The organism is Arthrobacter sp. UC242_113 (assembly GCF_044054585.1).
Taxonomy (GTDB): domain Bacteria; phylum Actinomycetota; class Actinomycetes; order Actinomycetales; family Micrococcaceae; genus Arthrobacter.
Window position 1 is genome coordinate 2,242,130 of sequence record NZ_CP171968.1, and the last position, 55,702, is coordinate 2,297,831.

The window sequence follows — 55,702 nt, forward strand, 5'->3', positions numbered from 1 at the left end:
TCAGGGCTGCGCCGAAATGCGCCTGCAGGACCTTGCGCAACGCCGGCGAGTTGGCAAAGGAGCGGAATCCCGGCGGCGACAGTTCCGGGGACATCTGCGGGTGTGCCTTGAGGAGCTGCTCCCACCAGGCTTCCCACTCGGTTTTCAGGGCGCTGATGCCGCCCACTTCGGCGGTGAGGTGGGAATGGTCCACGTGGCGGACCTTGGGTGCGGCATGCGAAAGCGGCGGAAAGCCCGCACCGTCGAGCCCGGCAACATCACGTATATAAAGGGCAATAAGCATGGGACCCGACGTGTCCATAGTGATTCGCCAGCCTGGACCGCCTGTGTGCTGCATGCGTATGCCTCCTTGGCATCTCGATTTTCCGCCCCGTTGTGCCGGCAACCCGCTCTCCGGCTTTCAGTCTATTCCCCCAGCCCGGGGAGGTTAATGGCTGGCACCGACCCTCCTGCGAAGGCCCTCGAGGTGGGATTCGAGCACGTCACGGCACATTTCCGGGGACATCCAGCCCGGCTGCAGCAGGGCATGCATGGCCAGCCCGTCGAGGGTGGCCAGCAGATGTTCGGCCGCAGTCACAAGCTGCGGCCCGGCACCGGTTCCGGTGGCATCATCCCCGGCGCCGGCGTCCTCGCGCAGGAGCCGCGTGATCACCTGGCCGACGATGGCGGCCACGGCCCGGTGGCTTCTGTCCGCCTCGGCGGCGAGGTAGGGCCGGATCCTCGCGGCGTTCCGGAACGCCAGCCAGGCGCACGCATCCAGGGCGCGCTCTTCGTCCAGGGGCAGGAATTCGCCCAGCAGTGTTAATACAGCACGGCTCGCGTCCGGGTCACCGGCGGCGGGCCGGAGCCCGGCAAGGGCGGCATGAAGGCGCACCAGGATGCGGTCGGAAACAGCTGCGAAGGAGTAGGCCAGCAGGTCGTCGCTGCTGTCGAAGTAGTGCCGCACGGAGCCCACCGCGAGGCCCGCCTCATCCGCGACTTCCCGCAGGGACGCGCCTTCCAGTCCGTCAGTGGCGATGATCCTGCACACGGCGCCAACGATCTCCTGCCGGCGCTGCGCGGCGTCCACAATTTTCGGCACACTTGTTTTTAGCACGGGTGTGCGCCGAAACAGCGGCGACTCCCCCACACACGGTCGGCGGTTTAGGTGGTGGTTGAAGCGCGACGGCGGCCGCCCACCTAAGGTGGACGGCCGCCGTCATGATTTAAGCCGGTGGTGGGCCCACACCGGCTAAGGGCCCGAACCGAGCGTGCGAGGTTTGGGAGTCGGTGGTGGGCCCACACCGGCGAGGGGCCCGAACCGAGCGTGCGAGGTTTGGGAGTCGGTGGTGGGCCCACACCGGCGAGGGGCCCGAACCGAGCGTGCGAGGTTTGGGAGCCGGTGGTGGGCCCACACCGGCGAGGGGCCCGAACCGAGCGTGCGAGGTTTGGGAGCCGGTGGGGATTAGCGGGCGGGGTACTGCCGCTCGGGCTCTCCTGTGTAGAGCTGCCGCGGACGGCCGATCTTGGTGTTCGGATCGTTGATCATTTCGCGCCACTGGGCAATCCAGCCCGGCAGGCGGCCGATGGCGAACAGCACGGTGAACATCTTCTCCGGGAAGCCCATGGCCTTGTAGATCAGGCCGGTGTAGAAGTCCACGTTCGGGTACAGCTTGCGCTGGATGAAGTAGTCATCGTTCAGCGCCTTCTCTTCGAGGCGCAAGGCGATCTCCAGGAGTTCGTCGTGGCCGCCGAGCTTGCTGAGGATCTCGTGCGCGGTTGCCTTGACGATCTTGGCGCGCGGGTCGTAGTTCTTGTAGACCCGGTGGCCGAAGCCCATGAGGCGGACGCCGTCTTCCTTGTTCTTGACCTTCTCCATGTAGTCCTCGGGCTTGGTGCCGTCGGCCTGGATCTGGCGGAGCATCTTCAGGACGGCCTCGTTGGCGCCGCCGTGGGCAGGGCCGAAGAGGGCGTTGATGCCTGCGGACACGGAGGCGAAGAGGTTGGCGTTGGAGGAGCCCACCAGCCGGACCGTGGAGGTCGAGCAGTTCTGCTCGTGGTCAGCGTGCAGGATGAGGAGCAGGTCCAGTGCCTTGGCGACCACGGGGTCCACCTCGTACTGCTCGGCCGGCAGGCCGAAGCTCAGGCGCAGGAAATTTTCCACCAGGTTGTGGGAGTTGTCCGGGTACAGCATCGGCTGCCCGATCGACTTCTTGTGGGCGTAGGCCGCAATGACCGGCAGCTTCGCCATCAGGCGGATGGTGGAAACCTCCACCTGCTCGTCATTGAACGGGTCCAGCGAGTCCTGGTAGAAGGTGGACAGCGCGGACACAGCCGAGGACAGCACGGGCATCGGGTGCGCGTCCCGGGGGAAGCCACCAAAGAAGCCCTTGAGCTCCTCGTGCAGCAGGGTGTGGCGGCGGATCTTCTGGTCGAAGTCCTCCAGTTCGGCCGGCGTCGGGAGGTTGCCGTAGATCAGCAGGTACGAGACTTCCAGGAAGCTGGAGTGCTGGGCAAGCTGCTCGATCGGGTAACCGCGGTACCGCAGGATGCCTGCGTCGCCGTCGATGTAGGTGATGGCCGACGTCGTGGCGGCCGTGTTCATGAAGCCAGGGTCAAAGGCAACGGCGCCGGTCTGCTTCAGTAGCTTGGAAACGTCGTAGCCTTCGTTTCCCTCAACAACCTTGATGCGCGGAAGTTCGAGTTCGCCGCCTGCGTGGCGCAAGATCGCACTGGTGGTCTCAGTTGCGCTGGTGGTCTCAGTCATGGAGTCCCCTTCATGAGGCCTCTTGGCCTCGCTAGAAAGCTTGATCCAACATCAGGTGAGCCGCACGGGATCCCGCACGGCGGGACATCCAACGGCCGTGCTGCCTTCTTGTAGAAAGCCACCATTGATAGTCAGTTAAAAACTACCGCCACTTGAGGGCTGCCACTAATCCGGAAGCGCCGAATTATCCCGAAAACGGGCAAGTTGTGGCGCGAGTCACATCATTGTTACGGCGCAACCGCTATGCCAGGCGGGACACCGCGGCGTCGATCCGTTCGTCGGTTCCGGTGAGGGCCACGCGAACATAGCCGTGCCCCGCGTCGCCGTAGAACACCCCCGGACCCACCACGATCCCCCGTTCGGCGAGGCGTCCCACGGTGTCCCAGGTTGCTTCGCCCGCGGTGCACCACAGGTACAGGCCGGCGGCGGACTCGTGCAGCGTCAGCCCGAAGGCCTCGAGCGCCGGCAGGAGCCGCTCCCGCCGCCCACGGTACAGGTCCTTCTGCGCCTGGACGTGCGCGTCGTCGCCGAGCGCCACGCGCATGGCTTCCTGCACCGGGTACGGCACGATCATGCCGGCGTGCTTGCGGCTGTTGACAAGGTTGGCCATGAGCGCAGCGTCGCCGGCGACGAAGGCGGCCCGGTAGCCGGCCACGTTGGACTGCTTGCTCAGCGAGTACACAGCCAGGAGCCCGTCGTGGGACGGACCGGCGACGCGCGGATCCAGAATGCTCGGAACAGCCTGTCCCCCGCGCTGCAGGTCCCACTCGCCCCAGCCAAGCTCGGCGTAGCACTCATCGGATGCCACCAAGGCGCCGATTTCGCGGGCCTGGTCCACGATCTTCTTCAGCGACGCAGCGTCCCGGACACTGCCGGTGGGGTTGCCCGGTGAGTTGACCCAGACCAGCCGGACCTTCGCCCGGGTGGCCGCGTCCAGTTCGTCGAGGTCATCAGCCGCAACCGCCGCGGCCCCGGCGAACGTGGCCCCGATGTCGTAGGTGGGGTAGGCGACCGTGGGCCGGACGACCACGTCTCCGGGCTTGAGGCCCAGCAGGAACGGCAGCCACGCCACCAGTTCCTTGGAGCCCACGGTCGGCATGACGGCGCGGGGATCCAGCCCCTCGACGCCGCGGCGGCGGGCGAACCACGCGGCGATGGCCTCCCGGAGCGCGGGCGTGCCGTGCACGGTGGGGTAACCGGGCGCATCCGCGGCCGCCTTCAAGGCGTCCTGGATGACCGGCGGCGTCGGGTCCACGGGCGTACCGATGGACAGGTTGACCGCTCCGCCCGGGTGTTCAGCCGCTTTGGCGAGGTACGGCGCCATCGCTTCCCACGGGTAGTCGGGCAGGCTAAGGCCGAAACTGCGGACAGCTGTAGTCACGAAGGGGTCCGCCTCAGTGGTCCTGGTTCTGCGGCGGGAGCGCTGCAATCATCGGGTGGTCCTTGCCGGTATTGCCCACCTTGGCGGCGCCGCCCGGGGAGCCGAGGTCGTCAAAGAACTCGACGTTCGCCTTGTAGTAGTCTGCCCATTCCTCGGGGGTGTCATCCTCGTAGTAGATGGCTTCCACCGGGCAGACGGGCTCGCATGCACCGCAGTCGACGCACTCATCGGGATGGATATAGAGGGAGCGATCGCCTTCGTAGATGCAATCGACGGGGCACTCCTCAATGCATGCCTTGTCCTTAACATCTACACACGGCTGCGCGATTACGTACGTCACGTCCCTTGCCTCTCCACGTTGATTCCCGGCGACTGGCCGGTTGCTGCATCCGGCCTGCATGCCGGGCTGTCCACTTCAGAGCCTATTATCTCCCAGGCCCGTCCCGCGAACGAAGCGGGCGCGTCACACTCCGGACGCGTCATACGATGGACCGGTGAGTCAGACAACACCAACGCCCCGGCAGTTCCTGGCCACGGCCCCTGCCGGAACGCGCGTGGTGGTGCGGTACAGGATCGACGGCGGCTTTACGGATGCGCTGGGAGACCTTCTGGAGTGCGGCGAAAGTGAATGCACCGTGCGGACCCGCAATTCCGACGTCGGCATCCCCCTTGAGAGCGTGGTGGCCGCGAAACAGGTGCCCCCGGCACCTCCGCGGCGCCGTTCGCGGCTGAACCCGCCGGCGGCGGACTGACGGCCGCACGATCATGACGGCAGCCCCGAGCCTAGGCCCTGCCCGTTTCTTCCAGCACCTCGGCTGCCGAGGAACCATTTGCCGGCACCTCGTCTATCTCTACCGCGTCCGGTAGCGTGCTCATCGTGCGCAAGGGAGAGAACAGGACCGGTGCGGCGGCCAGGAGATTGCCGGCCGCTCCGATCATCATGGTGGCCACAAGGCCGATGTGCCCGCCCAGGTACCCGGAGGCCAGGGCCGACAACGGAATCACGCCCCACACGGCAAACCGGACGGACGCATTCATGCGCCCGAGAAGCCGGGGCGGGCAGACCCGTTGACGCATGGTGAGTTGCACGACGTTGTAGACCAGAACGGTGAAGCCAAACCCGAATTCGGAGACGACCAGCAGCACCAGTGAGACTGCGGGTTCGGCAACGACGCCGGCGAGCGGCACGAGCAGCAGAAAAACCGAGCTGACCACGGCGCACACCGGGATCACCGTGCCTTCGCCGACGCGGGCGGCCACTCTCGGCGCCGCCACGGCGCCCAGCACTCCGCCGGCCGCGCCAACGGTCATGACCAGGCCCATGCCCTGCGGCCCCAGCCCGAGATTGCGCAGCACCAGCAGCGGCGTCAGCGTGAAGATCAGCGTCCCGAAAAAGTTCATTCCGGCGGTACAGGCCGCAATGCGGCTGATGAGCGGATGCCGGAGCACAAAGGAGAGCCCTTCCCGGATTTCCGCCGCGAGCGGCCGCCGGTCGGCCGGGGCCAGACGTACTTCTGCGTCGCGGGTGCGCGCCAGGAAAACCGCGGAGAGCAGGTAGCCCGCAGCCTCCCCCACGAACAGGACGGGAGCCGAGACCAGCGCCAGCAGGGAACCACCCACGGCGGGTCCGCCGATGCGTGCAACCTGCGTGGTCGCCTCCAGCTTTGAGTTGGCCTCCCGCACCCGGGGTGACTCCACCAGCACGGGAACGTAGCTCTGGTACGCGACGTCGAAGAACACCGTGGCCGTTCCCACGGTCGCCGCGATGACGTACAGGTGCCACATCTCCAGGCTGCCGCCCCACCACAGGAGAGGCACAGCAGCCATGGCGGCCATCCGCACCAGATCGGCGGTGATCATGGTTTTCCGCTTCAGCCAGCGGTCCACCCAGGCCCCGGCGGGTAGCCCAACAGCCAGGAAGGCAGCCAAGCCGGCGGCGGTCAGCACGCCAACTTCGAATTCGGACGCGTGGAGCATGCTGACGGCCAGCACGGGGAACGCCAACTGGCCCAACTGCGCGCCGAACTGTCCCAGCGCCTGGCCGGCCCAAAAGGTGGTGAAGTTGCGGTCCCGCCACAGCGCTCGTGCTGTCGGAACCACCGCGGTCGATTCGGCAGTCACGGCTTCAGTTTGGGGCTGTGATTGGCATATGTCAATCGATCATTGCTCGTTACACTGGCGTCTATGACACCCCCGCCGGAAAGCGATGATGCAGACCTGGTGGCAAAGGGCCGCGCCCTAAGTTCTCCGCTACGGCTGAGGATTCTTCGTCTATGCCTGCACCAGTCGCGCACCAACAAGGAGATCGCCGAGCTGCTCGGCCTCAATCCCGCGTCCAGCCTTCACCACGTCCGCACCCTGGTGCGGACCGGGTTCCTGGTGGCCGAGGAGCGCCGGAAGGGGCGGCGGGGCGCCACCGAGGTGCCCTACATCGCCAGCCGCAAGTCGTGGAGCACTCCCGTGGACAACGTTGCGCCCATCCTCATCGAGACGTTCCTGCTGGAAACCCGGGACCTTCCGCCCGAGGACATCGAGGTGTGGCGCCTCGGGGTGAAGTTCAATGCCGCCAGGCGGGAGGAAATGCTGGCCAAGCTCCGCGCCGTCATGGAGGAGTACATGGCACTTCCCGCAGACGACGACGGCGAGGCCACCTCACTCATGATTGCCCACCACCGGGACCCGGCGGCGGACTAGCGGGCGGAACCGGACGAGCGGCCGTACCGCCGGCACCAGGCCAGCATCGCGACGGTAACCACCACGATCCCGTAGACCCAGATGCCTCCGGCCAGGTCACCGGCAATGAGCCGCTTGCCCGGCTCCATCCCGGACCACCAGCCAGCCAGGGCATAACAGACCGCGCCGCACACCGCCGTCGGAATCAGCGTCCGGAACGCCGCCCCGAGGAACAGCTGAAGCGATGCCAGGAGCAGCAGCGCCGCCACCGCACCCACCGGCACAGCGGAACCGGCAGCGGCAAACTCCTGGCCGTGCAGCGCGGTTCCGGCGAGGGCTGCAAAAGAGCTGCCGGCACGGCGGCGGCCAGGCCGCCTGCCATGCCGGCAGCTCTTCTGTTCACGATTTCAGATCCCTGCGGGAGGGTGCCGTTATGCCTTCGCGCGGGCGCGGTTGGCCTTGGCACGCTCGTTGGTGTCAAGGATGACCTTGCGGATGCGGATGGCGTCCGGGGTAACCTCAACGCACTCGTCCTCGCGGGCGAACTCGAGGGACTCTTCGAGGGTCAGATCGCGCGGCGGCGTCAGGTTCTCGAAGGTGTCCGAGGAAGCCGCACGCATGTTGGTGAGCTTCTTTTCCTTCGTGATGTTCACGTCCATGTCGTCGGCGCGGGAGTTCTCGCCCACGATCATGCCTTCGTACACCTCGGAGGTGGGCTTGACGAAGAAGGAGCCGCGTTCCTGCAGGTTGATCATGGCGAACGGGGTCACGACGCCTGCACGGTCAGCCACCATGGAACCGTTGGTGCGGTATTCGATCGGGCCGGCCCAGGGCTCGTAGCCCTCGGAGATGGAGGCTGCGATGCCGGCGCCGCGGGTGTCCGTGAGGAACTTGGTGCGGAAGCCGATCAGGCCACGGGCGGGAACAATGAACTCCATGCGGCACCAGCCGGTGCCGTGGTTCGCCATGTTGGTCATGCGGCCCTTGCGGGCGGCCATGAGCTGCGTGACGGCGCCGAGGTACTCTTCCGGCACGTCGATGGTCATGTGTTCCATCGGCTCGTGGATCTTGCCGTCGACCGTCCGGGTGACAACCTGCGGCTTGCCAACGGTCAGCTCGAAGCCTTCGCGGCGCATCTGCTCCACGAGGATGGCCAGCGCGAGCTCGCCGCGGCCCTGGACTTCCCAGGCATCCGGGCGCTCGGTGGGGAGAACCTTGATGGAGACGTTACCGATCAGTTCCTTGTCCAGGCGGTCCTTCACCTGGCGGGCCGTGACCTTGGCGCCCTTGACCTTGCCGGCCAGCGGGGAGGTGTTGATACCGATGGTCATCGAGATCGCGGGATCGTCAACGGTGATCAGGGGCAGCGGCTGCGGGTTCTCGACGTCGGTCAGGGTCTCACCGATGGTGATCTCCTCGATGCCGGCGACGGCGACGATCTCGCCCGGGCCGGCGGACTCGGCCGGAACGCGCTCGAGCGCCTTGGTGGCGAGGAGTTCGGTGATCTTGACGGTCTTCAGCTCACCGTTGGCGCGGGCCCAGGCAACCTGCTGGCCCTTGCGGAGGGTGCCGTTGTAGATGCGCAGCAGGGCGAGACGGCCCAGGAACGGGGAGGCGTCCAGGTTGGTGACGTGCGCCTGCAGGACACCTTCCGGGTTGTAGGTCGGGGCGGGGATGTGCTCGATGATTGCACTGAAGAGCGGCTCGAGGTCCTCGTTCTCCGGGGCAGTGCCGTCGGCCGGCTGCTCGAGGGAGGCGCGGCCTACCTTTGCGGCGGCGTAAACCACCGGGACGTTGAGGATCTTGTCCAGGTCAAGGTCCGGAACCTCATCGGCGAGGTCGGAGGCCAGGCCCAGGAGCAGGTCCATCGACTCGTGGACAACCTCTTCGATGCGGGCGTCGGGGCGGTCGGTCTTGTTGACCAGGAGGATCACCGGCAGGTGCGCGGCGAGGGCCTTGCGGAGGACGAAGCGGGTCTGGGGCAGCGGGCCCTCAGAGGCATCCACCAGGAGAACAACGCCGTCCACCATGGACAGCCCGCGCTCCACTTCGCCGCCGAAGTCGGCGTGGCCGGGGGTGTCGATGACGTTGATGGTGATGGTTTCGCCGTTGGAGGACGGTCCGTTGTAGGCCACCGTGGTGTTCTTGGCCAGGATGGTGATGCCCTTTTCGCGCTCCAGGTCACCGGAGTCCATGACCCGGTCTTCGAGGTGGTTGTGCTCGGCAAAGGAGTTGGTCTGCTTGAGCATGGCGTCCACAAGGGTGGTCTTGCCGTGGTCAACGTGGGCCACAATCGCGACGTTGCGCAGGTCACTGCGAACTGCAGTTGCTACCGCGGTGTTGGTGGTGGTTTCAGACATGCGTTATTGCTCGATTCAGTGGTGAAGTCAGCTGTTGTATCGCGACATTTCCAACCGGAACGCACGACGGATCAGACCCTTAGCACAGGGCACCTGCCTCCAGTCTAAACGCTGTGCCATTTATTGGCCTAAAACGGGCGCCCGCACACGCGCCCGACCCGTTACCAAATCGTGAATCCAGCGGCACGTCATGTGAGCAAAATCACTGGCTTTTCCAAAAGTGATCCACCACTATTGCTAGACCACTTACGAACAGGCCAGGAGTCCACGGATGTTACAAGCCTCGACGCGGGCCCTCCTGATTGGTCCGGTCATCGCCGCCAGCGTGTTTTTGACGGGCTGCGGCGCAGCAATGGAACCGTCACCCGGTGCCGGCCCACAGGCGCCGCGTGCCGCCGCGCCTGTGGCCGCCCCAGGCGAGGCCGTGGCCGCCGGTTCGGCGGTCGTGAGCGATCTGCGGGCCGCCGTCGACCCCGCCAGCCTTCCGGCCGGAGCGCTGTACCGCAACCCGGCCAACGGACGGGATGAGGTCATCGTGGGCAACATCGCCCACACCGCACTGCTGATCGGCGACTCGCAGTCCGAGCCACAGGCCAGCTGGCCGCGCCGAGCCCTGGCTGGGCTGGGCTACGACGTCTTCTTCTGCGGCAAGGGCGGCACTGGCTATGTCGCCTCCAACGGCACCATGGGCAACTACGTCGATGCCCTGCAGCGGGGCGACTGGCACCTCCCCTACGGTTTCCCGCCGCTGGTGGTGATCGAGGGCGGCGGAAACGACGCGAAGCAAGGGGCGAGCGACGAACAGATCTCGGCCAACGCAACCCGGCTCATTACGACGATCAAGCAGCGGTACCCGGGCGCGAAGCTGGCCATGGTGGGAACCCTGGGCAAGGGAGCGGACCACGGCGGCGCCCGGCGCGCCGAGGTGGACGCGCTGCTGGGGACCGTCGCCGCGGACCACGGCATTCCGTTCGTCAGCGTCGGGGACTGGCTCTCCCGCTACGGGCTGGAGGCGCAGCTCAAGGACAGTGTCCACATGAACGGCGACGGGCACCGCGCCCTGGGTGCGCTGCTGGGCGACAGGCTCGCGAGGCTGGGGCTGGCCCTGTCCTAGCTGCATTGGCCAAACCCGCGTTAAGGCGGAAGAGAGGAGCCGGCATCCATGTGGGCGGATGCCGGCTCCTGTTGTTTGTTGCCTGAAGGTCCAGACGTGAGCTACGCCGTGGCGACCTCCGGGGGAAGCATGAGGCGGGCACCGGGGATGGCGTTGAGCAGGGCCTTCGTGTATTCCTGCTGCGGCGCGTCGAAAACGTCGTCCGTCGCTCCCGTCTCCACGAGCCTGCCCTTCTCCATCACGCAGACGTGGTCGGCGATCTGCCGGACCACGGCAAGGTCATGGGTGATAAACAGGTACGTCAGACCCAAGTTGGCCTGCAGGTCCGCAAGCAGGTTCAGTACTTGTGCTTGCACGAGCACATCCAGGGCCGACACCGCTTCATCGCAGATGATGACCTCCGGATCCAGTGCCAGGGCGCGGGCAATCGCCACGCGCTGGCGCTGTCCGCCGGAGAGTTCGTTCGGGTACCGCTGCATGGTGGACTGCGGCAGGGCCACCTGGTCCAGCAGCTCGCGGACCTTCTTTTCGCGGCTTGCCCTGGTGCCCACCTTGTGGGTCCGCAGCGGCTCTTCGATGGTCCTGAAGATGTTGTACATCGGGTCGAGGGAACCGTAGGGGTCCTGGAAGATCGGCTGCACGCGCCGGCGGAAGGCAAAGATCTCCCTGCGCTTCAGCGTGGCGGTATCCACGCCGTCGAACACGATCCTCCCGGACGTCGGCGGCAGCAGGTTCAGCACCATCTGGGCCACCGTGGACTTCCCGGAGCCGGACTCGCCCACGATCGCCGTCGTGGTGCCGCGCTTCACGCCGAAGGACACGGAGTCCACTGCAGTGAAGTCCGTGGACCGCCCGAGGCCGGACCGCAGTTTGAAGACCTTGGTGAGGTTCTCGATCCGCAGGACCTCCTCCGGCCTGTCCGCTCCCTGTTTGTCTCCGGGCTGTGCCATGGTGCCGGTGAAGGCGGCCCCTGAGGACGCCTCCGAGGCCTCGGACGCGGCAAGGAGATCCTCGGACTCCACGCCGAGTTCCTTGGCCGCCTGGATACGCCGCGAGGCCAGCGAGGGTGCCGAGGCCACTAGCCGCTGCGTGTACGGGTGCCGCGGATTCCGCAGCAGTTCCAGGGAGGGGCCTGCCTCCACCACGTTGCCCCGGTACATCACCACCACCTTGTCGGCACGTTCCGCGGCCAGGCCAAGATCGTGGGTGATGAGCAGCACGGCTGTGCCAAGCTCGGAGGTCATCTTTTCCAGATGGTCCAGAATCTGCCGCTGGACGGTGACGTCCAGGGCAGATGTCGGCTCATCGGCGATGAGCAGCCGCGGCTGGCAGGACAGGCCGATGGCGATCAGCGCCCGCTGGCGCATGCCGCCGGAGAACTCGTGCGGGTACTGCTTTGCCCGCCGGTGCGCGTCCGGAAGGCCCGCCTCGGCAAGGACCCTGGCGACGTCGTCGGGCCCGTCGGGGCGGCCGTTCGCCCGCAGCGTTTCGCGGACCTGGTAGCCGATCTTCCACACCGGGTTCAGGTTGGACATCGGGTCCTGCGGAACCATGCCGATGGTGTTGCCCCGGAGCTCAATCATGCGCTTTTCCGGCGCCTGGGCGATGTCCTCGCCGTCGAGCAGGATCTGGCCACCGGTCACCCGGCCGTTGGTGGGCAGCAAGCCGATGGCGGCGAGCGCCGTCGTCGACTTCCCGGAACCGGACTCGCCCACGATGGCGACCGTCTCCCCCGGCATGATGGTCAGGTGCGCGTTGCGCACCGCCTGGACCTCGCCGCCGCTGGTGGCGAAGGAGATGGCGAGGTCCCTGATTTCCAGCAGGGGCTTCACTTCTGATGCACCCGCTTCGCTGACGCTGATCTTGGACGTTGTCATGTGGGGCACCTTCATCGTTGACGGCTCTTCGGATCGAGCGCATCGCGGAGGGCATCGCCCAGCATGATGAAGCTCAACACGGTGATGGACAGCGCCGTTGCGGGATACAGCAGGACGGCGGGATTGGTCCGCAGCGACGGCTGGGCCGCGGCAATGTCATTACCCCAGGACATGACGCTGCCCGGCAGGCCGATACCCAGGAAGGACAGGGTGGCCTCGGCGACGATGAACACACCCAGTTCCATGGTGGCGAGCACAATAATGGGGGCCAGCGCGTTCGGCAGGACGTGCCGGAGCAGGGAACCCATCTTTGAGACACCGAGGGACCGTGCGGCGGTCACGAAGTCCGCATTCCGCACCTCAATGACGGCGCCGCGGGTGATGCGGGCCATCTGCGGCCAGGCCAGCAGCACGATCACCATCACCACGGTCCAGACGCTCTTGTTGTCCTTGAAGAAGGGAAGCTGCGTGATGACGAGCGCCCCGAGGACGAGCGGGAGGGCGAAGAAGATGTCGCCGAGGCGGGCGATGACCGCATCGAGCCAGCCACCAAAGAATCCGGCCAGCGCGCCGAGCGTCACACCGATAATCAGCACGAAAATGACTGACAGCACACCCACCGAAAGGGACGCCTGCGTCCCGTGGATGACGCGCGAGAAGACGTCGCAGCCCTGGAACGTGTAGCCGAACGGATGGCCGGCCTGCGGCGCCCCGTCGGAGAACTGCAGGTTGCAGTTGTCATTAGGCGCGACCTGGGTGAAAAGACCCGGGAAAAGCGCAATGACCAGCAGCAGCACGATCAGCAGTGACGAAACGATGAACAGCGGGCGGCGGCGCAGCTTTCGCCACGCCTCGGCCCACAGGCTCAAGGGGGCCTGGTCCGTCTTCACGGAGTCGGTGGCGAGCAGCGGGGTTTCGTCGATGGGTGCAACGTAGTGCTCTGCCCTGTGGTTACTTGTCATAGCGAATCCTTGGATCGAGCCAGGCGTAGAGCAGGTCCACCAGCAGGTTGGCCAGCACGAAGATGAGCACAAACACACTGACGATCGCGACGATCGTGGGACCCTCGCTGCGCAGGATGGCCTGGTACAGCTTCTGCCCGACGCCCGGAACATTGAAGATGCCCTCGGTGACGATGGCGCCGCCCATCAGCGCGCCCAGGTTGGCGCCGAGGTACGTGGCCACGGGAATCATCGAGTTGCGCAGGATGTGTGCCAGAACCACCCGCGGCCTTGAGAGGCCCTTGGCCGTGGCGGTGCGGACGTAGTCGGCGTTCATGTTCTCGATCACCGACGCCCGGGTGAGCCGGAGGACGTAGGCGAAGGACACCAGGCCCAGGACGAACGCCGGGAGCAGCAGAGTTCCCCAGGAGACCTCGGATCCCACGGTGGGTTTGGCCCATCCCAGCTGCACGCCGACTACCAGCTGCAGCACGAAGCCGAGCACGAACGTCGGGATCGCGATCACCACCAGCGAGGCGATGAGCACGGTGGAATCGAAGAGCTTGCCTTTGCGCAGGCCGGCGAACAGGCCGGCGGCCACGCCAAAGACGCCCTGGATGATGAGGGCCTCGATGGCCAGCATCGCCGTCACCGGGAAGACGCGGCCCAGGGTGGCAGCGATCGGCTGCCCGGTGAAGTCGTTGCCGAGGTTGAAGGTGAACAGGTTCTTCAGGAACAGTCCGTACTGGACCCAGAACGGTTCATCAAGGTGGTACTGCTGCCGCAAGGCAGCGATGACGGCAGGGTTGGGCTGCCGGTCGCCGAACAGGGCGGCGACGGGGTCGCCGGGAAGGGCGAACACCATGTAGTAAACGAGCAGGGTGGTCCCGACGAAGACGGGAATCACCTGCAGCAGCCGGCGGAGGACGTACTGGATCACAGCAGCTCCTCCCCGGGGAATTGAAATTGGGGATTCATGGGGCAGCTTTCATGCTGGTTCATGGCACATGGGGGCCCGGCATCTTGGGCCGGACCCCCACGCGCTGACTGATTTGGGTGGTTCCAGGGACTACTTGGCGGTGATGTTGTAGTACTGGAGCACGCCGTTCCAGCCGCTGTCCACGTTGGTGACGTTCTGGCTCCAAACGGCCTGGCGGGCCTGGTACCAGAGGGGCAGGTTGGGCAGGTCCTTGAAAAGCACTTCCTGCGCCTGGCTAAACTTCTTGTTGGCGTCGTCGGTGGACTTCGCGCCCAGGCCCTCCGTGAGGAGCTTGTCGAACGCAGGGTTCGAGTAGCCCTCGTAGTTAGAGCTGGAGCCGGTCTTCAGGAGCGGGCCGAGGAAGTTATACAGCGACGGGTAGTCTGCCTGCCACCCGGCACGGGTCAGGCCGGGAAGGGTCTTGGACTTGCGCAGGTTCAGGATCTCGGCGAACTTCGCGAACGGCTGGCCCTCGGCCTGGATGCCCAGGTTGTTCTTGATGTTGTTGGCGACCGCGTCGATCCATTCCTTGTTGCCGCCGTCGGTGTTGTACGCCAGCTGAAGCCGCTTGGAGGCGTCGTACGGCTTGATGGCCTCAGCCTTGGCCCACAGGTCCTTGGCCTTGGCGGCGTCGAACTTGAGGAACTCGGAGCCGGCAACGTTCTCGTTGTAGCCGTCGATGACCGGGGCGGTGAAATCCTTCGCCGGGATGCGCGTCCCGTTGAAGATCACCTTCGTGATTTCTTCGCGGTTGATGGCCATGGACAGCGCCTGGCGGCGCAGCTTGCCGGCCTCACCCTGGAAGTTGGGGTTGTAGACCGGAATGTTCAGCGTGGCGTTCCCGGCGTAGGCCTTGTTCAGGTGGTTCTCCGGGAAGTCGGTCTCGTATGTCCGCAGCGCGTTGGTGGGAAGCACGTCCGTCACATCAAGGTTGTTGGCCTGGATGTCGGTGTAGGCGGGCCCCGGGTCGGTGTAGAACTTGAAGGTCACACCGCCGTTCTTGGCCGCGCGGGGACCGCTGTAGTCCGCGTTTTTGACCAGGGAGATGGACTGGTCGTGGACCCAGGCGCCTTCTTTGGCGAGCTTGTACGGGCCGTTGCCGACGGGGTTTTCACCGAACTTTTTCGGGTCCTTCATCGCCTCTGAGGGCAGCGGGTAGAACGCCGAGTAGCCGAGGCGCAGCGGCCAGTCCGCCTCAGGCTGGCTGAGCTTGACCTGGATGGTGGAGTCGTCCTTCAGGACAAGGCCGGACATGGTCTTGGCGGTGGGGGCCGGAATGTCCTTTTCCTTGCCGTCGGCGCCCTTTTCGGTCTTGACGGCACTGACGTCGGCGTAGCCTTCGACCGACTCGAAGAATGTGCCGTTGTTCTGCAGGTTGGTGCTCAACGCCGCGAAGTTCCACGCGTCAACGAAGCTCTTGGCCGTGACTTCCTCGCCGTTGCTGAACTTGGTGCCGGTCTTGACCTTGATGGTGTAGTTCTGGCCGTCCGGGGACTCGATGGATTCAGCCAGCGCGTCGACCGGCTTGCCGTTGGCGTCGTAGGCGCGAAGGCCTTCGAACAGCAGCTCCACGACGCGGCCGCCGTAGACCTCGTTGGTGTTGGCCGGCAGCAGCGCGTTCTGCGGCTCGTTGCTGTAGGCCGTGATGATTTTGTTGGGATCACCGGCAGCGCTGCCGGAACCGTTGCTGGTGCCGCCTCCGGCACCGCAAGCGGACAGGGCAAGGGCGGCGATTGCCACCATGCCCAATGCTTTGGAAGTGCGCGCAAAACGCATTCCGCCTCCTAGGAGTTGTGGGAGAGAGTGGTGGGGAGTCAGGTGTATCCCCGAGGCCCAGGACACAAAAGTTGGTCTGTGACGTGGGCAACACAAGCATGAAGCCTAACCGCATAACGTCCAGATAGTGGTACGCCGTTGCCAAACCGTGACCGGGCAGGGTTGGACACGCCGGACGATTTAAGGCGTAAGTTACTCGCTGGTATCATGCCCTGATTTGTGATCTGGCCCACTCCGGGCGACGTGGCCCGGTTCCCCCGCAACTCCGCCGCGCTACTCCGTTCCGGTGGCCAGCAGCTGTGCCCGCAGTTCCCGGCGCTCGCGCTGCCTTTCCGGGTCCGGCAGCGGCACGGCGGCCAGCAGCCGCTGTGTGTAGGCCTCCTGCGGGTTCCGCAGGATCTGGTCGCGGGAGCCCTGCTCCACGATGCGGCCGCGCTGCATGACGCAGATGCGGTCTGCCAGCACGTCCACGACGGCGAGGTCGTGGGTGACGAACAGGCAGGCGAACCCGAGCTCGCGCTGAAGGTTCTGGAACAGCTCCAGGACCTTGGCCTGCACGGACACGTCGAGCGCAGACGTCGGCTCGTCCGCCACCATGAGCTTGGGCTTGAGCGAGAGTGCCCGGGCGATGCCGACGCGCTGTTTCTGCCCGCCGGACAGCTCGTGCGGGTACCTGTTCCGATAGTTCCGCGGCAGCTCCACCTGGTCCAGCAGCGCCTCGATGCGCTTCTGCAGGTCGGCGCCTTTCGCCACGCCGGCAAGGTACATCGGCTCGCCGATGCTTTCGCCGATGGGCAGGCGCGGATTCAGGGACGAGGACGGGTCCTGGAACACCATGCCGATGTGGCGGCGCACCTGGTGCAGCTGCTTGCCGTTCTTCTTGGCAGCGGAGATGTCCTCCCCCACAACACGCATCGTTCCGGCAGCCACCGGCAGCAGTCCAACGGCGGCGCGCCCGATGGTGGTCTTGCCCGACCCCGACTCCCCCACGAGGCCCACCACCTGCCCGGGGTGGATGGTCAGGTTGGCCCCCTCGACGGCGCGGAAGGCCGGCACACGGCCCTGCTTCGGGTACTCGATGGCGACGTCGGTCAGCTCCAGGACCGGTTCCCCCACCGGTCCCCTGGACTCGGCGGCCGCCAGCGCCGCCGCGTTCTCCCGCTCGCGCCGGACCAGTTCGTCGTGGTCAACGGAGTCAAGCTCGGCATGGGTGGCCGCTGCCAGCGCCGCCGTCACGTCGACGTCCGGCGCGGCGTCCGCTCCGCCCTGACCGAGGTGCGGCACGGCCGCAAGCAGCGCCTGTGTGTAGGGGTGCTGGGGGTTGTGGAAGATCTGCTCGGCGGTGCCAGTCTCCACGATCAGGCCCCTGCGCATGACGGCGATCCGGTCCGCCAGGTCCGCCACGACGCCCATGTCGTGGGTGATCAGGACGATGGCGCTGTCCAGCTTGTTGCGCAGGTTCCGCATCAGGTCCAGGATCTCCGCCTGCACCGTGACGTCCAGGGCCGTGGTGGGCTCATCGGCGATCAGCAGCTTGGGATCGCAGGACAGCGATTGGGCGATCATGGCACGCTGACGCTGGCCGCCGGACAACTGGTGCGGATAGGACCTGAACGCCTTCACCGGGTCCGGCAGCTCCACCAGCTCCAGCATCCGCAGCGCGCGCTCCTTGGCCTGGTCCGGAGAGACTTCGTTGTGAAGCCGCACCGTCTCAACGATCTGCGCACCGACCGTGTAGACCGGGTTCAGCGCGGTCATGGGCTCTTGGAAGATGACGGCCACGTCCTTGCCACGGACACTGCGGAGGTTGGCCGCATCCGCCCCCAGCAGCTCCCTGCCGGAGAGCCTGACGCTCCCGGACACCCTGCTGTTGCTGGGCAGCAGGCCCAGCAGCGCCATGGAGCTGGCGCTCTTGCCCGAGCCGGACTCCCCCACGATGGCCAGGACCTCGCCGGCGCGGACCTCATAGTTAAGTCCGATTGCGGCCGGCACCCACTTCTTTTCCACGCCGAAGTCGACGCTGAGGTCCCGCACTTCGAGGACGACGGAACCCTTCCCGTCTGCCCTAGGCCGTCCGGCGCCGGGCTCAATGGATTCCGGCTCCAGCGGATCCTGCGACGGGCGGTCAGGGCTGATGTAGTCAGACATGTGGGGGTTTTCCTTCCACCCGGGTCAGCGGAGCAGCTGAGATTCGTGCTCCGGCCGGGAATACTGAATTATCGGGGGCATGAGCACAGTGCCGCATGCCGGAAACGCCGCGATCTTCAAGGCGCGCACCAACAAATGGTTTGCCGGTTTCTCGTGGTTTGTGGCGGCCGCCGGGCTGGCCGGCCTGGTGGTGGCTGGCGGAGTCCCCGCCCTGACCGGCGCGGCGCCGCTGCTGCTCATCGCCTACCTGGGCTGGCTGCTGTTCTGGCGTCCGGCGGTGGTTGTCCACGACACCGGCGTCACCATAGAAAATCCGTTCCGAGCCATCACGGTGCCGTGGGCGGCGCTGGTCCAGGTGGACACCCGGTACGCGCTGACCCTTGTCACGCCCGGGCGAAGCTACGGGGCCTGGGCGGCTCCCGCCCCCGGCATCTGGGGCGGACGAAACGCCCGCCCGGAGGACCTCCGAGGACTGCCGGACAGCACGTACGGGCCGGGGAACTCCGTCCGCCCCGGCGACCTCAAGAGCACCGACTCGGGGCAGGCCGCGCAGCTGGTCCGCGGACGCTGGCAGCAGCTGGTCGAATCGGGACTCCTTGATGCCGGAGCAGCCGAGGCCACTCCGGTCAGCGTGAAGTTCCGCTGGCGCGAAGCGGCCGCGACCCTGATCCTTCTCGGGCTGAGCTACTGGAGCGTGGCCGTTCTGTAGGCAGGCAGAGCGCTGCACCCGCCCGCGGCGTCGCAGCAGCACGTCAGGCTCCCCTGTCCCCGCCGGCGGTCGGGCCGCCCTCATCAGCACTGCTGTCCAGGGCCGCCACGGGCGTCTTCTCGGGAACGGCGGCTTCGGCGTCCCTGGCCTTCTTGGCGTTGAACTTCTTTTGCCTCGGGTCGAAGGCGTCCCGCAGGCCGTCGCCAATGAAGTTGATGCTGAGGCAGATCAGGACGATAAACAGTCCGGGGAACCAGAACAGCCAGGGTCGGGTGGCGAAGGCTTCCTGGTTCTGCGAGATGAGCAGGCCCAGCGAGGTGTCCGGGGACTTGACGCCGACGCCGAGGTAGCTGAGGGCCGTTTCCGTAAGGATCGCCGCCGACATGGTGAGGGTGACGTTGACGATCAGCACGCCCACTGCGTTGGGCAGGATGTGCTTGAAGATGATCCGGGCGTTGCTGGCCCCGGAAATCCGCGCCGCGTCGACGAACTCGCGCTCCCGCAGCGTGAGGAACTCGCCGCGCATGAGCCTCGCCAGGCCTACCCAGCTGATCAGCCCCAGGAAGATGCCGAGCGCGAGGACACCGTTGCTGCTGGCGAAGGACGCAAACCAGCTGCCTTCATCCCGACGTCCTGCCAGCTGCGCCATGACGGCCGCCAGGAGCAGTGCGGGGACAATGATGATGACGTCGGTGAGCCTCATCAGGACGGCTTCCATCCAGCCTCGGAAGTAGCCGGACAGCGCCCCGACAACCACGCCGACCAGGCCGGCGATCAGGCCGATGACCACCATGATGGTGATGGACTGCTGGGCACCGCGCATGGTCATGGCGAAGAGGTCGCGCCCGATCCGATCCTGGCCGAAGGGGTGCTCTCCCCACGCCGGGGGCCACAGCGACGCCGTGGGAGCGCCGTCGTTGACCAGCGGCGAGACGGCCTCATGGGTGTACTTCCACCAACCCGGGATCCCGGCGTAGCCCACGGACGTGAAGGCCATGACGAAGATGACGGCGAAGACCACAAGGCCGACGATGGCGCCGGAATGGCCAAGAAACCTCTTGCGGACAATCTGGCCCTGGCTCAGGCCCCGGGCTTCAGTGACAGGCTCGATCCCGGCAGCTTCCTGCCGCAGGCCGGCCTCCTCCGCCATGATTTCGTCCTGCTGGCTGGGCTGGCTCATGCTTTAACCCTTACTCGTGGATCCAGTGCGGAGTAGGCGAGGTCCGCGATGAGGTTGAACGCCATGGCCGTGATGGCGACGCAAATGAAGACGCCCATGACGGGATTTGGGTCAACGTGCAGGATGCCGTCCAGGAACAGGAACCCCATGCCCCGGACGGAGAAGACCGTCTCGGTGATGACCGCGCCGCCGATCAGCCCGCCGATGTCGAACGCGACGATGGTGGCCACCGGGATGAGAGCGTTCCGGAACGCGTGGCGCATGACTACGATCCGTTCCGACAGGCCTTTGGCCCGCGCAGTCCGGATGTAGTCCATGTTCATGATCTCCAGCATGGAGGCACGGGTGAACCGGGTGTAGCCGGCGAGTGAGATGAGGATGAGCGCCGTGGTGGGGAGGATCAGGTGCGTGAAGGAATCCAGGCCGAGGATCCAGAAGTCGCCTTCGATGTTCGGTGTGCCGGCGCCGATGGTGGCGATCGGGCGCCCACGGACCCTGCTGTTGTTGAAGTACGCGGGCCAGGCCTGCATGAAACGGTCCAGCACGATGAGGAAACCCACCAGGAAGGACGTGATGGCGGCCGCGCGCATGGACTGTCCGCGGTCGTAGCCGCCCATGAAGTAGCCGATGGCCATGCCGATGAGGACCGCGGCAACCGCCAGCAGCACAACCATCAGGAACGTGGCCTGGTTCAGCAGAGGCTGGACTACGAAGTAGAGGACCAGCCCCACGCCCACGGCAATCAGGGCGGACTGCAGTGCCTTGCGGTTCCGCAGGCCGGCGGTCAGCAGAGTCACGGCGAAGGCGATGCCCACACCGGCGATGGTGATCACCACCGGGCCCAGGCCGGGTGTCTTGAACCAAAGAGTGACCGAGAAGTAGATGAGGACCGCGGCGACAGCGGCGAAGACGATGGCGCCGGTCAATGCCTTGCGTTTGGCATCGCCACCGGCCACGATCACGGCCACGGCACCCAGGACGGCGCCGACGCCGAAAGAGACCGGCAGCGGAATCTCCGGGTTGCGGAGGAAGTTGTTGAAGCCGATGGCGCCGAATTCCTTGAGCAGGACGGCCACCCAGAAGATCGGCAGGGAGAAGAACAGGAAGGCCATGAAGGTCACGCCGTAATCCAGCGTGCTGTACTGCCGCAGGGCGGTGATGATGCCCAGCGTGATGCCCACCAGGATGGCCAGGACGGCGGCCCCGGTGACAAGCGTCAGGGTCTGAATGAGTGCATGGCCGAGGGCGTCCGTAATGGGCTGGCCGGCGATGTTCTTGCCAAGATTGCAGGATCCGGTGAAGGGCACCAGGCACTGGGCCGCGCCGCCGAGCCATTTGAAATACCGCACGGGCGCCGGCGTATCGAGGTCCAGCAGCGCGGATCTCGAGTCCATCAGCTGCTGCTTGTTCGGCGCGCTGCTGGCACGGAACTCTGCGAGCGGGTCGCCTGATGCGGCGGTCAGCAGATACACCAGGAAGGACGCGCCCAAAAGGATGAGTGCGGCGGTGACAAGCCGCCGGACTATGTAGGTCACCATTGTGATAGAACCTCAGGATTCGGGCCCAGGGATTGCCCGGACCGGTCGCAGGTTTGGCGGCGCCTTACTGCTTGTGCTGCCAACACAGGCACTGCCGGGAGATGGCGCTGCAAGGCGCCGGGACCGTGGTGCATGGTCCCGGCGCCTCACCTAGCTAGTAGCACTTCGTGGCACGGGCTTACTTCTCGGCCCACTCCCAGAAGTTCCACCAGACGCCGGTCTGGTTGGGCATGAACTTCACGCCGGTGATGCGGTCGCTGTAGGCGTCAACGCCAACGGACTGGAACAGCGGGAGGCCGTAGGCCGAGTCCCAGATCTTCTTGTCGATCTGCTTGGACAGGTCATCCTGCTTGCTGCGGTCAGTCGTCACAATGAGTTCGTCCATGAGCTTGTCGGCTTCAGGATCGCTGAACTTGTTGAAGTTGGAACCGTTGCCGGTGCGGAAGATCTGCGGCACTCCGGAGACTCCGACGCCCGGGTTGATCCAGCCGAAAATCGTGGCGTCGTAGCCGCCCTTGCCGAGGGCCTTGCCCCAGTCAGAGGCCCCAAGTCCGCCGTCGACGATCTTGAAGCCGGCCTTGGTTGCGGACTCGCGGATGAGCGAGAACGCGTCCACACGGTTCGGGTTGTCCTTGTTGTACATAATGCGGACCTCGGGGGTCGCACCGTTCAGGAGCTTCTTGGCGCCGTCAACATCAGCGTCCGCATAGGCCGAGGATCCGTTGCCCTGTGCGGAGGCGTCGTAAGCGGGCTGCGCGGGAACGAACAGCTGGGAATCCAGGGGCTTTGCCTCGGGGTCGAGCTTTTTGATGATCTTGTCGACGATGTCCTTGCGCGGAACCGTCTTCATGAATGCCTCACGGACACTCTTTTCGGCGAAGGGTCCCGAGTAGTTCAGGTCGATGTGGTCGTAGGAGAGCTGGTTGCCCTGTTCGACCGTGACGCCCTGGCTCTCGAGTGCCTTGAGCTGATCGAGGGTGTCAGCAGAAGCCTGCGGGGCGATGATGTCGGCTTCGCCGTTCTTCAGTGCCTGGACCTGGGCCGGGGAGGACCCGATGTAGCGGACGGTGATCTCGTCCAGCTTGGCCTCGGGGCCCCAGTTGTAGTCCTTGTTGCGGACCATGGTCAGGGACTGGTCCTGGTTGATGCTCTGGACAACGAAGGGGCCGTTGGAGAGGAACAGGCTCGGATCGCTTGGCAGGGTCTTGGAGTCGAAGCCGGTGTTCCACATGTCGGACATGGCCTTGAGCTTGGCGTCAGCGGCCTTGGGTGCCTTGGCGTCGCCGCGGGGCATGCCCTTGAGGTGGTCGATGAAGGCCTGCGTGTCTGCCAGCCCGGCCTTCTTGGCCAGGACGTGGGCCGGGATGTCGATGCCCGGTCCGCCCAGTGCGATCTCCCAGTCAGCGAACGGCTTGGAGTACTTGATGGTCATGGAGCGGTTGTTGTCGCCGATTTCGGGGAAATCGGTGAGGGCCAGGCCCGTGGGATCGCCGGCGTAGGAGAAGTAGGACGTTCCCGCCTTGCCGTCGGCGTCGGCGTCGTTGTAGTACCCGGAGAAGGCTGCCCACTGCAGGAGCAGGTCAGCCGCGGTGACGGGCGTCCCGTCCGACCACTTCACGCCTTCGTTGATGGTGTACTTGACGGTCAGCGGATCGTCGGACGTCTTTTCCATCTTGCCGAATTTGTCGTTGTGGACAATGTTCAGCTGATTGTCGATGTAGTAGAACCCGGAGTGTGTGGCGTAGCTGACCTTCGAGTTGATGTCGGTGTTGCCGTCGGCCGTGTTGGGGTTGAAGGTGTTGAACGCGTTGACCTCAACTACAGTGGCTGTTCCCCCCTGCTTGCCGGCCGCATTACTGGACGGGGTTGTCCCGCCATTGGTGCTCGCGCAGGCGCTGAGCGCCAATGCAGCCGCGGCTGCAACGCCTACTGCTTTGGAAATACGACTGACTCGCATTCCGCCTCCTATGTTTCTGTGAGTGTGGAAAAGACCTTCGCCGTGGGCGCTGGCCAGACCCGCTACATCCCCCCAGTGAGATGTGGCGAGTCTCACATGACAAGTAGCCTAGACCCGAACCCGCCCCGTACGGTCCGAAAGTTGTCCCTCAGTAAAGGTTGTTATCGAGATGCAACCAAGCTGTTGCCAGGCGAAAAGTTCGCGCCCTTTTTCCTTGACGCCGTGTTGCGCGGAGGGTAGAGGAGTCAATCACAGAAAAAGCCCCGGTCCAGAAGACCGGGGCTTTTTGCCGTTAATACTCAATCACTGAGTACCTCAGCGCATACTCATACGTTGAAGCGGAATTCCACCACGTCGCCGTCGGACATGACGTATTCCTTGCCTTCAATGCGGACCTTGCCGCGCGATTTGGCCTCCGCCATGGAACCGGCGTCGATGAGGTCCTCGAAGGAGACAACCTCCGCCTTGATGAAGCCGCGCTGGAAATCGGAGTGGATGACGCCGGCTGCCTGCGGGGCGGTGTCGCCCTGGTGGATGGTCCAGGCGCGCGCCTCCTTGGGCCCGGCCGTGAGGTAGGTCTGCAGCCCCAGCGTGTGAAACCCGACGCGGGCCAGCTGGTCCAGCCCGGATTCGTCCTGCCCGTTCATCTCGAGCATTTCGCGCGCCTCGGCCTCGTCCAGTTCCACGAGGTCGGACTCGAGCTTGGCGTCAAGGAAGATGCAGTCGGCTGGCGCCACCATGGCGCGCAGCTCGGCCTGCTTCTCCTCGCTGCCGAGGATTCCTTCGTCCGCGTTGAACACGTAGATGAAGGGCTTGGCCGTCAGAAGGCTGAGCTCCTTGAGGTGCTCCATCTCCAGCTTGTCGCTCGTGACGGAGGAGTAGATCGTGTCGCCGCGCTCAAGCACGACCTGCGCGGCCTTGATGGCAGCGAGTTCCGCGGCCTCCCGCTTCTTGATCTTGACCTCTTTTTCGATCCGGGGAATGGCCTTCTCGATGGTCTGCAGATCGGCGAGGATCAGCTCGGTGTTGATGGTTTCCATGTCGGAGCGGGGGTCGACCTTGCCGTCGACGTGGATGACGTCGGGTCGTCGAAGACGCGCACCACCTCGGCGATGGCTTCCGCCTCACGGATGTTGGCGAGGAACTGGTTGCCCAGGCCTTCCCCTTCCGAGGCACCCTTGACGATGCCGGCGATGTCTACAAAGGAGACAGCCGCGGGCAGTACGCGCTGCGAGCCGAAGATCCCGGCGAGCTGCTGGAGCCTGGGGTCGGGCAGGTTCACGACGCCGACATTGGGTTCGATGGTGGCGAACGGGTAGTTCGCGGCCAGGACCTGGTTGCGGGTCAGTGCGTTGAAAAGAGTTGATTTGCCGACGTTGGGCAGTCCGACGATGCCAATAGTAAGAGCCACGGACATTGATTCTACCTGTTCGGCCCCCGCCTACCGTGCCGGGCTGCTGCCTTCCGAGAAATGTCACAGCCCCATGCCACAGTGAAGGCATGGAACCTTTTGCAGTCATTCTGGCCCTTTTGATGCTGTTGCTGGGCGCCGTATCCGGCGCCGGCGCGGTATACGTGGTGTTGCGCCGGCGGAGCGCCGCCGTAGAAGCGGATTTCGACGGCGTTTCTGCGCGGCTTTCCGAAGTCAGCGCCCAGTTTGCCGCCGCCGATGCAGAACGGAGGCTCCTGTCGGCCCAGAACCGGGAGCTGGGCATGTCGCGTGAGCAGGATGGAAGCGTACTGCGGGCCCTGGCGCCGGTGGCCGAGAAGCTGACGGCGGTGCAGCAGCAGGTAGCCCTGTTGGAACGCGACCGGCTCGAACAGTACGGGCAGCTGGCCCAGCAGCTGCAGGAAGCCCGCCTGACGGACGAGCAGCTGATGCGGTCCACGCATGCCCTCGAGTCGGCGCTCCGGTCGAACAGCGCGCGCGGCCAGTGGGGCGAAGTGCAGCTGCGCCGTGTTGTGGAGGCGGCCGGCATGATGCGTCATGTCGATTTCCATGAGCAGCAGCAGGGCACGTCAGGCGCCGAGGCCGCCGTCCGCCCGGACCTTGTGGTCCAGCTGCCGGGCGACAAGCAGCTCGTTGTCGACGCCAAGGTCCCCCCTGTCCGCCTACCTTGAGGCGCAGGAGCTGGGGCAGTCAGCCGGCGACAAGCCCGGGCTCAGCCAGGCGGCATTGCAAAACCTCATGGCGGCACACGCCAAGGCGCTGAAGTCCCACGTGGACGCCCTCAGCACCAAGAAGTACTGGGACATTTCGGGGAACTCGCCGGAGCTGGTGATCTGTTTCGTCCCGGCCGAGTCCATCCTCGCCGCCGCCCTCTCCGCGGATCCCGCGCTCCTGGATCACGCCCTGTCCAGGAATGTGGTGCTTGCCTCCCCCGGCACACTGCTCGCGGTACTCAAATCCGTGGCGTTCACGTGGCGCCAGGACGTTCTCACGGACAGTGCACGGGAGCTCTTCGAACTTGCCCGGCAGCTGTACGAGCGGATGGGCACGCTCGGGGACAATGTCGGCAAGCTGGGAGCCTCGCTGAAAAGCTCGGTGGACCGCTACAACGCGATGGTGGGCACGCTGGAGGCGCGGGTGCTTCCCACGGCGCGGAAACTGAACGCGCTGGACGCCAGCGGGCTGGTCACGCCTCCGGCCGTGCAGGTCACGCCGCGGTCCCTCGCAGCCCCGGAACTGCAGGCCACGGAGCCGGGAGCCGCCGAGCTGCGGGCGGCCGTGGAGGAAGAGGACGCCGCTTAAAGCGCCAAACGCACGACGCCGGAACTCAAGGTGAGTTCCGGCGTCGTGCGTTAGCGCTGCTAGCGCGAGCGGCGTCCGCCGAGGGCGCGGGATACGTCCCCCGCTTCCTTGAGCGTGGCGCGGAGCTCCTTCGGCAGGGAGAAGAGCAGGTCTTCCTCCGCAGTCACAATTTCCTCGACGGCGTCGTAGCCGTAGTCGGCCAGGAGCCGGAGCACGTCCTTGACCAGGACCTCCGGAACGGACGCGCCAGAGGTCACGCCTACCGTGGCCACACCCTCGAACCAGGACTCATCCACCTCGTTGGCGAAGTCAACCCGGTACGAAGCCTTGGCGCCGTACTCGAGCGCCACCTCGACGAGCCGGACGGAGTTGGAGGAGTTGGCCGAACCGACCACAATCACCAGATCGGCCTGGGGCGCGATCTTCTTGATGGCCACCTGGCGGTTGGTCGTGGCGTAGCAGATGTCGTCGCTGGGCGGATCCTGGAGCGTGGGGAACCGGTCCTTGAGCAGCCGGACGGTCTCCATGGTCTCGTCCACGCTGAGCGTGGTCTGCGAAAGCCAGATGACCTTTTCGGGATCCCGTACCGTCACCTTGTCCACCTCATGGGGGCCGTTGATGATCTGGATGTGTTCGGGAGCTTCGCCGGCCGTTCCTTCAACCTCTTCGTGGCCGTCGTGGCCGATCAGGAGGATGTCGAAGTCGTCCTTGGCGAAGCGGACGGCTTCCTTGTGGACCTTGGTCACGAGGGGGCATGTGGCATCGATGGTGCGCAGTCCGCGGTCCTCTGCGGACTGGACCACAGCCGGGGACACTCCGTGGGCCGAGAAGATGACCAGCGCACCCTCGGGCACTTCGTCAGTTTCGTCGACGAAGATGGCGCCCTGCTCCTCAAGGGAGCTGACCACATGCACGTTATGGACGATCTGTTTCCGGACGTAGACCGGCGGTCCGTAGTGCTGCAGGGCCTTTTCGACGGCGATGACCGCGCGGTCAACACCCGCGCAGTATCCGCGGGGAGCCGCCAGCAGAACCCGCTTCGGGCCCGGGACCGGTGCCGCCGCGAGCACTTCCTCCGGCGAGCGCCGCCGGCGCGGGACGGTTGGCATCGAAAGGGAAACTGCAGAGGAAGTCATTGCTCCATGCTACCGGCTGGGCCGCTGGCATCCGGGCATGCTCATCGTCCGCGGGCAGGACCGCCGACCAGCCGGAGCAGCAGGCCTGCCGCCACCAGAAGCACACCGACGATCGCCGCCGCCAGCGTCCAGGACGCAAACCCGGCAGCGGAAGCCGCAACGAACTCCCGCTTGAACAGGTCTGCCATTTCGTTTCCGCTCGCGGTGCCCATCACGGCGTCGGCGGCCCACCGGGACGCCAGCGTCCACAGTCCGGAAAGCACCAGTGCGCCCGCTCCGATCCCGGCCGGGACTTTCCACCGCCGGCGGGCGGTCACGAGGGCCAGGAGGAACGCTACCCCGGCACCGGCGGCCAGGCTGTATCCCAGGGGTGAGTAAGCCGAAACCCGTTCAACGAGCTGGCGCTGGTTCGTCTGGCCGATGCTCACCAAGGTCTGGCCCGGGGCTTCCAGCGGAACACCGACCTGGCTGGAAATCTGCTTGGCCGCGAGGGCGACGAGCGGGGCCACATCCAGGGTCAGCGAGGTGCTGGAGTCAGCTTCGGGAGGAAGCGATGCCGGATCGGCGAAGTTGAGCCGGTGGCTCTTTCGCAGCGTCTGTTCCCAGGCGGCCGGGTACTCGGGCAGCCCGGTGAGTGAGGTTGCCGCCTTTTCCAGCACCGGCCGGACCAGTTCGGCCACCTGCGCCGGGATGGTGCCGCCGGTATCAATGCTGTTGACGGCGGCGGTCGCCAGGCGCTTCTGGAAGTCCGGATCCTTGCCCAGCGGTGCCGCCAAGGCTACGAAGCCATCTTCCTGCACGATGTTGCGGTCCACCCAGATGGCCGGAACGGCGGCGGCGGAGAGGAGAAGACCAAGGATGACGGCCAAGGCCGTAAGAAATGAGCGCAAGGGGTTCCTAGCTGGTCGGGTTTCTCGGCTGGTCGGGTGCCTGGCTGGTGGCAGGTCACTGCAATCCTAGGCGCGCCGTCCCGCTATCGAAAAAATAGTGCAGGCGAAGATGCCAGAGACCAAAATGCCGGACCACCTAGTCTGCCGGGTCATAAGCAGTCCCGGCAAATGCCGCGTTATCAACAATGTCGCAGCCCGGTGATACAGCTATGGATAGAGTTGATTGACCCACCGCGCACGCACCATCCACAGGCAAAGGACCGCGACCATGCAACTGGCATTCGCCGCTAACGGGGCTGCACATGGCTGAAAATGCCACCGTCCCCGTACCCGGCACGGCCCCTGCAGCCGGCCCCGGCGCTGCCTCTGGCCCCAGCACGGTGCCTGCCACCGCCGCCGAGACGAGCCCGGACAACCCGTGGCCGCTGCAGTTGCTCTCCCAGAAGCTCAAGACCCACATCGAGCGGGCTCCGGCAGCCTGGGTTGAAGGGCAGGTCATCGAACTCAACCGGCGCGGCGGCAGTGCGTTCCTCACCCTCCGGGATGTGGACGCCGAGATCTCACTGCCCGCTTCCATCTGGTCCAAACTGCTCGACCGGCAGGAGACGCCGCTTGAGCGCGGAAGCCGGGTGGTGGCCCTGCTCAAGGCCGAGTTCTGGCTGAAGACCGGTCGCCTGAACATGTCCGTGAAGGACATCCGCCCTGTGGGACTGGGCGATCTCCTCGCGCGGATCGAACGGCTCCGCCATGCCCTGGCCGCTGAAGGACTGTTCGCCGAGTCGCGGAAAAAGCGCCTGCCCCTGCTCCCCCATCGGATCGGGCTCATCACGGGCCGCGATTCCGATGCCAAGAAGGACGTCCTGCGCAACGCTGCCCTGCGCTGGCCGGCGGTCGAATTCGAGATCCGCGAGGTCGCCGTGCAGGGCAACACCGCCGTATCCCAGATGGTCAAGGCGCTGCGCGAACTCGATGCCCGGCCCGAGGTGGACGTGATCGTCATCGCCCGCGGCGGCGGCGCTCTGGAGGACCTGCTGCCGTTCAGCAGTGAGGAACTCATCCGCGCCGTGGCGGCCGCGGTGACTCCGGTGGTCAGCGCCATCGGGCATGAGGCGGACCGGCCCATCCTGGACGACGTCGCCGACCTCCGGGCCTCGACGCCCACGGACGCGGCCAAGCGGATCGTGCCTGAAGTTTCGGAGGAACTTGCCCGGGTCCGGCAGGCTGAAGCCCAACTGCGCCGCTCGGTGACGCTGCTGGTGGCCAGGGAAGCGGACCGCCTGGCGGCGATCCGGTCCCGTCCGGTCCTCGCGGCCCCGGAGAGCATGATCACGGCGCGCGCGGACGATGTGGAACGGCTGGCCCGCCGGTCCACGGCGGCCATCAGTGCCGCCGTGACGAGGGCTTCCGACCAGCTGATCCACCTCCAGGCGCAGGTCCGGGCATTGTCACCGCAGCAGACCCTGGACCGCGGTTACGCCGTGGTGCAGCTTTCCGGCGCCGGCGGGGCCGTTGTCCGCCAGCCGTCCCAGGCCCCTGCGGGAACACCACTCGCGGTCAGGGTGGCCGGCGGGCGGTTCGGCGCGGAATCCACGGGCGCCTCATGAGCCGGGACGCATCTGAACCAGCACGTCAAATGACGCCAGCATCGAATGACAGCACCACCTATATGACAGGCCAGTAACCATGACAGATCCGACCATCAATACAGACCAGCCTCACAGCACGGAACAGAATGGCGCAGCCCAGTCGGGCCCCGCACTTCCCCCGGATATCGATGCCCTCAGCTATGAGGAAGCACGGGAACAGCTGGTGGCAGTGGTCTCCAAGCTCGAGGCCGGCGGGACCAGCCTCGAGGACTCCCTGGCTCTCTGGGAACGGGGCGAGGCCTTGGCCCGGCGCTGCGAGGAATGGCTCGAAGGCGCCCGGAAGAGGCTCGCAGCTGCCCGCAAGGACAGCTAGCGCAGGCGGGATCCAGCCGGAGGTTAGCGCCCTGAGGACAGCCCGGCCTGGTCAGGACCGCTCGACGAGGCGGCGCTCGGCTTCAACGTCGAACTCGGCCTTGGGCCACTCCAGTTCGAGCTCGCCGAGTCCCTCCAGCAACAGTTGCTGCACGGCGATGCGCGCGTACCACTTCTTGCTTGCAGGAACGACGTACCAGGGAGCATGCTCGGAGTTGGTTTCGTCGAAGGCAGCCTGGTAGGCGGCCATGTAGTCGTCCCAGAAGGCGCGCTGTTTCAAATCCTCGGTGTTGTATTTCCAGTGCTTGGCGGGATTGTCCAGCCGGGCCAGCAGCCGTTCTTTTTGCTCGTCATTGCTGATGTGCAGCATGACCTTGACCACCTTCGTGCCCACCGCCACCTGCCTGGCCTCGAACTCGTTGATCGCCCGGTAGCGGCGTTCAAGCTCCTTCGGGTCAGCCCAGCGGTGAACCCGGTGGATCAGGACGTCCTCGTAGTGGGACCGGTCAAAGACACCCAGCATGCCAGCGCCGGGGACTTCCCTTTCGATGCGCCACAGAAAGTCGTAGGCGCGTTCCTCGGGCGTGGGGGCCTTGAAGGACTTGAACTGGACACCCTGCGGATCCATGGCGCCCAGCACGTGCTTCACGATTCCGCCCTTGCCGGCGGTATCCATTCCCTGCAGGATCAGGAGGACGCGCTTGGTGCCGCCAAACTTGGACTCGGCAAACAGCTTCTCCTGAAGCTCCGCGAGCTTTGCGTCCAGCTCCTCGAGAAGCGCCTCGCCGTCGGCCTTGTTCCCCGGGTAACCTTGGGTGGCATCCGGGTCAACGTCGGCCAGCTTGAAGCCCTTGCCCACTTTCAAAGTTTCTGAGGGGAGCTTGGTGAATTCCACAACGCCGGCCATCGGGTCCTCTTTCCACGGTTGTCTGTGGGTAAAGGCTAGTTCCCCTGATACCTGCTGAGGAAGTCTCCCATCCGGCCAATTGCCTCCTCAATGTCCTTGACGTTGGGCAGGGTCACCATCCGGAAGTGGTCAGGCCGGACCCAGTTGAATGCCCGGCCGTGGGAAACCAGGATCTTCTGTTCCTTGAGCAGGTCCAGGACAAACTTTTCGTCGTCCCGGATGTCGTAGACCTCCGGGTCCAGCTTGGGGAACAGGTAGAGGGCTCCCCGCGCCTGCTGGGTGCTGACGCCGGGGATGGCGTTGAGCATGTCGTAGGCCTTGTTGCGCTGTTCCAGCAGCCGCCCGCCAGGAAGGATGAGGTCGTTGATGCTCTGGTATCCGCCCAGGGCGGTCTGAATGGCGTGCTGGGCCGGGACATTGGCGCAGAGCCTCATGTTGGCCAGCAGATTGATGCCTTCGAGGTAGTCCGCGGCCTCCTTCTTGGGCCCGGAGATGGCCATCCAGCCCGCCCGGTAGCCGCAGACGCGGTAGGCCTTGGACAACCCGCTGAACGTCAGGCACAGCACGTCGTCGCCGGTGAGCGCGGCCATGTTCACATGCACGGCGTCCTCATAGAGGATCTTCTCGTAGATCTCGTCGGCGAAAATCGCCAGCCCGTGCTTCTCCGCCAGCGCGACGATCTTGCGCAGCGTGCTTTCCGGGTACACGGCGCCGGTGGGGTTGTTCGGGTTGATGACCACGATGCCCTTGGTCCGGGGCGTAATCTTGGCCTCGAGGTCCTCCAGGTCGGGCTGCCAGCCGGACTCCTCGTCGCAGAGGTAGTGCACCGGACGGCCGCCGGCCAGCGCCACCGAGGCGGTCCACAGCGGATAGTCCGGGGTGGGGATCAGGATCTCGTCGCCCTCTTCAAGCAGCGCCATCAGCGACATCGTGATGAGTTCGCTGACGCCGTTGCCCAGGTAGATGTCGTCCACGTGGATGCTCTGGATGCCGCGCGTCTGGTAGTACTGCGAGACGGCGGTGCGGGCGGAGAAAATGCCGCGGGAATCGCTGTATCCCTGGGCGTGGGGCAGGTGGCGGATCATGTCCACCAGGATCGCGTCCGGCGCTTCAAACCCGAAGGGTGCGGGGTTGCCGATGTTCAGTTTGAGGATGCGGTGACCCTCTGCCTCCATCTGCTGGGCGGCCTGAAGAATCGGTCCACGGATGTCGTAGAGGACATTATGAAGCTTGGTGGACTGCTTGAATTCTGCCATTCATCAAATATGCCACAAGCGGGATGTACTTCCGGGGAGACGTGCCTCACACACTGTTGACCGGATAACCGCCGCCACCTCGTCCCCGACTTAACGCCGACGGCGGCTGCCGGTCCCCGCGGAACCGGCAGCCGCCGTCGTACTTTCCTAGTGAGCCACAGGGCCTACTTGACGATGCCCTTGTCCTTGAGCCACGCAGCGGCCGCGTCCTTGGCGTTCTGCTTCTGGCTTCCGCTCACAGCACGGTTGAGGTTGATCAGGTCCTCCGTGGTGAGGGTCTTGGAGACGTTGTTGAGTGCCTCCTTGGCCTTATCCGTCACCTTGGCGTCGTTGTAGAGCGGCAGCACCTGCTGGGCCTTGAAGTTGTTCTTCGGGTCCTCCAGCACAACGAGGTCGTTGTCGGCGATGGACGGCGTGGTGGTGAAGATGTCGGCCACCTGGACCTCGTCGCTCAGGAGCGCCTGCAGGGTCAGGTTGCCGCCGCCGTCGCTGAAGGGCTTTAGCGCCTTGAGCTCGCAGTTGTAATTCTTCTTGAGCCCCGGGAACCCGTAGGACCGGGTTTCAAACGTAGCCGGCGCAGCCATGGTCAGGTCCTTGCAGACCTTGGCCAGGTCCTCGATCGACTTCAGCTGGTACTTTTCGGCGGTGGCCTTGGTGACCACCATGGCGTCCTTGTCCTCTGCCTTGGACGGCTCAAGCACGGCCAGTCCCTGCGGCAGTTTGCCCGGAAGAGCCTTATAAATGTCCTCCGGCGTGACCTCGGCAGCCTGCGCGTCGACGTGGGACAGCAGGTTGCCGGAGTAGTCCGGAACAACGTCCACCGACCCGTCCTGCACCGCCTTGAAGTAGATCTCCCGCGAGCCGATGTTCGGCTTGGTGGTGGCGGTGACTCCGGCCGCGCTCAGGGCACCGGCGTAGATCTCGGCGATGATCTGGCTCTCCGGGAAGTCCGCTGAGCCGACGACGAGGGAACCGCCGGAGGTGGCGCCCCCCGGTTGCGCTCGTGCTGGGGGAACTCAGCGGATTGCCGCTGCTGCAGGCGGACAGGGCGAGGGCGACGCCGACACCGGCGGCGAGGCCGCCCAGGCCACGGCGGGTAAGAGTCGTGCGGACGGGGTGCTTCATGCGGTGCCTCCTTGAACAGCGGCAGCCGCGGGCGCGGCAGCCGAGAGATCGGTGACGGCCTTGCGGCCGCCTTTGGAACGTACGGAAAGCCCCGGTGAAACGACCAGCCGCTGCACGGCCGCCAGGACAAGGTCGACGACGATCGCCAGCGCCGCGATAAGGAGCGAACCTGCCAGCATCCGCGGGAAGTCCTGGAGCACCAGGCCGTCGAACAGGTAGCGTCCCAGGCCGCCGAGCGGAAGGTAGGCCACAACCGACACGGTGGCTATCACCTGCAGCACGGCGGTGCGGATGCCGCCGAACATCACCAGGAGCCCGTTGGGAACTTCCACGCCGAACAGAACCTGAAGCTCTTTCATTCCCATGGCGCGGGCGGCGTCCACCACGCTTGAATCCACGCTGGAAATACCGGCGTAGGTACCGGCCAGCAGCGGCGGCACCGTAAGGATGACCAGGGCCCACACCGGCGGCATGAGGCCGCTTCCGGCGACGAGGGCGAACAGCACCAGGAGCCCGAGCGTGGGCAGCGCCCGGAGGGCCCCGGCCACGGCCACGGCCACCACGCGGCCCCTGCCTGTGTGCCCGATGTAGAGCCCGACCGGGACAGCGATGGCGGCGGCGATGATCAGGACCAGGAAGCTGTACTGCAGGTGTTCGAGCAGGCGGACGGGGATCCCGCCCGGACCGGACCAGTGCAAGGGATCGGCGAGCCAGGCGAACGTTTCGGTGAAGATGTTCATGAGCCGGCCCCCGCGTGGACTTTGGCATCGGCGATGAATTCAGCACCGGACTGTGCGTGCGCGTCTGTTTTTACGGAGCCGGCCCTGGTCCAGGGCGTGAGGACCCGTTCCAGGATGACCAGCAGCGCGTCCATCACCACTGCCAGCAGCAGGATGGCGACAATCCCCACCACCACTTCGGTGACGAAGTTCCGCTGCAGCCCATCCGTGAACAGCATCCCGAGGTTGCCCACGCCCAGCAGGGCGGCGACGCTCACCAGCGAAATGTTGCTCACCGACACCACGCGGAGGCCTGCGAACATCACGGGCAGGGACAGCGGCAGGTCGATGTGCAGGAACCGGGCGGCCGGCTTGTAGCCCATGGCCACGGCCGCCTGGCGGAGGTCGTCATCGACGGAGTCGAAGGCGTCCATCGCAGCCCGCACCAGCAGCGCCACGGCGTAGATGGTCAGGGCGACGATGACGTTCAGCGGGTCGAGGATCCGGGTCCCCAGCAGCGGCGGCAGGATGATGAACAGCGCGAGTGACGGGATGGTGTAGAGCAGGGAGCTCACAGTGGCCACGAGCTGGCGGAGTGCGCTGTGCCGCCGCGAAAACTGTGCCAGCGGGATGGAGATCAACAGGCCCAGGACCATCGGAACCAGGGCCAGGACCAGGTGCTGGCCGGCCCGTTCAAAGACCATGGGGCTGTTCGCCAGGAACCACTCCATCAGAGGGCGCCCTGCCGGACCTGGCGTGCGGATTCGATGACGGCGAGAACCTCCGGCCCCTTGACGACGCCGGCAACCTTCCCGTCGCCGTCCACGGCAACGCCGAGCCCCGATGGCGAGGACAGCGCGGCGTCCAGGGCGCGGCGCAGGGTGTCGCCCGCCCGGAACAGGGAGCCGCCGGGGATGAGCTGAGAGTCGAGGCCGGGGCCTTCCCAGCCAAGCGGGCGCTGCTGGTCATCCACCACGAGGCGCCAAGTGTCCCTATGTGCACCGGCATCCCCGCCCCGGGTGACCGTGTCCACGGGATGGACCGCGACGCCGTCGGCCGTGGTGAACGCGAGGTGCCGGAACCCGCGGTCCCGGCCCACAAAGGAAGCCACGAACTCGTTGGCCGGTGCCCGGAGGATCTCCTCCGGGGTGGCGTACTGCGCCAGCTTGCCGCCGACGGCGAAGACCGCCACCTTGTCGCCCAGCACGGTGGCCTCGTCGATGTCGTGGGTGACAAAGACGATGGTCTTGGCCAGGTCCCGCTGCAGGCGCAGGAGTTCCTGCTGGAGTTCGTCGCGGACCACGGGATCCACGGCGCTGAAGGGTTCGTCCATCAGGAGGACCGGCGGGTCGGCGGCGAGCGCCCGGGCCACGCCGACGCGCTGCTGCTGGCCGCCCGAGAGCTGCGACGGGTACCGCTTGCCCAGCGACGGGGCCAGCCCCACGACGTCGAGCAGTTCCTCCGCGCGCTTGCGGGCGTCGGCTTTTGGCACGCCGTTGAGTCTCGGCACGGTGGCGATGTTGTCCACCACGGAGCGGTGCGGCATCAGCCCGGAGGACTGCATCACGTAGCCCATGGAACGCCGGAGCTCGGCCGCCGGCACGGAAGTGACGTCCCGCCCGCCCACCGTGATGGTCCCGGAGGTAGGCTCCACCATCCGGTTGATCATGCGCAGGGAGGTGGTCTTGCCGCAGCCTGATGGTCCTACGAACACCGTGATGGAGCCCCGGTCAATGGACATGCTCAGCTGGTCCACCGCCGGTTGGCCGCTCTGGTACTGCTTGGTGACGCTCTGGAACTCAATCATGGCTTCGGCCATACCCGGCTTACCTTACTGTTGGGCGGCAACATCGGACGGTAAAGCGAATTGATCATATGCATGCTGTTTTTTGGCTGTAAAGCGCGTCTTGACCCAGCGTAACCAGTGCCCGAAGCAAAACCGCCGCAGGCACGGATACCGTGATCATTCGGAGACAAACACGATTGATTCGTCGTCCTCCCCTGCCCGGATGGGTGGAGGAGTTTTTGTCCAGATAATGGGCGCTCCGGGGGCTTTTGGAGCCATTATCCGGACAAAAACTCCAGCCTAGGAATGGCGGTAGCGTTCGGCGGCCCGCTGGCTCCGCCCGGCCACCACCACCTTCTGGTGCCATTCCCGCTGGTACGCCCTCCTTGCCGCAGCGTCGTGGCGCCGTTCCAGGGCCGCGAGCTCGCGCTGGAGCTTGACGTAGCTGGCCCACCGGCGCTCCTCGAGGGACCCGTCGTCGAGCGCTGCGCGGACGGCGCACCCGGGTTCCCGGTCATGGGCGCAGTCGGAGAAGCGGCACTGCTCGAAGAGCACCTGCAGGTCGCCGAACATCTCCTCCATGCCGTCCTCGGCGTCGAACAGGCCGAAGCCGCGGACACCGGGAGTGTCCATCAGCACGGCGCCGTTGGGCAGCGGCACCAGCTCCCGCGACGTCGTGGTGTGCCGCCCCCTGCCGTCGGTGGCCCGCACGTCCCCGGTGGACTGGACGTGGTGCCCCACCAGCGCGTTGATGAGGGTGGACTTCCCGGTGCCGGAAGGGCCCAGCAGGGCGAGCGTCCACCCCGGCTGCACCCTGGCGAGCAGTTCATCGATGCCGTCCCCCTGCTCCGCGGACGTGGTCACCACGTCCACGCCGGCGGCCTGTAGGATCACCTTCCCGACGACGTCGTCGGCGATGTCCGCCAGGTCCGCCTTCGTGATGATCACCAGCGGGGCGGCGCCGGAATCCCAGACGGCCACCAGGGTCCGTTCGAGCCTGTTGTGGCTCAGCGGACGGTCGACGGGAACAACCACGCCCACCATGTCGATGTTCGCGGCGAGGACCTGCGCCTCCGTGGACGGGTCGAAGGCACGTTTACGGCTCAGCTCGGACGTGCGCGGAAGCACCCCGACGACGGCCGGTTCCGCAGCCCTGTTGCGGCCGAGCCAGACCCAGTCGCCGGTGGCCGGCACGGCATCGGGCGGATACGGCAGGTGCACCAGCCCGTCGGCTGTGGCCGCGACGATCCGGTTCCGGTCCACACGGACGACGCGGGCTGCAGCCTCGGCGCCGCGGGCCGGATGGGCCGCGAAGTGCTGCGCCTTGGCGTCCGTGAAGCCGTAGTGGCTTGGGCCGGGCAGGGGCTCGGTGAATAGAAAATCAGTGTTCAGAAAAGGAGTTGGGTTTTGGGTTTGGGTTTGAAGCTGGTTGGCACGAGTGCCGGAAGAATTTTTCACTGTGAACCTCGGGTTGGCCCCGAAGCGCCGCCGGCCGGCAAAGCAGTACGCTGTGCGCGCTGGGCTGGCTACGAGTGGGCAGCAGCGGGGGCAGGAGTGATGAAGGTGTCTTCGAGAAGGCGCGGAGCGCGCACGAATTCTGCAATCATCAGGTCCACCTCCCCCGTACGAAGTTCATGCCGGACGTTCATGCCAGTGTGGCCGCCGCCGGACAGAAGGCCCGGGGACTCCCCCAGAATAGCCAGTGCGGAGCCGGCTGGCTAGGGCAACCAGGCGGCGGCAGGGAAATCAGTCCAGCAACCTCAGTCCCGTGAATCCAGCTTGCCGTTGACCGGCCGCTCCGAGAACAGCCGAAGCGCGGCGTCAACCAGGGACACCCTGTTCAGCGAACCGACGTCCTGCAGCGGAATCCACGCGGCATGTGTGGTGGTGCCGTTCGTTTCGTGGGTGAGCTCCCCGCCCGTCACCCTCGCCTCATAGACCAGGCGCAGGGCCTGGAAGTCGCGGTCTGCCCCGTCCAGCCGCGCATCCGCCGGCCAGTGACCGACGTCGATCCCGAGCATCTCGCCGATTTCGGCGTGATACCCCGTCTCCTCGAAGACCTCACGGATGCAGCCGTCCACGGGGTGCTCGGCCAGGTCCAACCCGCCGCCGGGCAATGTCCAGCCCTCCTTGCCGTCCTGCTTCCAGTACGCCAGAAGGATGGCTCCGTCGCGGATGATGACCGCGTAGGCGGCGGGGCGGGTGTCGAAGAGAACGCTCATGGTTCCAGCGTAGCCCCGCGCTACCCGCGTACAGGCGGCCGTCCTAGAGTGGGACTGTGACGAATCTGGAGCTTCTCCCGCAGGAGGAAACCTGCCCGCCCGCCGGCCCGGACACAGGGACGGGAGCCGGGCCCTGCCTGCAGCTGTGGCCGGCACGCGAAGTGCCGCTCGGCGGGGTCCGCGCGATGTCGGTACTCCGCACCCTGCCCCAGCGCGGCCTGCCGACGGTGGGTGCCTGGTGCTTCCTGGACAGCTTCGGCCCCGACCGGACGGCGATGTCCGTGCTGCCGCACCCGCACACCGGGCTGCAGACCGTGACGTGGCCGTTGGCCGGGCAGATCAGGCACCGGGACAGCGTTGGCAGCGACGTCATTGTCCGCCCGGGCGAGCTGAACATCATGACCGCGGGCCACGGCGTCTCGCACTCCGAGTTTGCCGTGCTGCCGGCATTGGAGGACGGTGCAACGGACGACGGCGGTGCAGGGCTTCCGCTGCAGCGCGGGCTGCAGCTGTGGGTCGCGTTGCCGGACGGAGAACGGGACAGGCCGCCAGCCTTCGAGCAGCACCGTGCCCTGCCCACGGTTCATGGCCCGGGATTCACGGCCACCGTGATGGTGGGAACCTTCGCCGGCGCTTCCTCGCCGGCCACGATGTACACGCCGATCGTCGGCGCGGACATCGGCTGCGGCGGCGCTTCCTCCTTCCCGCTGAACCCGGCGTTCGAGCACGCCGTCCTGGTGCTCGACGGCGGCCTGACGGTGGACGGGCAGGAGATCGGCCCGGGACCGCTGGGCTACCTGGGTGCCGGGCGCGAAGTCCTGGCCGTGGACGCCCTGCCGGAAACCCGCTTCGTACTGATCGGCGGGGAGCCGCTCCAGGAGGAGCTGCTGATGTGGTGGAACTTCGTGGGCAGGACCCATGAGGAGGTGGCCCAGGCGCGGGCGGACTGGGAGGCCCAGGCCGAACTGCCCGACCCGGCCGCGGAAGGTGCCCGCTTCGGGCTGGTCCGCGGCCACGGGCCGGACGCGGGCCGCGAGGCAGGCAGGATCCCCGCGCCGCCCTTGCCCGGAGTGAAGCTCAGGCCGCGGACCCGGTCCTAGGGCCCGGCGTCAGGGCCCGGTGTCAGGGCTGGCCGCGGACCAGCAGCGGGACACCGAAAACAGGGTCCTGCGCCAGGATCCGCACGTCGCTGACTCCTGCTGCGGCCAGGTGCTTCCGGAATGACTCCTGCAGCCGGACAACGTTCATGCCCAGGCCGCTGCCCAGGATGACCGGACCGTCCAGCCTCAGCTGCTGCAAGACCTGGGCGGCCATCTCCGCCAGGTCCTTGCCCGCCTGCTCGATCAGGTCGCGGCTGATGCTGTGGCCGGCGTCGGCGGCCTCCACCACCAGCCGGGCCCGCTGCGCCCAGAAGCGCCGTCCGGTCTCCGGGGAGTGGAACAGCGCGATCAGCCTGTTCGGGTCATCGGTGTGGCAGGAGTCCAGGAGCGCACGGGTCAGCTCGTCCGGTTCCTGCCCCTGGTTCATGCGCCGCAGGCTGTGGCGGACTGCCTCGCGGCCCAGCCAGTAGCCGCTGCCTTCGTCGCCGAGGAGGTAGCCCCAGCCGCCGGCCCGCGCCTCGGCGCCGTCCCCGTTCGCGCCCCAGGCCGCCGAGCCGGTGCCCGCGATGACTGCGACGCCGGTGCTGGCGCCACCGGCCGCCAGCAGGAGCCGGGAGTCGTGGACCACGGTAATCCGGGCCCCCGGGGCGTGCGGTTCGATGAGGGCGGCCAGGGCGGCGGCGTCCTCATCGGTGTCGATTCCGCCGGCGCCGGCGTAGACCTGTGCCACCGGCCCCCGGCCGATTTTGGCGAAAAGCTCGGCAAGGTGCGCCGCGGCTTCCGCGCGGCTGACGTTCTGGACGTTGGCGCTTCCCACGCTGTGGTCGGCCACCGGTTCCCCGTGCTCGAAGCGGACTCCCCGCGTCTTGGTGCCGCCGATGTCGAGGCCAATCACGACGTCGTTGGCGCCGCCGGTGCTGGAACCTGCGGCGGCCGAGCCTTCGCCTGCCGGGATTTCACTGGACGGGAGCGTGCTGGGCGAAACAGCATTGGACGCGACCGCGTTGGACGAAGCTGCACTGGACGAAGCTGCGCTGGACGAAGCAGCGCTGGACGAAGCAGGGGCCGCACCGGATAGGTTGTCAGAGTTAGTCACCTGAACAGATTACTGATTAGCCCCAAGGAGCCGGCCATGCCCCACGCCGAAATTGATTCCCGCATCATTGCAGCGCCCATGGCAGGCGGGACGTCCACGCCGGGCTTCGTCCAGGCCGTCCACCGCGCCGGAGGACTGGGCTTTCTCGCCGCGGGGTACAAGAGTGCGGATGCCGTCAGTGCCGAGATCCGCGCCTGCCAGGACGCCGGCGTCCGGTTCGGCGTCAACGTTTTTGTACCTGACCATGCACAGCTGAACCCCTCCCCCGACGCCGTGGCAAGACTGGAGGAGTACCGGGGCAGCCTTGGCCAGGACGCCGGGCGCTACGGCGTGGCCGTGCCGCCCCTGGTGCTTGACGACGACGACGCCTGGCAGGCGAAGATCGACCTCCTGCTGCAGCACCAGGTTGAACTGGTCAGCTTCGCGTTCGGGTTGCCCGATTCCGCAGTGGTGGAGGCGCTTCGGAGGGCAGGGTCGACGGTAATCGCCACGGTCACCAGTCGCGCCGAGGCCGGGCTGGCGGCGGACCGCGGAGTGGATGCCCTCGTCGTCCAGCACAGCAGTGCCGGCGCCCACTCCGGCGCTTTCCTGGCTGAGACGAAAACTGGCGGGATGCCGCCGTCGACGGCGGACTTGATCCGGGAGGTGGCGGCCGCCGTCGACCTGCCGCTGATCGCCGCCGGCGCGGTGTCCGACGCCGCCGCTGTTCGGTCGGTCCTCGCCGCCGGGGCGATGGCCGCGCAGGTGGGAACGGCGCTGCTGCGGACGGACGAGAGCGGCGCGCGGCAGCTGCACAAGGACGCCCTGGGAGATGACCGCTTCACCGAAACGACTCCCACCCGGGCGTTCACTGGCCGTTACGCACGGGCGCTGGTCAATGACTTCGTCCGCGACCACGGGGACGCCCCCGAGGGCTACCCCGCCATCCACCATCTGACGGCTCCCATCCGCGCCGCAGCAGCCGCTGCCGGTGACCGGGAACGGCTGAACCTTTGGGCGGGGAAGGGCTGGCGCTCGGCCAGAACGGGACCCGTGGCCGAGGCCGTGGGCGCGCTCCTGGACGTTTAGCACGCAACGCCGGTTCGAGCCGGGCGGCAGGGAGTCCGGTCAGGCGCCTGAGCGGGCCCGGACCAGCCCCGCCAGCAGCCCGGGCCCCTCCTCGAGCACCAGCTCCCGGAAGAGCCTCACGGCGTCGGGCTCGCTCTCCCGCACGCTGCGGCGCTCCCGCCACGCCAGGCCGATCTCGCGGTACGCCAGTTCCGATTCCAGCGCAATTTCAACCCAGCCCAGGTCGCCGGTGTCCGCGGTGACGCCGAGGCGAGGGCCACTGCCGCCCTCCGGAGGGAGGATGCTGACGCCCAACCCGGCGGACACCAGACCACGCGCGGTGTGTGAGTCCTGGCTTTCAAAGGCGATCCGCGGCCTGAAGCCGGCCTCCCGGAACAGGGCCTCCGCCAGGGAGCGCAGCCCGTAGCCGGATCCGAGCGCAACGAACGGATCTTTCCGGATCTCGGCCATGGCCACCGACTTCCGGTCGGCCAGCGGGTGCCGGTGGTGCACCACGAGCCGCAGCGGCTCCCGGTAGAGCGCCGCGGAGCCGATGGCCCTGCTGGCCGGCGCCACGGGTGCGGTCAGCGCGAGATCGGCGGCGCCGGAGGAAAGTTCCGCCAGGCAGCTGTCGCGGGAGCCCTGGCGGAGATCGAACTCCGTCTGCGGATAGCGGCTCCGGAATGCGCTGATGAGCAGGGGCAGCGTTGCCTCGCCGAACGTGTGCTGGAAAGTCACGGCCACCCGGCCGCGCACCACCTCCGATTCATGCCGGACAAGGTCCAGGCCGGCACGGAACTCGGCGAGCGCCGATTCCACATAGGGCAGCAACGTCGTGGCGGCAGGTGTCAGCCGGACTCCCCTGCCGTCCCTGACAAGCAGCTCGGTTCCCACCACGGCGCTGGCACGCGCGAGCGCACGGCTGACCGTCGACTGCGGAACGCCGAGCAGCTCGGCGGTTTCGGTGATGTGCTGCGTCCGCCCAAGCTCCGCCAGCAGCGGCAGAATTGGAAGCAGCTGCACCAGCTGCCTGTGCCCGATATCCACGGGTTCCCTCCGTCATTCAATCCGCTCCAGCATGAATTTCCAATGAATCATGCATTGGATACTAGGTCAGCATAGATCTACCCTGAAGGCATGCCAACGCCCCACGAGCACGCCCCCGGAAGCCTGGAGTGGAACGGGCACCCGAAGGGTTCACAGGCCTACGGCAGGATCCTTGCCGGCCTCGCGTTCGCCGGCGTGGCCACCTTCGCGCAGCTCTATTCAACCCAGGCCGTGCTCCCCGTGATGGCCGCCGAGCTTCGGGTGACTGCAGCTGAAGCCGCGCTGACCATTTCGCTGGCCACCGTCGGCCTCGCCGTCACCGTCATTCCCTGGTCGTTCCTCGCAGACCGGATCGGGAGGGTGAAGGCCATGACTTGGGGAATCTGCCTGGCCACGGCGCTGGGCCTTATGGTGCCGCTGGCCACGTCCTTCCCCGTCCTGCTGGGCCTCCGAATGCTGGAGGGCATGGCCCTGGGCGGCATTCCCGCCATCGCCATCGCCTACCTCAACGAGGAAATCGACCGAGCACACGCCGCCGTGGCCGCGGGCAGCTACGTCGCGGGCACCACACTGGGCGGCCTGGCGGGAAGGCTCGTCGCCGGACCGGCCGGGGAATTATGGGGATGGCGCGCCGCCGCGCTCGCAGTCTCCGTGCTGGCCACCGTGGCCGCCGTGCTCTTCCTGGTCCTGATCCCCAAGGCCCGCGGCTTCAGCCCGGCCCGGGGCATAGGCCTCCGCGGTGCGGCCAGGACCCTGTCCGGCCATCTGGCCAACCCGAGGCTGCTGGCACTTTACGTGCAGGCCTTCCTGCTGATGGGCGGCTTCGTGGCCGTCTACAACTACCTGGGGTTCCGGCTCTCCGGCGAACCGTTCAGCCTTCCCGCCACGCTCATCAGCCTCATCTTCCTGGCCTACCTGTCCGGCACCGCGACCTCGCGCTGGGCCGGGGCGCTGACGCAGCGCTTCGGCCGGCGCACGGTGCTGCTGGCCGGCATTGCGGTCATGGCGGCGGGCCTGGCCCTCACCCTCACCCAGGTACTGGCGCTAATTCTGGCAGGGCTCGTCATCTTCACCGGCGGCTTCTTCGCGGCGCACAGCATCGGCGCGGGCTGGACCGGAGCCATTGCCCAGAGAGGCCGGGCACAGGCGGCATCGCTGTACAACCTGGCGTACTACCTCGGCTCCAGCATCCTGGGCTGGGCGGGAGGACTGGTGTTCCAGTCCCTCGGCTGGCAGGCGCTGGCTACTGCCGTCATCATCCTGGGGTGCACGACGGCGGTGATCACCGCCGTCGTGCACCCCGCCCCCGGGCGCCAGCGGCGGCAGCGGCGGCAGGACAAGGCGAGCCTGCAGCATCCCTGAATAATCCGCCGCCCCACGGGGCAGGAAACCTGCAGATGTTCGGGAGGGCCGCCCGCGGGTGAATGTCTTGGCAACTTTCGCGCCGCTAAGATGAACGGAGAACACTTCAGGAGGATCCGTGAGCAGCAACGCGAAGAATATTCGCCCGGCGGCGGGGCACGAACCCCTCGACGCCATCGACGAGCGGCTGTTGGCGGCCCTCGTGGATGACGCCCGGATATCCAACAAGCAACTGGCTGAACTGGTGGGCATTGCCCCCTCGACCGCCCTCATGCGCACCCGCGCACTCTCGGACCGGGGCATCATCCAGGGGTTTGAGGCGAAACTGAGCCTTTCCGCGATTGGCCGGTCAGTGCAGGCCCTGATCGCCGTCCGGCTCCGCGCCCACGACCGGGAGCAAATTGACCGGTTCACCTCCCGGGTCCCCAAGCTGCCTGCCGTGCTGTCGACGTTCCACACGTCAGGCTCGGTTGACTATCTGCTGCACATCGCCGTCGCCACCACCGAGGACCTGCGGGACTGGGTTCTGGACAACCTCGCCACCGACCCAGTAGTAGGCCACACCGAAACCACGCTGGTGTTCGAGCACATGCCAGGCAACCACGGGCCCCTGCCGGATCAAGACTGAGCCGGCACCTGGACCGAGCCGAAACCGGTACAACCCTCCCGATGCTCCCTAGCGGCGCGAAAGCAGCAGGCCCGAGTGGGCTGTGCCGAGAATATCGCCGCGGAGAAGGGTCAATTCATCCCGGCGCCGCGCGGCGTCCCGCTGCAACCGGGCGGTTTCCTCCGGAACAGCGCGGCGCCGCTCGGCCCATGCCACCAGGCCGGCGCCGATACGCATTGCCATGGCTTCCAGTGCGGAGGCACTGCGGTAGCCGGAGACGGACTGGTTGACCGATAGAGCACTCATGGCTCTTTCCTTTCGGGGCTCTTTGACTATTTGCTGCTGTTGGATTCCGCTTCGGCGGTGTTGTCAGCGGGCTGCGCTTTGCGCTGGCCGCGGCTGCCGGCGGACGCGGGGACACCGAGGATGGGGAAGGCGTTGAAGTGGATCTGGACCGGACGGGCGCCTGCCTGCTCGTCCTCACTCCGGATCTCCTCCAGGAGGCGGTAGGAATAGGCGTCCATCGCCCGTGTATAGGCGGCCAGCTGCTCTTCGTTCATTCGCACGTTGGCGGTGCTGACGATGGCCGCTTCCAGCCACTCGCGGTCGAGGGTGTCCGCCCCGTGTGCCATGAAATCGGCCAGCACTGCCTGGCGGCGGTGTTCGAACTCCCGGTTGACCAGCCGTGACGCTTCCTGGGTGGCGGGGGAACTTGCAAGCTCAGGTGACGAGACCTCAATGGCGCCGCGCGGCCGCTCCCACCACCGCTCACGTGCTGTGCCTTTTCCCTCCACTTCCCGAACGAAGTCGTGCTTGGCCAGCTGGCGCAGGTGATAGCTCGTGGAACCGCTGGACTCCCCCAGCAGCTCACCGAGGCTGCACGCCGTCTGCGCCCCGTACCGGGACAGCATTTCCAGGATCTGGACGCGCAGCGGATGTGCAAGGGCCTTGAGGGAGGCCGGGTCCATCTTCCGGACGGGGTACGGCAGATCCTGCACGCCGGGGGTTTCGGTGTTCGGCTTAGTGGCCATACCGCAAGGCTACTCTTGCAAAGATTTCTTTGCAATGGTTATTTTGCAACCGTTTCTTTGCAACTGTTTCTTGCAGTCACTATTCTTGACGACGACGGCAGTGCCGCCCGCCGCTGCTATCGGCGACTCTGGTCGCTGCTCTCTGTGCCGTCTGCGGCCGCCCTTCGCTGCTACCGGCGGAGGCTCCGGCGCCAGGTGATCGCTGCCAGCAGCCCTGCCGCGCAGGCGCACGCAGTCACGAAGCCGGCGACGGCCGCGTCGAGGCCGTAGGCCGCCGCCGCGAGCCCCAGCCCCACCACCGGCACGGCACTTCCGAGGTAGGTGATCACATAAACAGTGCTGACGATCTGTGCATGCCGGGAGGCCTCCACCTTGCCCGCCACGTCGTTGAAGACGGTCCGGAAGGCGACGCCCTGGCCGGCGCCTGCGGCCAGGCTCGCCGCAACCAGCAGCCACGGGTTGCCCGCGGCAGCAGCCGCCGCGAGGAGCGCCACCGCGCCGCCCAGCACCGCCAGCCCTCCGGGCACCGCAAACCTGCCGCGGACGGCGATCAGCTGGCTCAGGGCGGAAGCGCCCAGGGTGAGCCCGGCCAGCAGGCCGATCAGTGGCCGCGAATCGGTGCCGAGAATCTTCGCGAAGTAACTAGGCGCGAGGGACAGGCAGAAGCCGAAAACGGCAAAGCTGAGGAAGCCGACGGCCGCCGCCAGCCAGAATGCGCCGCGGGCCTCCCGGGACACCGTCGGCCGGCGCGGCGCCAGGGCCTTCAGCGGGCGGGGACCGGCGGCAGGTTTGATGGCGGGACGGGCGCGCAGCAGGTACAGCGGGACCAGCAGGGCGGCCAGGACGAACGAATGGATGAGGTACGGCGTGGTGGTGGCGCCGGGCAGGAGGGAGAGGATTCCGCCGATCGCCGGTCCCGCCGCCACTCCCCCCGCCGAGGCCAGCAGCGTGAAACGGGAGGCCCACTCCGGGCGCTCCGGCAGCAGCTCGCGCAGCGCTGCCGAACTGGCCCCCGTGGCCAGTGCGACGGCAACGCCCTGCAGCGCCCGCCCGCCGCACAGACCGGCAAGGCTGTCCGCGTTCGCAAAGAGCAGGCCACCGGCGAGCCCCGTCAGCACGGCAAGGAGGAGGGCCGCACGGCGCCCGATGTGGTCGGACCAGTGCCCCGCGAGCATGAGCGTTGCCACGAGCGCCAGGACATACGCGGCGAACGCGACGGTGATGCCCAGGGAACTGATGCCGAGCCGCACCTGCAGCAGGGGGTACAACGGGGTCGCCAGGTTTGCTCCCACCAGGAGCGTGAAAATGACGACGCCTGCCATGGCCAGCCGTGAGGTGGTGGACGCATCCCAGCCCCAGCGGGTAGCTGAAGCCGGACGCATGCGAAGTTCGCTAAAGACGGTCATGCCCGTGCCCTTGCCTGTGTGTCCGGCGAACCTGCCCCTTGTGGGGGCTGCTCGCTCGGATGGAATCTTGGTACCTAAAGAATGCGGCAGGAGTGCGTACCCAGTGCGTCATTCTGTGGGAATATTGAGCAAAACCATCAATCTTTGGCCGGATTCATGAACCGGAGTGACGATTTGAACACGTTGGACCCCACGGATCTGAAGATCCTGCTCGAGCTGATCCGCGACCCCCGCGTCCAGATCGGCGAGCTGAGCGAGAAACTCGGCATTGCGAGGAACACTGCCCAGTCCCGCGTGCGCCGGATGCTGCGCTCCGGCATCCTGCACGACGGCGGCCGTGAGATCGACCTCGAGGCGGTGGGATACGACGTCGTCGCCTTCGTGACGATTGAGGTGACCCACCGGGAGCTCGACGGCGTGATCGCCGCGTTGCGGCTGATACCCCAGGTCCTCGAAGTGCACGAGATCTCCGGCCGGGGCGACGTCTGGTGCCGGGTGGTGGCCACGGACACGCAGAACCTCCAGGCCGCGCTGCGCTCGATCCTGCGCATCAAGGGCGTGATCCGCACCGAAACCGTGCTGGCCCTCCACACGCACATCCCGTACCGGACCGAACCGCTGATCAGCCGCCTCGTGCAGTCGGCCGGCGCCCAGCCGGAATAGGATTCGAGGATGGATTGGCTCTCTTACTTCTTTCAGGTCAACTGGCTGGCGGTACTTCTTGCCTTCATCGCGAGCATGGCCATCGGCTTCGTCTGGTATTTGCCCGCCGTGCTCGGCAATCGCTGGATGGAGTCCGTGCGCAAGACGGAAGAGGACCTCAGGAACTCGGAGGGCGGCGCCGCTGTCTGGGTTCCCATGATGGCGGCCGCAGCCCTGACAGCCATCCTCCTCGCAGTGCTGATCAGCAAGCTTGGACTCGACAACGCGCTGGCCGGCGGATGGTTCGCTTTTGCGCTGGCAGTGGTGTTCCGGGTGGGAGGCCACGTAATCCACAACGGTTTCGCCGGACGTCCTGTTGCCGTGACGCTCATCGACTCCGGCCATGATGTCCTCGCTGTGACCGCAGCGGGAGTGATCATCGGCGCGATGTCCTGACCCAACAGACGGAGACCTGCAGACTGTGACCATCATTGACAACGCCGTCTACGTCGACGGGGTCCGCACCGCGGAGCCCGAAAACCTCGAGCAAACGTTTGAGACGCTTGACAGCCATGGCGGGATGGCCTGGATAGGCCTGTACCGTCCCTCGAAAGCTGAAATGGCCGCCGTCGCCGAGGAGTTTGGGCTGCACGACCTGGCCGTCGAGGACGCCATCTCGGCCCACCAGCGGCCAAAGCTGGAGCGCTACGGTGACAACGTCTTCACTGTTCTGCGGCCGGCCCGGTACCGCGACGACACCGAAACCGTGGAATTCGGCGAGCTCCATATTTTCGTTGGCAGGAACTTCGTGGTGACCGTCCGGCATGCGGAGATGTCGGGCGTCGGACGGGTACGCCGCCGGCTGGAGTCCAGGCCGGATCTCCTCCGCCACGGACCGCCGGCGGTACTGTACGGGCTGCTGGACCAGGTGGTGGACGACTACGCTCCCGTGGTGGCCGGGCTGGAGAACGACATCGACGAAATCGAGGACCAGCTTTTCTCCGGCGACTCCGCGGTGTCCCGCCGCATCTATGAACTGGCACGCGAGGTCATCCAGTTCCAGCGGGCCATCCATCCGCTGCCGGCCATCATGCAGCAGCTCAACGAGGGATTCGATCACTTCGCTGCCGACGCGGAGCTCCAGCACAATCTTCGGGACGTCGAGGACCACGTGGAACGGGTGATTTCGCGGGCCGATTCCTTCCGCGACCTCCTGCAGAACGCGCTGACCCTGGACGGCACGCTGACGGCCAACCGGCAGAACGAGGCCAGCGCGCAGCAGAACGAGCAGGTCAAGAAGATCTCGTCCTGGGCGGCCATCTTCTTCGCCCCGTCCTTTGTGGCCGGCGTGTACGGCATGAACTTTGACCACATGCCGGAGCTGCACTGGGCCTACGGCTATCCCATGGCGATGCTGCTGATGGCCGCCACCGCCACGCTGATGTATCTCATCTTCAAGCGGAAGGGCTGGCTCTAGTGGCCGGTTTTGACCAGGGCCTGGTCATCACGCCCGGCACGGAACGGCAGCTGGGCGCCTACGGGCTGTTCCCGCCCTCAGCTTCCCAGCGGGACGTCCTGGCGCTGCCCACCGGGCCGCTGCCCGTCAAGGGTGCCGACCCGGACATCCTGTGGGCCAGCTTCGCCGAGCTGTGCGGCGAGGGCCGGGCGGCGGCGGACTATGTTCTGCTGGCGGGAAGGTTTCCCGGGTGGGTGGTGGACGGCATCCCTTCACCTTCGGCGGAGTCCGCAGCCGGCCCGGCCGACTGGGAGCGGTTCATGGCATTGCTGGACGTCCTCCACGAGCGGGACGTCACTCCGTTCCTCATCGCCCCGGCCCCGCTTGGCGATCCCTTTGGTGCGCCGGAGGGCAGCGTCCCCGTGGAACTGGCCGCCGTTCTGTCACGGATAGACGAGCGGCTCTCCGCGCTTCGCCGGATCGAGTCGGACGAACAGTTGGCGGATGAGCAGTCCCGCGGCTGCTAGCAACAGCCGTAACCCGTCCAACCTTGGCCGGTTGCGTCTGCTTACAATCGATTGACATCAACTACTGAGGGAAACATGAAGAAACTCACCACTGCCCTGCTTGCCGCCGGGTTCGTCCTCTCCGCTTCCGCCTGCGCCGCACCGCAACTCACCACCGCACAGACGTGCGACCGGATCCGGACGGTTGTCTCGAACCCCGCGAACTCCGTCGGCAAGACCGGCATGACCCGCCTGGCCAACCAGATCCGTCCCATCGAGGCAGTGTCCTCGGACGATCTGCGGCCCGCGCTGCAGGCCATCCTGGAATACACGGATGAGTCCGCGAAGGAAGCCCCGGACGAGGCGAAACTTACCGAGCTGAAGACCGGCTACGAGCAGGCCGGCAGCACCTACAGCAGGTTCTGCGGCGGCCAGTAGCCCGCATCTCTTCCACGCTGGCGGCCACGGGCGGGGCACTCCTCCTGCCCGTGGCCGCTTTTCGCGGCGGAAAAAAACAAGGCCGCCCCTGCGCTCGCGCCGGGAGGCAGACGCAAGTCTCCTAGCGCCTCATTCGCTGGGACTCGTCAAGACAGTCTCCCGAATGGTCTGAAACGAGCCGGGGCTGGCAGCGATTTCAATGCGGCCGCCGTCCGACGCAAACGTCATGACCGGGAACAGGCGCTGACTCGCATATTTTTTGTCCTGCCGGCTGAGCCGCCGCGGAACGGATAATGCTTCCCATCGCTTCATGAGAGCGATACTAGGCGAAGCTTGGGAAAACCTCGGGCATGCGGCGTCCAACCCCTCACACAAGGGGTAAAAACGAAGCCCGGCTATCAGGTAGCACCCGCATTTCACAATGTGCAGGGCGCAGACTGTTCCTGTCCCTGAAGCAGAAGGTAGCCGCGAACCCGTTGCTTCAGAACGCCGGGTCCGGAACGCATTCCCCCCGATGTACCCCGGACCCGGCGGACAACCATAGAGGCGGCCAGAAGCCGCCGGAGCTTGCTGCCTGCGAGGCCGGACGCCGCTCCCTGGATTGACTCTGGCTAACTCTTGATCCGAACCTGCGATGACGGTGGCAGGTTCTTGAGCTGCGTCCGGGACCATTTCATTGAGAATCACAGGACGGCGTGGACAACTGGATGAGGTGGCTGCATGGCGGAGGACCCGGACGAGGGCCAGGACCTTCCGGTCCTGGATGACGCGGCACTGCAGGACCTCATAGACGAAGCCGGCGAGGATGCGGCGCAGAAGTTCATGGAGGAGTATCTGGTGATGCTTCCCGTGCGGGCGGCCAAGATCTTCAAGGGCCTCACCCGGGGCGATACCGAAACGACTGTGGAGGCGATCATCAGCCTGAGGGTCAGCTCCGGGATGGCGGGTGCGCGGCGTCTTGAATCCTATTGCGGCAGTCTCGAGAGCGCGCTGAAGCACGGCCATACCCCTGACATGACAGCAGTGAAGGCCGTGCTGTTCGCCAACATCCGGCAGGTAGTCCGTGAAGCGTCCCGGCGCGGCCACCTCCCGCCCAAATCCCACGGTTCCGCAGAGTCCTGACTTTTGCCAGGCACTACGGTCACAACCAAAAACACCCCGGTCCGAAGACCGGGGTGTAACTGTGGAGCTAAGGGGATTCGAACCCCTGACCTCTTCGATGCGAACGAAGCGCTCTACCAACTGAGCTATAACCCCGTGGCGCCGTTTCCCCAAGGAACTCCAACGCCGGTTTCCCTAGGCTACAAATTTTCCTGCCGGTTTGCCAACCAGGCCTCAAATGTCGCGTGTCCGTAACGCTGTCCGGGTGCCAGGTTCTTCCCCTCGCGCAGAAATCTGCCTGTCGATCCAGGCAGCGGCAGTTCGATCACGAGGCCCCTGGCTCCGGTTATCCGCTTCCAGGCGCCGGCCAGCGGCCCCATGCCCAGCACCTCCGGGCCGCCGACCGTCTGCACCGTGTGGGAATCGCCCGACGGCGGTCCCAGTGCGGCTTCCAGCAGCGCAGACGCCACGTCAGCCGGCGAGATCGTCTGGAACCGGGCACCTTTGATCACCGGTATCAGGCCAAGCCGGGAACCCGCACCGAAAATCCCCGCCACTAGGCTGTGGAACTGCGTTGCCCGCACCGTGCGGGTATCGAGCGGCGATCTCGCGTACACGCGCTCCTTGTCCGCCTTGGACCGGTAATACGCGAGGGTGCTCTGATCGCAGTTGACGATGGAAAGCTGCACTGCGCGGGACACGCCCGCCGCCGCTGCTTCGCCCAGCAGCAGGGCGCCGCCGGCCGCGTAGTGCCTGAGTGCCTTGCCGGTCCGGGCTTCGAGGCAATCGACGACGACGTCGGCATCCGCCAGCGCTTCCGGCAACCCTTCTCCGGTGGTGACGTCCGCACGGAAGTAGGAGACGCCGTCGTAATACTCCCTGGCACCCGGTAGCGGCGGGTTCCGGGTCAAACCGGCGACGGCGTGCCCCAGGCCAAGTGCCTGGCGTACCACTTCACGGCCGGCCTCGCCCGTGCCGCCGGCAACGCAGATGCGGACCACTACCGTGACGCCTGATGCTGCACGGACGCCCCGCTACGCGCGCCGGCGCTGCAGGACGTCATCAAGGTTGCTCAGCGCGCTCTGGGCCTTGGTCAGCGGCTTGGCGGGCGTGGCACTCGGGGAGGCTACAGGGGGTGCGGCGGCCGGACCCTGCTTGAGTGAAGGCTTGCCCATGGACTTTGGAGCCTCGGGCAGCGCCAGCGGCTCGGGCGCCGGACGCTCGGCTTTGGGCGCCTCGACGTATATCGGCTTGGGAACTTCCACCGGCTCCCAGCTGGAGTCAGGCGGGGTCGCAGGGCCCTGCACCGGGCCGGCGGCGCTTTCGTCGCCGGCCGCAAGGGCAACTGCCAGTGCAGCCTCGCGAAGTTCGATTGCGGTGAGGGGCTTGGGCTTCGGCGCTTCCGCCTCGGCATCGAAGAGTGCGCTTTCACGGGGCTTCTCGGGCTCCGAAGCGGGTACCGCCTCCGGGAGGTGCTCCGCGGCTGGCGCCCGGCGGTGCGTCCGGTCGGAGGGCGAGCCCATGGCTGCCCTAAAGGCAGCGCTGACTTTCCTGCGCCGGTCACGGACGGCAAGCCGCCGCAAAACAACGACGGCGCCAACACCGGTCAGGAGCGCTACAGCCGGAAGCCAGGGATTGCCGATCGCGAAGAGACGCAAGAAACCGGCAATGATCGCCGTCAGGAAGGACAGCAGCCCAACGAACGCGATGGCCGTCCGCCCGTACCGGATCCGAAAAGCGCCGGCCCCCAGGGCGGCAGGCCTGCTGCCGGACGGAGCCGGGGTAAGGCCTGTTGCTGGTTCGCTGCTCTTCCTGGTGTCCATGCGTTTCTCCTGCTGGGCGGCCATATACACAACCGTCCCGGCTTGCGGGTTTGCAGTTTCGGCGTCGACGCTCTCCAGCGTCAGGTCACCGGCAGTCTGGAACTGGTGCCGGCCGTTGCGGAGCACGTAAGGGGCGACCCAAACGATCCAGAGCGCAACAGCAGCCACAAGGATGACTGAGCTGCTAAGGGGGAAGTCCACACACAAAACCGTATGAGGAATGTTGGAGCTCTTGTGGCATTCGTCTCGGTGTGTCGCGGCCGAGCTTCAAATCAATGGACTTATGCGTGGAACCCGGCTCTGACCAGCGGCTCTGCCGGTCTGCGGGTCAGGCGGGCCTGACCCGCAGCCAGCGACTGAGGAGTCCTTCTGGAATTTCCTCGGACGTCAGTGCGAACGCGCGGTGGTCGGCCCATTCCCCGTTGATGTGCAGGTAGCGCGGGCGGTAGCCCTCGTCCCTGAAGCCGAGCTTTTCCACGACGCGCAGGCTGGGGCCGTTTTCCGGACGGATGTTGATTTCCATCCGGTGCAGGCCAAGGGTCCGGAAACAATGATCGGTTGCCATCGCCACCGCCGTCGGGGCGATCCCATGTCCGGCCCGGGCCTGGTCCACCCAGTAACCGAGGGTCGCCATCAGGGCGGATCCCCACACAATGGAGGAGACAGTCAGCTGCCCCACGATAACCGGATCACGGAATCCGGGTGTCCACTCGGTGATCACAAACGGCAGCGCCGTGGCCTGGGCCGCCTGGGTATTCAGGGACCTGACCATCTGCCGGTAATCGGGCAGAGCCCCGCCCGGGATGGGATTGGAGGCCTCCCAGGGTGCCAGCCAGTCGCTGTTGCGCGAGCGGACCTCGGTCCATTCCTTCCGGTCACGGTACCTGATGGGCCGCAGGACAATGTCCCCGCACTCCAGCGTGACCGGCCAGATGTGGCTGACCCTCATGAAGGGTTACTCGGACAAACGGGCGGCAACCTGCGGAAGCCAGGCACGCAGACCAGGCCCGAGGTCGTCGCTGTCGATGGCGAGCTCCACGCAGGCCTTGAGGTAGCTGAGCTTGTCCCCGGTGTCGTAACGGCGGCCGCGGAAGACCACGCCGTACACGCCGCCGCCTTCTCCGTCCCTGCTGGCCAGTTCCTGCAGGGCATCCGTCAGCTGGATTTCCCCGCCGCGGCCGGGTTCGGTCTTTTCCAGCACATCGAAGACATCGGGGTGGAGCACGTAGCGGCCGATGACGGCCAGGTTGGAGGGCGCGTCGTCGACGTCCGGCTTCTCCACCAGCTTGTTGATCCTTACAAAGCCTTCGCCGTCGATCTCGGAGATGTCCGCACACCCGTAGGCACTGATCTGGGATGGTTCCACCTCGATGAGGGCCACGACCGAACCGCCGGTCTTCGCCTGCACGTCGATCATGATGCTGAGGAGATCGTCGCGGGCATCGATGAGGTCGTCGCCGAGGAGAACGGCAAAGGGCTCGTGGCCCACGTGCTGGCGTGCACGCAGCACCGCGTGGCCAAGGCCCTTGGGGTCACCCTGGCGGACGTAGTGGATGTCGCCCAGGTTGCTCGCGGCCTGGATCGACTCCAGCTTGGCGGTGTCGCCCTTGGCCTCCAGCGTCGCTTCCAGGGTCGGAACGCGGTCGAAGTGGTCCTCGAGCGCGCGCTTGTTGCGGCCGGTGATCATCAGCACGTCGCTCAGGCCGACCTTGACGGCCTCCTCGACGACGTACTGGATGGCCGGCTTGTCAACCACCGGCAGCATCTCCTTGGGCATGGCCTTGGTGGCTGGCAGGAACCTGGTGCCGAGCCCAGCAGCGGGGATTACGGCCTTGCGGACTGAACAATTAGTGGAAGTCACTGGTCTAATCTATCCGAGGGAACATTCATACGGTAAATGCTTCCGGCAGCGGCCCCGCCGCCTGCCGCTGCGACAAAGGAAGACACCCATGCCAACAGGGACCATGCCTTCGAAGGACGTTATCCGCTCCCGGCACCGGCAGGTCCGGGCCACGATGACGGCGGCGGACCTCGCAAACGCCGGCGACGGCATCGCCTCCCATGGCCTGCCCTGGGCCGAGGCTGTCGCCGCGGGCAACCCGGCCACGTTCACCGCCTACCTCGGCGTCGATTTCGAACCGCCAACCCTTCCGCTGCTGCACGCCCTGCACGAGGCCGGCCACAGTATCCTCCTCCCGGTCTGCGAGCCTGACCGCGAGCTCAGCTGGGTCTTCTGGACGCCGGACAGCGAGTTCGTCCGCAGCCGGTATGCGCCCATCCAGGAACCGGCCGGTGAGCGCCACGGCCTGGACACGGTGCGGAGTGCGGCCGGGATGTTCATGCCGGCCACGGCCGTGGACCGCAGCGGCAACAGGATCGGACAGGGCGGGGGCTACTACGACAAGTTCCTGGCTGCAGCCAACGCCGGCGGCCTGCACCTTCCGAAGGCCGCCATCATCTACGACTCCGAGCTCCTGCCCGCACAGAGCATTCCGGCTGAAGACTTCGACCGCCCCGTCGAGGCAGTACTCATGCCCTCCGGGCTGGTAGCCTTCGCGTGACCTCGCCGGAGCGGGGTGATAGAATTGGCACTCAGGCCCTGCGACTGCTAATGGAGTCCTTTCCGCCGCGGTGATCCGTCAAGGAGAATCCGGCAAATGACACCAGGCAGCACGGGACCTGTCGTTTGTCCAAGAGGAGGATCTACAGTGCCCACGTATGCCTATGCCTGCAAAGATTGCAGCCATGCCTTCGACATCGTGCAGTCTTTCACCGACAGCACTCTGACGTCCTGCCCCGAATGCCAGGGCACGCTTCGCAAGAAGTTCAACAGCGTCGGCGTGGTCTTCAAGGGCTCCGGCTTCTACCGGACTGATTCGCGCGATTCCAAGGGAAGCACGGTCTCACCCT

Annotated in this window: 53 protein-coding genes, 1 tRNA gene and 3 pseudogenes (2 of these 57 cut by a window edge); 19 read left to right on the top strand and 38 right to left on the bottom strand. The window is 66.3% G+C overall.

Going from position 1 to position 55,702, the window contains the following annotated elements; all coding sequences use genetic code 11:
• The 5 genes from ACHMXB_RS10110 to fdxA form a co-directional block, all read right to left on the bottom strand.
• On the bottom strand, positions 1-337 hold the 5' portion of the coding sequence (locus ACHMXB_RS10110; protein WP_102973809.1) for a hypothetical protein. The gene continues 275 nt to the left of window position 1, outside the view; only the first 337 of its 612 coding nucleotides appear in the window; its start codon is at positions 335-337; its stop codon lies off the left edge, out of view.
• Positions 338-427: 90 nt separating this feature from the next.
• Positions 428-1,081, bottom strand: coding sequence for a TetR/AcrR family transcriptional regulator (locus ACHMXB_RS10115; protein ID WP_395404923.1), 654 nt, complete (start codon positions 1,079-1,081; stop codon positions 428-430).
• Between the two features lie 363 nt (positions 1,082-1,444).
• Positions 1,445-2,746, bottom strand: coding sequence for a citrate synthase (locus tag ACHMXB_RS10120; RefSeq protein ID WP_111905727.1), 1,302 nt, complete (start codon positions 2,744-2,746; stop codon positions 1,445-1,447).
• A gap of 241 nt (positions 2,747-2,987) precedes the next feature.
• Positions 2,988-4,127 carry a succinyldiaminopimelate transaminase gene (gene dapC, locus ACHMXB_RS10125; RefSeq protein WP_395404925.1) on the bottom strand — a complete coding sequence of 380 codons (1,140 nt, stop codon included), beginning with the start codon at positions 4,125-4,127 and terminating at the stop codon, positions 2,988-2,990.
• Between the two features lie 13 nt (positions 4,128-4,140).
• Positions 4,141-4,467, bottom strand: a complete 327-nt coding sequence (gene fdxA, locus ACHMXB_RS10130; RefSeq protein ID WP_102973806.1) for a ferredoxin — start codon at positions 4,465-4,467, stop codon at positions 4,141-4,143.
• A 154-nt stretch (positions 4,468-4,621) separates the two neighbouring features.
• Between fdxA and ACHMXB_RS10135 the strand changes: the two genes are divergently transcribed.
• The gene (locus ACHMXB_RS10135) at positions 4,622-4,879 is read left to right on the top strand and encodes a hypothetical protein (RefSeq protein WP_395404928.1); all 258 of its coding nucleotides are present in this window, start codon (positions 4,622-4,624) and stop codon (positions 4,877-4,879) included.
• 31 nt (positions 4,880-4,910) lie between these two features.
• On the opposite strand, the gene ACHMXB_RS10140 is transcribed toward ACHMXB_RS10135, so the two are convergent.
• Positions 4,911-6,248: an MFS transporter gene (locus tag ACHMXB_RS10140; protein WP_395404930.1), complete on the bottom strand. Its 1,338-nt coding sequence runs from the start codon at positions 6,246-6,248 to the stop codon at positions 4,911-4,913.
• Between the two features lie 63 nt (positions 6,249-6,311).
• Between ACHMXB_RS10140 and ACHMXB_RS10145 the strand changes: the two genes are divergently transcribed.
• On the top strand, positions 6,312-6,821 hold the full coding sequence (locus ACHMXB_RS10145) for a helix-turn-helix domain-containing protein (RefSeq protein ID WP_395404932.1): 510 nt from the start codon (positions 6,312-6,314) through the stop codon (positions 6,819-6,821).
• Here the strand turns inward: ACHMXB_RS10145 and ACHMXB_RS10150 are convergent.
• Together ACHMXB_RS10150 and typA are read right to left on the bottom strand one after the other, a co-directional pair.
• Positions 6,818-7,078 carry a hypothetical protein gene (locus ACHMXB_RS10150; RefSeq protein ID WP_395404934.1) on the bottom strand — a complete coding sequence of 87 codons (261 nt, stop codon included), beginning with the start codon at positions 7,076-7,078 and terminating at the stop codon, positions 6,818-6,820. The two genes, ACHMXB_RS10145 and ACHMXB_RS10150, sit on opposite strands and share 4 nt — an antisense overlap.
• A gap of 153 nt (positions 7,079-7,231) precedes the next feature.
• The gene (gene typA, locus ACHMXB_RS10155) at positions 7,232-9,160 is read right to left on the bottom strand and encodes a translational GTPase TypA (protein ID WP_111905723.1); all 1,929 of its coding nucleotides are present in this window, start codon (positions 9,158-9,160) and stop codon (positions 7,232-7,234) included.
• 271 nt (positions 9,161-9,431) lie between these two features.
• Here typA and ACHMXB_RS10160 point away from each other — a divergent pair, with 271 nt between their 5' ends.
• Positions 9,432-10,274: an SGNH/GDSL hydrolase family protein gene (locus ACHMXB_RS10160; RefSeq protein ID WP_395404937.1), complete on the top strand. Its 843-nt coding sequence runs from the start codon at positions 9,432-9,434 to the stop codon at positions 10,272-10,274.
• 101 nt (positions 10,275-10,375) lie between these two features.
• Here ACHMXB_RS10160 and ACHMXB_RS10165 read toward each other — a convergent pair whose 3' ends face one another.
• From ACHMXB_RS10165 to ACHMXB_RS10185, 5 genes are all read right to left on the bottom strand, one after another.
• Complete coding sequence (locus tag ACHMXB_RS10165) at positions 10,376-12,151, bottom strand: dipeptide ABC transporter ATP-binding protein (RefSeq protein ID WP_395404939.1); 1,776 nt, start codon at positions 12,149-12,151, stop codon at positions 10,376-10,378.
• A gap of 11 nt (positions 12,152-12,162) precedes the next feature.
• Positions 12,163-13,113, bottom strand: coding sequence for an ABC transporter permease (locus tag ACHMXB_RS10170; RefSeq protein WP_395404941.1), 951 nt, complete (start codon positions 13,111-13,113; stop codon positions 12,163-12,165).
• Positions 13,103-14,032, bottom strand: a complete 930-nt coding sequence (locus ACHMXB_RS10175; protein ID WP_395404943.1) for an ABC transporter permease — start codon at positions 14,030-14,032, stop codon at positions 13,103-13,105. Before ACHMXB_RS10175 ends, ACHMXB_RS10170 begins: the two co-directional genes overlap by 11 nt.
• Before the next feature lie 129 nt (positions 14,033-14,161).
• A complete protein-coding gene (locus tag ACHMXB_RS10180) occupies positions 14,162-15,847 on the bottom strand; it encodes an ABC transporter substrate-binding protein (RefSeq protein WP_395404945.1) in 1,686 nt (561 codons plus the stop codon).
• A gap of 273 nt (positions 15,848-16,120) precedes the next feature.
• On the bottom strand, positions 16,121-17,995 hold the full coding sequence (locus tag ACHMXB_RS10185) for an ABC transporter ATP-binding protein (RefSeq protein WP_395404947.1): 1,875 nt from the start codon (positions 17,993-17,995) through the stop codon (positions 16,121-16,123).
• Positions 17,996-18,074: 79 nt separating this feature from the next.
• On the opposite strand from ACHMXB_RS10185, the gene ACHMXB_RS10190 reads away from it, so the two are divergent.
• Positions 18,075-18,704: a PH domain-containing protein gene (locus ACHMXB_RS10190; protein WP_395404949.1), complete on the top strand. Its 630-nt coding sequence runs from the start codon at positions 18,075-18,077 to the stop codon at positions 18,702-18,704.
• 43 nt (positions 18,705-18,747) lie between these two features.
• Here the strand turns inward: ACHMXB_RS10190 and ACHMXB_RS10195 are convergent, their stop codons facing one another.
• From ACHMXB_RS10195 to ychF, 4 genes and pseudogenes are all read right to left on the bottom strand, one after another.
• A complete protein-coding gene (locus ACHMXB_RS10195) occupies positions 18,748-19,884 on the bottom strand; it encodes an ABC transporter permease (RefSeq protein ID WP_395404951.1) in 1,137 nt (378 codons plus the stop codon).
• Entirely contained in the window at positions 19,881-21,422 is a 1,542-nt protein-coding gene (locus ACHMXB_RS10200) for an ABC transporter permease (protein WP_395404953.1), read from the bottom strand. The genes ACHMXB_RS10195 and ACHMXB_RS10200 overlap by 4 nt, the downstream gene beginning before the upstream one ends.
• 178 nt (positions 21,423-21,600) lie before the next feature.
• Positions 21,601-23,379, bottom strand: coding sequence for an ABC transporter family substrate-binding protein (locus tag ACHMXB_RS10205; RefSeq protein ID WP_395404955.1), 1,779 nt, complete (start codon positions 23,377-23,379; stop codon positions 21,601-21,603).
• A gap of 326 nt (positions 23,380-23,705) precedes the next feature.
• A pseudogene (ychF, locus tag ACHMXB_RS10210) lies at positions 23,706-24,790 on the bottom strand (redox-regulated ATPase YchF).
• An 89-nt stretch (positions 24,791-24,879) separates the two neighbouring features.
• Here ychF and ACHMXB_RS10215 point away from each other — a divergent pair.
• Positions 24,880-26,131: pseudogene (locus ACHMXB_RS10215) on the top strand (DNA recombination protein RmuC).
• Between the two features lie 59 nt (positions 26,132-26,190).
• Here the strand turns inward: ACHMXB_RS10215 and ACHMXB_RS10220 are convergent.
• Both ACHMXB_RS10220 and ACHMXB_RS10225 read right to left on the bottom strand, forming a co-directional pair.
• The gene (locus tag ACHMXB_RS10220; protein ID WP_102973795.1) at positions 26,191-27,267 is read right to left on the bottom strand and encodes a 4-hydroxy-3-methylbut-2-enyl diphosphate reductase; all 1,077 of its coding nucleotides are present in this window, start codon (positions 27,265-27,267) and stop codon (positions 26,191-26,193) included.
• A 41-nt stretch (positions 27,268-27,308) separates the two neighbouring features.
• A complete protein-coding gene (locus tag ACHMXB_RS10225) occupies positions 27,309-28,157 on the bottom strand; it encodes a hypothetical protein (RefSeq protein ID WP_395404958.1) in 849 nt (282 codons plus the stop codon).
• Positions 28,158-28,459: 302 nt separating this feature from the next.
• Between ACHMXB_RS10225 and xseA the strand changes: the two genes are divergently transcribed.
• Entirely contained in the window at positions 28,460-29,761 is a 1,302-nt protein-coding gene (gene xseA / locus ACHMXB_RS10230; protein WP_395404960.1) for an exodeoxyribonuclease VII large subunit, read from the top strand.
• 79 nt (positions 29,762-29,840) lie between these two features.
• A complete protein-coding gene (locus tag ACHMXB_RS10235) occupies positions 29,841-30,116 on the top strand; it encodes an exodeoxyribonuclease VII small subunit (protein WP_395404962.1) in 276 nt (91 codons plus the stop codon).
• A 51-nt stretch (positions 30,117-30,167) separates the two neighbouring features.
• Here ACHMXB_RS10235 and ACHMXB_RS10240 read toward each other — a convergent pair whose 3' ends face one another.
• The 8 genes and pseudogenes from ACHMXB_RS10240 to ACHMXB_RS10275 all read right to left on the bottom strand — a co-directional run bounded on the left by ACHMXB_RS10240 (position 30,168) and on the right by ACHMXB_RS10275 (position 38,130).
• Complete coding sequence (locus ACHMXB_RS10240; RefSeq protein ID WP_395404964.1) at positions 30,168-31,022, bottom strand: PPK2 family polyphosphate kinase; 855 nt, start codon at positions 31,020-31,022, stop codon at positions 30,168-30,170.
• Positions 31,023-31,057: 35 nt separating this feature from the next.
• A complete protein-coding gene (locus ACHMXB_RS10245) occupies positions 31,058-32,278 on the bottom strand; it encodes a pyridoxal phosphate-dependent aminotransferase (RefSeq protein WP_190604892.1) in 1,221 nt (406 codons plus the stop codon).
• 164 nt (positions 32,279-32,442) lie between these two features.
• A pseudogene (locus tag ACHMXB_RS10250) lies at positions 32,443-33,403 on the bottom strand (ABC transporter substrate-binding protein).
• On the bottom strand, positions 33,400-34,143 hold the full coding sequence (locus tag ACHMXB_RS10255; RefSeq protein WP_395404967.1) for an ABC transporter permease: 744 nt from the start codon (positions 34,141-34,143) through the stop codon (positions 33,400-33,402). The pseudogene ACHMXB_RS10250 and the gene ACHMXB_RS10255 overlap by 4 nt, the downstream one beginning before the upstream one ends.
• Positions 34,140-34,853 carry an ABC transporter permease gene (locus ACHMXB_RS10260; RefSeq protein WP_395404969.1) on the bottom strand — a complete coding sequence of 238 codons (714 nt, stop codon included), beginning with the start codon at positions 34,851-34,853 and terminating at the stop codon, positions 34,140-34,142. Before ACHMXB_RS10260 ends, ACHMXB_RS10255 begins: the two co-directional genes overlap by 4 nt.
• Entirely contained in the window at positions 34,853-35,941 is a 1,089-nt protein-coding gene (locus ACHMXB_RS10265; protein WP_395404971.1) for an ABC transporter ATP-binding protein, read from the bottom strand. Before ACHMXB_RS10265 ends, ACHMXB_RS10260 begins: the two co-directional genes overlap by 1 nt.
• A gap of 267 nt (positions 35,942-36,208) precedes the next feature.
• Positions 36,209-37,270 carry a ribosome small subunit-dependent GTPase A gene (gene rsgA, locus ACHMXB_RS10270; RefSeq protein ID WP_395405225.1) on the bottom strand — a complete coding sequence of 354 codons (1,062 nt, stop codon included), beginning with the start codon at positions 37,268-37,270 and terminating at the stop codon, positions 36,209-36,211.
• Between the two features lie 398 nt (positions 37,271-37,668).
• Entirely contained in the window at positions 37,669-38,130 is a 462-nt protein-coding gene (locus ACHMXB_RS10275) for an NUDIX hydrolase (protein WP_395404973.1), read from the bottom strand.
• A 56-nt stretch (positions 38,131-38,186) separates the two neighbouring features.
• Between ACHMXB_RS10275 and ACHMXB_RS10280 the strand changes: the two genes are divergently transcribed.
• A complete protein-coding gene (locus tag ACHMXB_RS10280; RefSeq protein WP_395404975.1) occupies positions 38,187-39,230 on the top strand; it encodes a pirin family protein in 1,044 nt (347 codons plus the stop codon).
• Positions 39,231-39,252: 22 nt separating this feature from the next.
• Here ACHMXB_RS10280 and ACHMXB_RS10285 read toward each other — a convergent pair whose 3' ends face one another.
• Positions 39,253-40,185, bottom strand: a complete 933-nt coding sequence (locus ACHMXB_RS10285) for an N-acetylglucosamine kinase (protein ID WP_395405227.1) — start codon at positions 40,183-40,185, stop codon at positions 39,253-39,255.
• Positions 40,186-40,362: 177 nt separating this feature from the next.
• On the opposite strand from ACHMXB_RS10285, the gene ACHMXB_RS10290 reads away from it, so the two are divergent.
• Positions 40,363-41,394: a nitronate monooxygenase gene (locus tag ACHMXB_RS10290; RefSeq protein ID WP_395404977.1), complete on the top strand. Its 1,032-nt coding sequence runs from the start codon at positions 40,363-40,365 to the stop codon at positions 41,392-41,394.
• A 39-nt stretch (positions 41,395-41,433) separates the two neighbouring features.
• Here ACHMXB_RS10290 and ACHMXB_RS10295 read toward each other — a convergent pair whose 3' ends face one another.
• Complete coding sequence (locus tag ACHMXB_RS10295) at positions 41,434-42,420, bottom strand: LysR substrate-binding domain-containing protein (RefSeq protein ID WP_395404979.1); 987 nt, start codon at positions 42,418-42,420, stop codon at positions 41,434-41,436.
• A gap of 90 nt (positions 42,421-42,510) precedes the next feature.
• On the opposite strand from ACHMXB_RS10295, the gene ACHMXB_RS10300 reads away from it, so the two are divergent.
• Together ACHMXB_RS10300 and ACHMXB_RS10305 are read left to right on the top strand one after the other, a co-directional pair.
• Positions 42,511-43,782 (top strand): MFS transporter, encoded by a 1,272-nt coding sequence (locus ACHMXB_RS10300; RefSeq protein WP_395404981.1) that lies wholly within the window; start codon positions 42,511-42,513, stop codon positions 43,780-43,782.
• 118 nt (positions 43,783-43,900) lie between these two features.
• On the top strand, positions 43,901-44,410 hold the full coding sequence (locus ACHMXB_RS10305) for an Lrp/AsnC family transcriptional regulator (protein WP_076801434.1): 510 nt from the start codon (positions 43,901-43,903) through the stop codon (positions 44,408-44,410).
• Between the two features lie 48 nt (positions 44,411-44,458).
• On the opposite strand, the gene ACHMXB_RS10310 is transcribed toward ACHMXB_RS10305, so the two are convergent.
• The 3 genes from ACHMXB_RS10310 to ACHMXB_RS10320 form a co-directional block, all read right to left on the bottom strand.
• Positions 44,459-44,695, bottom strand: a complete 237-nt coding sequence (locus ACHMXB_RS10310; RefSeq protein WP_395404983.1) for a 2-nitropropane dioxygenase — start codon at positions 44,693-44,695, stop codon at positions 44,459-44,461.
• 26 nt (positions 44,696-44,721) lie between these two features.
• Positions 44,722-45,420 (bottom strand): ArsR/SmtB family transcription factor, encoded by a 699-nt coding sequence (locus tag ACHMXB_RS10315; RefSeq protein WP_395404985.1) that lies wholly within the window; start codon positions 45,418-45,420, stop codon positions 44,722-44,724.
• A 170-nt stretch (positions 45,421-45,590) separates the two neighbouring features.
• The gene (locus tag ACHMXB_RS10320) at positions 45,591-46,826 is read right to left on the bottom strand and encodes an MFS transporter (protein ID WP_395404987.1); all 1,236 of its coding nucleotides are present in this window, start codon (positions 46,824-46,826) and stop codon (positions 45,591-45,593) included.
• A 156-nt stretch (positions 46,827-46,982) separates the two neighbouring features.
• Between ACHMXB_RS10320 and ACHMXB_RS10325 the strand changes: the two genes are divergently transcribed.
• The 5 genes from ACHMXB_RS10325 to ACHMXB_RS10345 all read left to right on the top strand — a co-directional run bounded on the left by ACHMXB_RS10325 (position 46,983) and on the right by ACHMXB_RS10345 (position 49,868).
• On the top strand, positions 46,983-47,489 hold the full coding sequence (locus ACHMXB_RS10325) for an Lrp/AsnC family transcriptional regulator (RefSeq protein ID WP_395404989.1): 507 nt from the start codon (positions 46,983-46,985) through the stop codon (positions 47,487-47,489).
• Between the two features lie 9 nt (positions 47,490-47,498).
• Positions 47,499-47,924 (top strand): DUF1761 domain-containing protein, encoded by a 426-nt coding sequence (locus tag ACHMXB_RS10330; protein ID WP_395404991.1) that lies wholly within the window; start codon positions 47,499-47,501, stop codon positions 47,922-47,924.
• 25 nt (positions 47,925-47,949) lie between these two features.
• Positions 47,950-48,945, top strand: coding sequence for a magnesium/cobalt transporter CorA (corA, locus tag ACHMXB_RS10335; RefSeq protein WP_395404993.1), 996 nt, complete (start codon positions 47,950-47,952; stop codon positions 48,943-48,945).
• Complete coding sequence (gene zapE, locus ACHMXB_RS10340; RefSeq protein ID WP_395404995.1) at positions 48,945-49,451, top strand: AFG1/ZapE family ATPase; 507 nt, start codon at positions 48,945-48,947, stop codon at positions 49,449-49,451. Before corA ends, zapE begins: the two co-directional genes overlap by 1 nt.
• Positions 49,452-49,526: 75 nt before the next feature.
• Positions 49,527-49,868 (top strand): hypothetical protein, encoded by a 342-nt coding sequence (locus ACHMXB_RS10345; protein WP_395404997.1) that lies wholly within the window; start codon positions 49,527-49,529, stop codon positions 49,866-49,868.
• 129 nt (positions 49,869-49,997) lie between these two features.
• Here the strand turns inward: ACHMXB_RS10345 and ACHMXB_RS10350 are convergent, their stop codons facing one another.
• Positions 49,998-50,180 carry a hypothetical protein gene (locus tag ACHMXB_RS10350; RefSeq protein WP_395404999.1) on the bottom strand — a complete coding sequence of 61 codons (183 nt, stop codon included), beginning with the start codon at positions 50,178-50,180 and terminating at the stop codon, positions 49,998-50,000.
• 408 nt (positions 50,181-50,588) lie between these two features.
• Between ACHMXB_RS10350 and ACHMXB_RS10355 the strand changes: the two genes are divergently transcribed.
• Positions 50,589-50,990 carry a hypothetical protein gene (locus ACHMXB_RS10355; RefSeq protein WP_395405001.1) on the top strand — a complete coding sequence of 134 codons (402 nt, stop codon included), beginning with the start codon at positions 50,589-50,591 and terminating at the stop codon, positions 50,988-50,990.
• Positions 50,991-51,052: 62 nt separating this feature from the next.
• Here the strand turns inward: ACHMXB_RS10355 and ACHMXB_RS10360 are convergent.
• The 5 genes from ACHMXB_RS10360 to galU form a co-directional block, all read right to left on the bottom strand.
• Positions 51,053-51,125, bottom strand: a tRNA-Ala gene (locus ACHMXB_RS10360).
• Positions 51,126-51,169: 44 nt separating this feature from the next.
• Positions 51,170-51,970, bottom strand: a complete 801-nt coding sequence (locus ACHMXB_RS10365; protein ID WP_395405003.1) for an SDR family oxidoreductase — start codon at positions 51,968-51,970, stop codon at positions 51,170-51,172.
• Positions 51,971-52,003: 33 nt separating this feature from the next.
• On the bottom strand, positions 52,004-52,993 hold the full coding sequence (locus ACHMXB_RS10370) for a hypothetical protein (RefSeq protein ID WP_395405005.1): 990 nt from the start codon (positions 52,991-52,993) through the stop codon (positions 52,004-52,006).
• Positions 52,994-53,120: 127 nt separating this feature from the next.
• The gene (locus ACHMXB_RS10375) at positions 53,121-53,741 is read right to left on the bottom strand and encodes a GNAT family N-acetyltransferase (RefSeq protein ID WP_395405006.1); all 621 of its coding nucleotides are present in this window, start codon (positions 53,739-53,741) and stop codon (positions 53,121-53,123) included.
• A gap of 6 nt (positions 53,742-53,747) precedes the next feature.
• The gene (galU, locus tag ACHMXB_RS10380; RefSeq protein ID WP_111905261.1) at positions 53,748-54,653 is read right to left on the bottom strand and encodes a UTP--glucose-1-phosphate uridylyltransferase GalU; all 906 of its coding nucleotides are present in this window, start codon (positions 54,651-54,653) and stop codon (positions 53,748-53,750) included.
• 88 nt (positions 54,654-54,741) lie between these two features.
• Here galU and ACHMXB_RS10385 point away from each other — a divergent pair, with 88 nt between their 5' ends.
• Complete coding sequence (locus ACHMXB_RS10385; protein WP_395405007.1) at positions 54,742-55,353, top strand: 5-formyltetrahydrofolate cyclo-ligase; 612 nt, start codon at positions 54,742-54,744, stop codon at positions 55,351-55,353.
• A 147-nt stretch (positions 55,354-55,500) separates the two neighbouring features.
• Positions 55,501-55,702: the 5' portion of an FmdB family zinc ribbon protein gene (locus ACHMXB_RS10390; RefSeq protein WP_102973764.1), read on the top strand. 86 nt of this gene lie beyond the right edge of the window; 202 of the gene's 288 nt are visible here — the first part of the coding sequence; the start codon lies at positions 55,501-55,503; its stop codon lies off the right edge, out of view.

What these genes read in the sequence shown, in the direction of transcription:
- ACHMXB_RS10345 (WP_395404997.1), top strand. Translation starts at nt 49,527, where the DNA reads ATGAAGAAACTCACCACTGCCCTGCTTGCCGCCGGGTTCGTCCTCTCC.
- ACHMXB_RS10160 (WP_395404937.1), top strand. Translation starts at nt 9,432, where the DNA reads ATGTTACAAGCCTCGACGCGGGCCCTCCTGATTGGTCCGGTCATCGCC.
- ACHMXB_RS10220 (WP_102973795.1), bottom strand. Translation starts at nt 27,267, where the DNA reads ATGACTTCCTCTGCAGTTTCCCTTTCGATGCCAACCGTCCCGCGCCGG.
- ACHMXB_RS10350 (WP_395404999.1), bottom strand. Translation starts at nt 50,180, where the DNA reads ATGAAGCGATGGGAAGCATTATCCGTTCCGCGGCGGCTCAGCCGGCAG.
- ACHMXB_RS10355 (WP_395405001.1), top strand. Translation starts at nt 50,589, where the DNA reads ATGGCGGAGGACCCGGACGAGGGCCAGGACCTTCCGGTCCTGGATGAC.
- ACHMXB_RS10385 (WP_395405007.1), top strand. Translation starts at nt 54,742, where the DNA reads ATGCCAACAGGGACCATGCCTTCGAAGGACGTTATCCGCTCCCGGCAC.
- ACHMXB_RS10145 (WP_395404932.1), top strand. Translation starts at nt 6,312, where the DNA reads ATGACACCCCCGCCGGAAAGCGATGATGCAGACCTGGTGGCAAAGGGC.
- ACHMXB_RS10200 (WP_395404953.1), bottom strand. Translation starts at nt 21,422, where the DNA reads ATGGTGACCTACATAGTCCGGCGGCTTGTCACCGCCGCACTCATCCTT.
- ACHMXB_RS10165 (WP_395404939.1), bottom strand. Translation starts at nt 12,151, where the DNA reads ATGACAACGTCCAAGATCAGCGTCAGCGAAGCGGGTGCATCAGAAGTG.
- typA (WP_111905723.1), bottom strand. Translation starts at nt 9,160, where the DNA reads ATGTCTGAAACCACCACCAACACCGCGGTAGCAACTGCAGTTCGCAGT.
- ACHMXB_RS10255 (WP_395404967.1), bottom strand. Translation starts at nt 34,143, where the DNA reads ATGAACATCTTCACCGAAACGTTCGCCTGGCTCGCCGATCCCTTGCAC.
- ACHMXB_RS10185 (WP_395404947.1), bottom strand. Translation starts at nt 17,995, where the DNA reads ATGTCTGACTACATCAGCCCTGACCGCCCGTCGCAGGATCCGCTGGAG.
- ACHMXB_RS10240 (WP_395404964.1), bottom strand. Translation starts at nt 31,022, where the DNA reads ATGGCCGGCGTTGTGGAATTCACCAAGCTCCCCTCAGAAACTTTGAAA.
- ACHMXB_RS10190 (WP_395404949.1), top strand. Translation starts at nt 18,075, where the DNA reads ATGAGCACAGTGCCGCATGCCGGAAACGCCGCGATCTTCAAGGCGCGC.
- ACHMXB_RS10275 (WP_395404973.1), bottom strand. Translation starts at nt 38,130, where the DNA reads ATGAGCGTTCTCTTCGACACCCGCCCCGCCGCCTACGCGGTCATCATC.
- ACHMXB_RS10315 (WP_395404985.1), bottom strand. Translation starts at nt 45,420, where the DNA reads ATGGCCACTAAGCCGAACACCGAAACCCCCGGCGTGCAGGATCTGCCG.
- ACHMXB_RS10170 (WP_395404941.1), bottom strand. Translation starts at nt 13,113, where the DNA reads ATGACAAGTAACCACAGGGCAGAGCACTACGTTGCACCCATCGACGAA.
- ACHMXB_RS10325 (WP_395404989.1), top strand. Translation starts at nt 46,983, where the DNA reads ATGAACCGGAGTGACGATTTGAACACGTTGGACCCCACGGATCTGAAG.
- ACHMXB_RS10260 (WP_395404969.1), bottom strand. Translation starts at nt 34,853, where the DNA reads ATGGAGTGGTTCCTGGCGAACAGCCCCATGGTCTTTGAACGGGCCGGC.
- ACHMXB_RS10300 (WP_395404981.1), top strand. Translation starts at nt 42,511, where the DNA reads ATGCCAACGCCCCACGAGCACGCCCCCGGAAGCCTGGAGTGGAACGGG.
- ACHMXB_RS10235 (WP_395404962.1), top strand. Translation starts at nt 29,841, where the DNA reads ATGACAGATCCGACCATCAATACAGACCAGCCTCACAGCACGGAACAG.
- ACHMXB_RS10265 (WP_395404971.1), bottom strand. Translation starts at nt 35,941, where the DNA reads ATGGCCGAAGCCATGATTGAGTTCCAGAGCGTCACCAAGCAGTACCAG.
- ACHMXB_RS10320 (WP_395404987.1), bottom strand. Translation starts at nt 46,826, where the DNA reads ATGACCGTCTTTAGCGAACTTCGCATGCGTCCGGCTTCAGCTACCCGC.
- ACHMXB_RS10205 (WP_395404955.1), bottom strand. Translation starts at nt 23,379, where the DNA reads ATGCGAGTCAGTCGTATTTCCAAAGCAGTAGGCGTTGCAGCCGCGGCT.
- ACHMXB_RS10180 (WP_395404945.1), bottom strand. Translation starts at nt 15,847, where the DNA reads ATGCGTTTTGCGCGCACTTCCAAAGCATTGGGCATGGTGGCAATCGCC.
- ACHMXB_RS10375 (WP_395405006.1), bottom strand. Translation starts at nt 53,741, where the DNA reads ATGAGGGTCAGCCACATCTGGCCGGTCACGCTGGAGTGCGGGGACATT.
- ACHMXB_RS10245 (WP_190604892.1), bottom strand. Translation starts at nt 32,278, where the DNA reads ATGGCAGAATTCAAGCAGTCCACCAAGCTTCATAATGTCCTCTACGAC.
- ACHMXB_RS10195 (WP_395404951.1), bottom strand. Translation starts at nt 19,884, where the DNA reads ATGAGCCAGCCCAGCCAGCAGGACGAAATCATGGCGGAGGAGGCCGGC.
- xseA (WP_395404960.1), top strand. Translation starts at nt 28,460, where the DNA reads ATGGCTGAAAATGCCACCGTCCCCGTACCCGGCACGGCCCCTGCAGCC.
- ACHMXB_RS10330 (WP_395404991.1), top strand. Translation starts at nt 47,499, where the DNA reads ATGGATTGGCTCTCTTACTTCTTTCAGGTCAACTGGCTGGCGGTACTT.
- ACHMXB_RS10290 (WP_395404977.1), top strand. Translation starts at nt 40,363, where the DNA reads ATGCCCCACGCCGAAATTGATTCCCGCATCATTGCAGCGCCCATGGCA.
- ACHMXB_RS10120 (WP_111905727.1), bottom strand. Translation starts at nt 2,746, where the DNA reads ATGACTGAGACCACCAGCGCAACTGAGACCACCAGTGCGATCTTGCGC.
- ACHMXB_RS10310 (WP_395404983.1), bottom strand. Translation starts at nt 44,695, where the DNA reads ATGAGTGCTCTATCGGTCAACCAGTCCGTCTCCGGCTACCGCAGTGCC.